The sequence below is a fragment of the Bacteroides sp. OM05-12 genome, from assembly GCF_003438995.1.
In the GTDB taxonomy this organism is placed as follows: Bacteria; Bacteroidota; Bacteroidia; order Bacteroidales; family Bacteroidaceae; genus Bacteroides.
This window is the reverse complement of record NZ_QSUN01000025.1, coordinates 1-46,154: the sequence shown is the minus strand read 5'-3', so window position 1 is coordinate 46,154 and position 46,154 is coordinate 1. Positions and strand designations below refer to the sequence as shown.

44 protein-coding genes, 3 tRNA genes and 4 pseudogenes are annotated in these 46,154 nt (G+C 39.3%); 24 read left to right on the top strand and 27 right to left on the bottom strand.

Annotated elements, in window-relative coordinates; all coding sequences use genetic code 11:
- The 14 genes from DXB63_RS15125 to DXB63_RS15055 form a co-directional block, all read left to right on the top strand.
- A partial coding sequence (locus DXB63_RS15125) for a TraG family conjugative transposon ATPase (RefSeq protein WP_122127235.1) occupies nt 1-654 on the top strand: 654 nt, incomplete at its 5' end.
- Between the two features lie 34 nt (nt 655-688).
- Nucleotides 689-1,150 (top strand): DUF3876 domain-containing protein, encoded by a 462-nt coding sequence (locus DXB63_RS15120; protein ID WP_122127234.1) that lies wholly within the window; start codon nt 689-691, stop codon nt 1,148-1,150.
- A 6-nt stretch (nt 1,151-1,156) separates the two neighbouring features.
- Complete coding sequence (locus DXB63_RS15115; protein WP_233522874.1) at nt 1,157-1,465, top strand: DUF3876 domain-containing protein; 309 nt, start codon at nt 1,157-1,159, stop codon at nt 1,463-1,465.
- A 62-nt stretch (nt 1,466-1,527) separates the two neighbouring features.
- A complete protein-coding gene (locus DXB63_RS15110; protein WP_122127232.1) occupies nt 1,528-2,148 on the top strand; it encodes a DUF4141 domain-containing protein in 621 nt (206 codons plus the stop codon).
- Nucleotides 2,149-2,151: 3 nt separating this feature from the next.
- Entirely contained in the window at nt 2,152-3,150 is a 999-nt protein-coding gene (traJ, locus tag DXB63_RS15105) for a conjugative transposon protein TraJ (protein WP_122127231.1), read from the top strand.
- A gap of 14 nt (nt 3,151-3,164) precedes the next feature.
- The gene (traK, locus tag DXB63_RS15100; RefSeq protein WP_122127230.1) at nt 3,165-3,788 is read left to right on the top strand and encodes a conjugative transposon protein TraK; all 624 of its coding nucleotides are present in this window, start codon (nt 3,165-3,167) and stop codon (nt 3,786-3,788) included.
- A gap of 8 nt (nt 3,789-3,796) precedes the next feature.
- Nucleotides 3,797-4,084 (top strand): TraL conjugative transposon family protein, encoded by a 288-nt coding sequence (locus tag DXB63_RS15095; RefSeq protein WP_122127229.1) that lies wholly within the window; start codon nt 3,797-3,799, stop codon nt 4,082-4,084.
- Nucleotides 4,065-5,465: a conjugative transposon protein TraM gene (traM, locus tag DXB63_RS15090; protein WP_122127228.1), complete on the top strand. Its 1,401-nt coding sequence runs from the start codon at nt 4,065-4,067 to the stop codon at nt 5,463-5,465. The genes DXB63_RS15095 and traM overlap by 20 nt, the downstream gene beginning before the upstream one ends.
- Before the next feature lie 26 nt (nt 5,466-5,491).
- Nucleotides 5,492-6,445, top strand: coding sequence for a conjugative transposon protein TraN (gene traN / locus DXB63_RS15085; RefSeq protein WP_122127227.1), 954 nt, complete (start codon nt 5,492-5,494; stop codon nt 6,443-6,445).
- Between the two features lie 2 nt (nt 6,446-6,447).
- Entirely contained in the window at nt 6,448-7,035 is a 588-nt protein-coding gene (locus DXB63_RS15080; protein WP_122127226.1) for a conjugal transfer protein TraO, read from the top strand.
- Nucleotides 7,036-7,042: 7 nt separating this feature from the next.
- The gene (locus tag DXB63_RS15075) at nt 7,043-7,927 is read left to right on the top strand and encodes a DNA cytosine methyltransferase (RefSeq protein ID WP_122127225.1); all 885 of its coding nucleotides are present in this window, start codon (nt 7,043-7,045) and stop codon (nt 7,925-7,927) included.
- A gap of 12 nt (nt 7,928-7,939) precedes the next feature.
- Nucleotides 7,940-8,392, top strand: a complete 453-nt coding sequence (locus tag DXB63_RS15070; RefSeq protein WP_122127224.1) for a DUF3872 domain-containing protein — start codon at nt 7,940-7,942, stop codon at nt 8,390-8,392.
- Between the two features lie 162 nt (nt 8,393-8,554).
- Complete coding sequence (locus DXB63_RS15060) at nt 8,555-8,998, top strand: PH domain-containing protein (protein WP_122127222.1); 444 nt, start codon at nt 8,555-8,557, stop codon at nt 8,996-8,998.
- 234 nt (nt 8,999-9,232) lie between these two features.
- Entirely contained in the window at nt 9,233-9,667 is a 435-nt protein-coding gene (locus DXB63_RS15055) for a very short patch repair endonuclease (RefSeq protein ID WP_122127221.1), read from the top strand.
- Between the two features lie 95 nt (nt 9,668-9,762).
- Here the strand turns inward: DXB63_RS15055 and DXB63_RS15050 are convergent, their stop codons facing one another.
- From DXB63_RS15050 to DXB63_RS15030, 5 genes are read right to left on the bottom strand one after another with little or no spacing between them, the layout of a single operon-like run.
- Nucleotides 9,763-12,102 (bottom strand): AIPR family protein, encoded by a 2,340-nt coding sequence (locus tag DXB63_RS15050; protein ID WP_122127220.1) that lies wholly within the window; start codon nt 12,100-12,102, stop codon nt 9,763-9,765.
- On the bottom strand, nt 12,095-13,093 hold the full coding sequence (locus tag DXB63_RS15045) for a PD-(D/E)XK motif protein (RefSeq protein WP_122127219.1): 999 nt from the start codon (nt 13,091-13,093) through the stop codon (nt 12,095-12,097). The genes DXB63_RS15050 and DXB63_RS15045 overlap by 8 nt, the downstream gene beginning before the upstream one ends.
- Nucleotides 13,086-15,866, bottom strand: a complete 2,781-nt coding sequence (locus DXB63_RS15040) for a Z1 domain-containing protein (protein ID WP_122127218.1) — start codon at nt 15,864-15,866, stop codon at nt 13,086-13,088. Before DXB63_RS15040 ends, DXB63_RS15045 begins: the two co-directional genes overlap by 8 nt.
- Entirely contained in the window at nt 15,859-17,331 is a 1,473-nt protein-coding gene (locus DXB63_RS15035; RefSeq protein ID WP_122127217.1) for an ATP-binding protein, read from the bottom strand. The genes DXB63_RS15040 and DXB63_RS15035 overlap by 8 nt, the downstream gene beginning before the upstream one ends.
- Nucleotides 17,318-18,580 carry a DNA cytosine methyltransferase gene (locus tag DXB63_RS15030; protein WP_122127216.1) on the bottom strand — a complete coding sequence of 421 codons (1,263 nt, stop codon included), beginning with the start codon at nt 18,578-18,580 and terminating at the stop codon, nt 17,318-17,320. Before DXB63_RS15030 ends, DXB63_RS15035 begins: the two co-directional genes overlap by 14 nt.
- A gap of 886 nt (nt 18,581-19,466) precedes the next feature.
- Here DXB63_RS15030 and DXB63_RS15025 point away from each other — a divergent pair.
- Complete coding sequence (locus DXB63_RS15025; protein ID WP_122127215.1) at nt 19,467-19,745, top strand: helix-turn-helix domain-containing protein; 279 nt, start codon at nt 19,467-19,469, stop codon at nt 19,743-19,745.
- A gap of 3 nt (nt 19,746-19,748) precedes the next feature.
- Nucleotides 19,749-20,066: a helix-turn-helix domain-containing protein gene (locus DXB63_RS15020; protein WP_122127214.1), complete on the top strand. Its 318-nt coding sequence runs from the start codon at nt 19,749-19,751 to the stop codon at nt 20,064-20,066.
- 67 nt (nt 20,067-20,133) lie between these two features.
- Here the strand turns inward: DXB63_RS15020 and DXB63_RS15015 are convergent, their stop codons facing one another.
- Complete coding sequence (locus DXB63_RS15015; RefSeq protein WP_122127213.1) at nt 20,134-21,360, bottom strand: site-specific integrase; 1,227 nt, start codon at nt 21,358-21,360, stop codon at nt 20,134-20,136.
- A 253-nt stretch (nt 21,361-21,613) separates the two neighbouring features.
- Nucleotides 21,614-21,686: transfer RNA gene (locus tag DXB63_RS15010), tRNA-Phe, on the bottom strand.
- 122 nt (nt 21,687-21,808) lie between these two features.
- On the opposite strand from DXB63_RS15010, the gene DXB63_RS15005 reads away from it, so the two are divergent.
- Together DXB63_RS15005 and DXB63_RS18435 are read left to right on the top strand one after the other, a co-directional pair.
- Nucleotides 21,809-21,881: transfer RNA gene (locus tag DXB63_RS15005), tRNA-Pro, on the top strand.
- A 170-nt stretch (nt 21,882-22,051) separates the two neighbouring features.
- Nucleotides 22,052-22,132, top strand: a pseudogene (locus DXB63_RS18435) (ISL3 family transposase); the annotation flags it as partial.
- A gap of 470 nt (nt 22,133-22,602) precedes the next feature.
- Here DXB63_RS18435 and DXB63_RS14995 read toward each other — a convergent pair.
- The 14 genes and pseudogenes from DXB63_RS14995 to DXB63_RS14920 all read right to left on the bottom strand — a co-directional run bounded on the left by DXB63_RS14995 (nt 22,603) and on the right by DXB63_RS14920 (nt 36,529).
- A complete protein-coding gene (locus DXB63_RS14995; RefSeq protein WP_122127212.1) occupies nt 22,603-23,391 on the bottom strand; it encodes a nucleotidyl transferase AbiEii/AbiGii toxin family protein in 789 nt (262 codons plus the stop codon).
- The gene (locus tag DXB63_RS14990) at nt 23,388-24,005 is read right to left on the bottom strand and encodes a hypothetical protein (protein ID WP_122127211.1); all 618 of its coding nucleotides are present in this window, start codon (nt 24,003-24,005) and stop codon (nt 23,388-23,390) included. Before DXB63_RS14990 ends, DXB63_RS14995 begins: the two co-directional genes overlap by 4 nt.
- 148 nt (nt 24,006-24,153) lie before the next feature.
- Nucleotides 24,154-27,471: a VPA1262 family protein gene (locus DXB63_RS14985; protein ID WP_147332295.1), complete on the bottom strand. Its 3,318-nt coding sequence runs from the start codon at nt 27,469-27,471 to the stop codon at nt 24,154-24,156.
- Between the two features lie 80 nt (nt 27,472-27,551).
- Nucleotides 27,552-28,508, bottom strand: a complete 957-nt coding sequence (locus tag DXB63_RS14980; RefSeq protein WP_122127209.1) for a hypothetical protein — start codon at nt 28,506-28,508, stop codon at nt 27,552-27,554.
- A 502-nt stretch (nt 28,509-29,010) separates the two neighbouring features.
- Nucleotides 29,011-29,737, bottom strand: a pseudogene (locus tag DXB63_RS14975) (DUF5712 family protein); the annotation flags it as partial.
- A gap of 5 nt (nt 29,738-29,742) precedes the next feature.
- Nucleotides 29,743-30,327 (bottom strand): BfmA/BtgA family mobilization protein, encoded by a 585-nt coding sequence (locus tag DXB63_RS14970; protein ID WP_122127208.1) that lies wholly within the window; start codon nt 30,325-30,327, stop codon nt 29,743-29,745.
- Nucleotides 30,328-30,612: 285 nt separating this feature from the next.
- Nucleotides 30,613-30,705 (bottom strand): annotated as a pseudogene (locus DXB63_RS14965) (DNA-binding protein); the annotation flags it as partial.
- A 109-nt stretch (nt 30,706-30,814) separates the two neighbouring features.
- The gene (locus tag DXB63_RS14960; protein WP_122127207.1) at nt 30,815-32,620 is read right to left on the bottom strand and encodes a reverse transcriptase/maturase family protein; all 1,806 of its coding nucleotides are present in this window, start codon (nt 32,618-32,620) and stop codon (nt 30,815-30,817) included.
- A gap of 564 nt (nt 32,621-33,184) precedes the next feature.
- Nucleotides 33,185-33,430: pseudogene (locus tag DXB63_RS14950) on the bottom strand (helix-turn-helix domain-containing protein); the annotation flags it as partial.
- A gap of 129 nt (nt 33,431-33,559) precedes the next feature.
- A complete protein-coding gene (locus tag DXB63_RS14945; protein WP_122127205.1) occupies nt 33,560-33,991 on the bottom strand; it encodes an RteC domain-containing protein in 432 nt (143 codons plus the stop codon).
- Nucleotides 33,948-34,178, bottom strand: a complete 231-nt coding sequence (locus tag DXB63_RS14940; RefSeq protein WP_122127239.1) for a hypothetical protein — start codon at nt 34,176-34,178, stop codon at nt 33,948-33,950. The genes DXB63_RS14945 and DXB63_RS14940 overlap by 44 nt, the downstream gene beginning before the upstream one ends.
- 319 nt (nt 34,179-34,497) lie before the next feature.
- Nucleotides 34,498-34,986 carry a flavodoxin domain-containing protein gene (locus DXB63_RS14930; RefSeq protein WP_122127204.1) on the bottom strand — a complete coding sequence of 163 codons (489 nt, stop codon included), beginning with the start codon at nt 34,984-34,986 and terminating at the stop codon, nt 34,498-34,500.
- 10 nt (nt 34,987-34,996) lie between these two features.
- Nucleotides 34,997-35,356: a hypothetical protein gene (locus DXB63_RS14925; protein ID WP_122127238.1), complete on the bottom strand. Its 360-nt coding sequence runs from the start codon at nt 35,354-35,356 to the stop codon at nt 34,997-34,999.
- A 45-nt stretch (nt 35,357-35,401) separates the two neighbouring features.
- Complete coding sequence (locus DXB63_RS14920; RefSeq protein WP_122127203.1) at nt 35,402-36,529, bottom strand: GyrI-like domain-containing protein; 1,128 nt, start codon at nt 36,527-36,529, stop codon at nt 35,402-35,404.
- 551 nt (nt 36,530-37,080) lie between these two features.
- On the opposite strand from DXB63_RS14920, the gene DXB63_RS14915 reads away from it, so the two are divergent.
- The 5 genes from DXB63_RS14915 to DXB63_RS14895 all read left to right on the top strand — a co-directional run bounded on the left by DXB63_RS14915 (nt 37,081) and on the right by DXB63_RS14895 (nt 38,902).
- The gene (locus tag DXB63_RS14915) at nt 37,081-37,395 is read left to right on the top strand and encodes a helix-turn-helix domain-containing protein (protein WP_122127237.1); all 315 of its coding nucleotides are present in this window, start codon (nt 37,081-37,083) and stop codon (nt 37,393-37,395) included.
- Entirely contained in the window at nt 37,382-37,675 is a 294-nt protein-coding gene (locus DXB63_RS14910) for a DUF3876 domain-containing protein (protein WP_122127202.1), read from the top strand. Before DXB63_RS14915 ends, DXB63_RS14910 begins: the two co-directional genes overlap by 14 nt.
- 81 nt (nt 37,676-37,756) lie before the next feature.
- Nucleotides 37,757-38,050 carry a helix-turn-helix domain-containing protein gene (locus DXB63_RS14905; protein WP_122127201.1) on the top strand — a complete coding sequence of 98 codons (294 nt, stop codon included), beginning with the start codon at nt 37,757-37,759 and terminating at the stop codon, nt 38,048-38,050.
- A 246-nt stretch (nt 38,051-38,296) separates the two neighbouring features.
- The gene (locus DXB63_RS14900) at nt 38,297-38,593 is read left to right on the top strand and encodes a DNA-binding protein (protein WP_122127200.1); all 297 of its coding nucleotides are present in this window, start codon (nt 38,297-38,299) and stop codon (nt 38,591-38,593) included.
- Between the two features lie 6 nt (nt 38,594-38,599).
- The gene (locus DXB63_RS14895) at nt 38,600-38,902 is read left to right on the top strand and encodes a helix-turn-helix domain-containing protein (RefSeq protein WP_122127199.1); all 303 of its coding nucleotides are present in this window, start codon (nt 38,600-38,602) and stop codon (nt 38,900-38,902) included.
- 65 nt (nt 38,903-38,967) lie between these two features.
- On the opposite strand, the gene DXB63_RS14890 is transcribed toward DXB63_RS14895, so the two are convergent.
- From DXB63_RS14890 to sppA, 6 genes are all read right to left on the bottom strand, one after another.
- Complete coding sequence (locus DXB63_RS14890; protein WP_122127198.1) at nt 38,968-40,194, bottom strand: site-specific integrase; 1,227 nt, start codon at nt 40,192-40,194, stop codon at nt 38,968-38,970.
- A gap of 236 nt (nt 40,195-40,430) precedes the next feature.
- Nucleotides 40,431-40,503, bottom strand: a tRNA-Phe gene (locus DXB63_RS14885).
- Between the two features lie 113 nt (nt 40,504-40,616).
- Complete coding sequence (thiL, locus tag DXB63_RS14880; RefSeq protein WP_122127197.1) at nt 40,617-41,657, bottom strand: thiamine-phosphate kinase; 1,041 nt, start codon at nt 41,655-41,657, stop codon at nt 40,617-40,619.
- 14 nt (nt 41,658-41,671) lie between these two features.
- A complete protein-coding gene (locus DXB63_RS14875; RefSeq protein ID WP_122127196.1) occupies nt 41,672-42,481 on the bottom strand; it encodes a purine-nucleoside phosphorylase in 810 nt (269 codons plus the stop codon).
- Nucleotides 42,420-43,550, bottom strand: coding sequence for a tetraacyldisaccharide 4'-kinase (gene lpxK / locus DXB63_RS14870; RefSeq protein ID WP_122127195.1), 1,131 nt, complete (start codon nt 43,548-43,550; stop codon nt 42,420-42,422). Before lpxK ends, DXB63_RS14875 begins: the two co-directional genes overlap by 62 nt.
- Nucleotides 43,551-43,554: 4 nt before the next feature.
- Nucleotides 43,555-45,309, bottom strand: coding sequence for a signal peptide peptidase SppA (sppA, locus tag DXB63_RS14865; protein ID WP_122127194.1), 1,755 nt, complete (start codon nt 45,307-45,309; stop codon nt 43,555-43,557).
- A gap of 175 nt (nt 45,310-45,484) precedes the next feature.
- Here sppA and DXB63_RS14860 point away from each other — a divergent pair, with 175 nt between their 5' ends.
- Nucleotides 45,485-46,090 (top strand): nitroreductase family protein, encoded by a 606-nt coding sequence (locus tag DXB63_RS14860; RefSeq protein ID WP_122127236.1) that lies wholly within the window; start codon nt 45,485-45,487, stop codon nt 46,088-46,090.
- The last annotated feature ends 64 nt before the right edge of the window (nt 46,091-46,154 follow it).

The window sequence follows — 46,154 nt, the reverse complement described above, 5'->3', positions numbered from 1 at the left end:
GGCGAGTGCCCGGAAACCTACCGCAGAAATGCGACAAGGCGCTGGGTGCTTAGCCTACAAAATAAAGAATTGTTCCCGGTGGTGACAATCATCATCATGGAGGCTTTCATAAACAAGATGAGGCGGTTAAAGGGTGTCAGAAAACAATTGATCGTTGAGGAAGCCTGGAAAGCCCTCTCGTCCGCGAACATGGCGGAATATCTGAAATATATGTACAAAACCGTCCGTAAATATTTTGGCGAGGCCATTGTGGTGACGCAAGAGGTGGACGACATCATCGCCTCTCCCATTGTCAAGGAGGCGATCATCAACAACTCCGATTGTAAAATCCTTTTGGACCAGCGGAAGTATATGAACAAGTTCGACAGCATCCAGGCCCTTTTAGGCCTGACCGATAAGGAAAAGGGACAAATACTGTCAATCAACCAGGCCAATAATCCGGGCAGGCTTTACAAGGAGGTGTGGTTCGGGTTGGGAGGCGTGCAGTCCGCGGTTTACGCCACGGAGGTCAGTGCCGAGGAATATGCCACGTACACTACCGAGGAAAGCGAGAAGCTGGAAGTTTTCAACAAGACCGCCGAACTGGGCGGTAACTATGAACTGGCGGTCAAACAGATCGCCGAGGCCAAACGGCGTAAAGAAAATAAGTATTAACCGGAGCCTATGGCTCCATAACCACTAAAAAATCATGAAGTTAAGTAACGAACAACTCACGAGGCTGGCTCTTCACACGGCGGGAATAAACAGCGTTCTTGCCGAGGCTATGCTGGAGGCTTCCGTGCGGACTGATACCGGGACGGAGCGGGTAGAAACGGACATCGAGGTAGATGTTTTCGTCGTCGATGGCGGCGAAAAGGAAACGGCCGGCGTGACGGATTACGATCCCGCCCTGTTGGTGGGTGACTGGAAAGCGGGCAAACGCGACCCCGACCTTCTTATCTTCAAGGCTTCCCCCGGCTATATGATAGCCTTGGGCAAGAAGCCGAAGAAGGGAGCGACGGGTGACTGCTACCTGCTCCATGAGCAGGACGGCAGGCTTTGTTTCAATGCCGGATTCGGCACGACCTTCCTGTGTTACGACCGGGAAGCGGACACGATCACGCTGTACCCCGGCGCGACCTATGAACGGGTAAAAACCGATAACCGGTAAGGAATCATGTTCAGGCCATGCATGGGGCAGAAATCGGAGGCGGAAAGCTGGCTGGAATTTGACCTGCGGGAAATCACGGGGCGTTGGGTAAGCCCGGAGGGTGCGCCGTCGGTGCGGATATACCGCACCCGTACGGAAGGCTACCTGCTGGAATTTACATACAACAATCCGCAGGCCGTATTCCGCCTGCCGATCAGGGAGCTGTGCCGGGTACGGTACTTCGACCTGTTCGGGCGTATCGGGCTGGCCTATGACTCCCGGCGTGACGTGCTGCTGCTTTCTGCCTACGGCGAATATCAACGGGCGGTGGAGTAACCCCGTGGAAGGGTTGCTTCCCTTTCCGCCCAAGTATTAAACCAAGTAAACATTTTATCGCAATGAAAAAGATTCTTTTCAGTCTCCTGGTGCTGGCCGTATGCGGCACTCATGAGGCAAGGGCGCAGTGGGCGGTCATAGACCCGTCCAACCTGGCGCAAAACGTCTTGACGGTCGGAAAGACCGGCACGACGGCGGCGAATGTGATAAACTCCTTTCAGGAAATGCAAAAGATCTATTCCCAGGGAAAAGAGTATTACGACAAGCTGAAAAGCGTGCATAACCTTATCAAGGATGCCCGCAAGGTCAAGGAAACGGTCGAGATGGTCAGCGAAATATCGCAGATATACGCCGACAATTTCAACCGTATGCTGTCCGATAATAATTTCTCCGCCAATGAACTCTCCGCCATATCCGCCGGATATGCCATACTGCTGAAAGAGAGCGGCAACCTTCTTTCGGATATAAAGGAACTGGTTTCCTCCTCCAACGGGCTTTCCATGACGGATGCCGAACGCATGGGGTTGATCGACCAGATTTACACCAAGATGGTGAGCTACCGTAACCTGGTCAGCTATTACTCCCGGAAGAATATCGCCGTGTCCTTCATCCGCAGCAAGGAGAAGGGCGATACGGAGAGAGTGCGTGCGCTTTATGGCAGTCCTTCCGAAAGATACTGGTAAGCTATGGTACTACTGACAATAGACTTCAATAATATGCACCAGGTCCTGCGCGACTTGTACCTGGAAATGATGCCTTTGTGTTCGGATATGATCGGCGTGGCCAAAGGAGTGGCCGGGCTGGGTGCTTTATTCTATGTGGCGTACCGGGTCTGGCAGGCCCTTTCCAGGGCGGAGCCTGTCGACGTGTTCCCCCTGCTGCGCCCCTTCGCGCTGGGCTTGTGCATCATGTTCTTCCCGACAATCGTGCTGGGAACGATCAACGCCGTCATGTCCCCCGTCGTAAAAGGTTGCCATACGGTTATGGAGGGCCAGATACAGGACGTGGAGGCACTGCAAACCGAACGTGACAACCTGGAATATGACGCGCGGGTGCGTGAGGGTAAGGAATGGCTGGTCAACGACGAGGTGTACGAGGAAAAGTTTTCAGAGCTCGGCATCCGGCAGATCGGCACGATGGTCAGTATGTGGTGGGAACATACCTGGTACTCAATCAAGCTGTGGTTCCGGCAACTGATCTCGGACTTTTTCGAGTTGCTGTTCAACGCCGCCGCCCTCTCCATCGACACGATACGCACCTTCTTTATCGTGGTGCTGTCCATATTGGGGCCGTTGTCGTTCGCCCTGGCGATATACGACGGTTTCCAGTCCACCCTTACGGCGTGGCTCTCACGTTATATCAGCGTCTATCTGTGGCTGCCGGTTTCCGATTTGTTCTCGGCGGTTCTTTCCAAGATCCAGGCGCTTATGCTGCAAACGGATATAGCCAGGCTTCAAGACCCTTCCTATATCCCGGACGGGAGCGACGGCGTATATATCATCTTTCTGATCATCGGTATTATCGGCTATTTCACCGTGCCGACCGTCGCCGGTTGGATCATCCAGGCCGGAGGCAACAGCGGTACGCGCGGGATGAATGCGGTGGCGAGCAAGGGAGCTGCGATGGCCGGAGGTATCGCCGGGGCCGCCGGTGGAAATATAGCGGGCCGCTTATTGGGTAAATAGTAAAAATTGAAACAATGGAATTTAAGTCATTAAAGAATATAGAAACATCTTTCAAGCAGATACGCCTTTTCGGTATCGTGTTCCTGGTGGTATGTGCGGGGATAACCGGATATTCCGTGTATTCGTCGTACCGGTTCGCCGAGGCGCAACGCCGGCGTATCTATGTGATGGACGGGGGCAAGAGCCTTATGCTCGCGCTTTCCCAGGATATGAGTCAGAACAGGCCCGTCGAGGGCCGGGAACACGTGAAGCGTTTCCATGAACTCTTTTTCACTCTCGCGCCCGACAAGTCGGCGATCGAGAGTAATATAACCCGCGCCTTGTTCCTGGTGGACAAAAGTGCCTTCAAATATTATCAGGATATGTCGGAGAAGGGCTATTACAACCGCATCGTATCGGGTAACATCAACCAGATTATACAGGTGGACAGTATCGCCTGCAATTTCGACGTGTACCCTTACAAGGCGGTGACATACGCCCGGCAAATGATCATCCGGCAGTCGAACGTGACCGAGCGCAGCCTGGTCACGCGGTGCGACCTGATCAATTCGGTACGGAGTGATAACAACCCCCACGGTTTCATCATGGAGAAATTCGAGATCGTGGAGAACCGGGATATCCGGGTAATGGAGAGGTAGGTCAGGCGATGGCAAAGAACTTCTTTCGTAATATCGACGGGGATATAGAGTCTTTCCTACGCCGTTTGTGCGGGGAGATCACCCCCGATAAACGCCTGGTCGTAACCGTTACCATGCTGCTGTTTTTCAGCGGCCTCTCTATCTACATGACCGTTTCCTCGATTTACAATTTCGGTAAGGAGAAAGGCCGCAGGCTCGAAATCGGGCGCATCGAGAGCCTTAAACTCCGACCGGACGTAAAGAAGGACAGTATTAACTATCTAAATGAGTTTGAATATGGACGAACAGATGAATAACCCGGTGCGGCAGGAGCCTGAGACTCCCACGCCCGAAGTGAAACCGGAGGCCGGGAAAGTGTCTCCGAAGTCGGCTCCTCCCAAAAAGGAACTGACTCCCGCGCAGTTGCAGAGACGCCGTAAGATGGTGGTCCTGCCGCTATTCTTCCTTGTTTTCTGCGGGGCCATGTGGCTGATTTTCGCCCCTTCGGGCAGTGAAAAGGCAGATACCGCCGGGCAAAGCGGCCTGAACGTGGAACTGCCTACCCCCACAGACGAGGGTATCTATTCCGACAAGCGCACGGCTTACGAGCAGGAGGCCCGGCGTGAGCGGGAACAGGCGAAAGTACGGAGTCTGTCGGATTTTTCCACGATGCTCGGGCAGGGCGAGGAACAAGCCGGGAAAGTCCCGGAGCCTGCCGGGTACGACGGTGATTCCGGACGATCGCGGAGCGGTATGCCCCCCGCGGCTAATGGCAACGCGATCCGAACCTCCGCGGAGGCTTATCAGGATGTAAACCGGCAATTAGGATCATGGTACGACCGGCCCGCGATCGAACAGGATGAGCAGGCACAGCTTGCCGTCGAATGGCGGGTGCAGGAACTGGAACGCCGCCTGGGAGAGGCCGAGGCGAAAAAGGCCGAAGAGGACGAACAGACCGCGCTGCTGGAAAAATCGTACCAACTGGCGGCCCGGTATATGCCCGGCGGCGTGCAGCCCTCCCCGGTGGAAGAAACGGCGGCCACCCCGCCGGCTGCTTCCGGGAATAGTGGTCAAAAGGTGAATGTCCAGCCCGTGAGCCGGGTGCGTAAAAGCGAGGTGTCGTTGCTTTCCGCGCCGACGGGTGATCGGGAGTTTATCGACTCCTGGAACCGTCCCCGTAACATGGGCTTTATTACCGCTGCCGGAAATGAGGGCGTGTGGGATAAAAACAGCATCCGGGCGTGTGTTTACCAAACGGCCACCCTGGTATCGGGCAGTGAACTGAAAATGCGTCTGTTGGAACCGATGCAGGCGGGTAATTTCCGCATTCCGGCGAATACGGTCATAACCGGGTCTTGCCGTATCAGCGGGGAACGCATGGACGTCTCGGTAAGCTCCATACAATACGGTGATAACATTATCCCGGTGGAACTGCTGGTATATGAAACGGACGGCCAACGCGGGATATTCGTTCCGAACTCGGATGAGATCAACGCCGCCAAAGAGATTGCCGCGCAAATGGCGCAGTCCACCGGGACAAGCATCACGATCACGGACGAAGCCGGGTCACAGTTCGCCGCCGACATGGGTAAAAGCCTTATCCAGGGCGTATCGCAGTATGTGAGCAAGAAGCTGGGGGTGGTCAAGGTGACGGTAAAAGCGAACCACGGCCTGCTTTTACTCCCGAAAATGCAATAGGAATATGAACAATAAAAAATCAAGCAATGAAAAAAATCTTTTTGATACTCGCCCTTGTAACGGGTGTAACTGCCGCGAACGCGCAGGAAGTCGAAACGACCGAAACACAGCCGGTCGCTACCAGCCCCTCAACGGGCGACTATTTCCAAGGCTATACACGCCCGCTGACTTTTAACCGGATGATCCCGCCTTACGCGCTGGAGGTGACGTTCAACAAGACCGTACACCTTATTTTCCCGTCGGCAATCCGCTACGTGGATTTAGGCAGCGCGGATCTCCTGGCGGCGAAAGCGGACGGGACGGAAAACGTGCTGCGGGTCAAAGCCGCCCTGCGGGATTTCTCGCGTGAGAGTAACCTGTCCGTCATTACGGAGGATGGGGCCTATTATACGTTCAACGTCAAATACGCGGACGAGCCGGTAAAACTCTCTATCGAGATGACGGACTTCTTGCATGACGGGGAGGCGGTAAACAGGCCGAATAACGCCCTTGCTATCTATATGCGGGAATTGGGGCAGGAATCCCCGTTGCTGGTAAAACTTATCATGCAGTCCATATACAAGAATAACGACCGGGAAATAAAACATATCGGCAGCAAGCGGTTTGGAATCCAGCATACCTTAAAGGGGATTTATACGCATAACGGGTTGCTCTATTTCCATCTGCAACTGAAAAACTCGTCCAATGTGCCTTTCAATGTTGATTACATTACATTCAAAATCGTAGACAGGAAAATCGCCAAGCGCACGGCTATCCAGGAGCAGGTTATATGGCCGCTACGGGCATATAATAACCTGACGGTGATAGGCGGCCGTCGTACCGGTCGGACGGTATTCGCACTGGAGAAATTCACGATTCCGGACGATAAGATGCTGGTCGTGGAACTGAACGAGCAGAACGGCGGGCGGCATCAACGTTTCGAGGTGGATAACGCCGATTTGGTGCGTGCGAAGGTCATTAACGAACTCAAAGTGAAATAAGCATGAAACGGATAACGATTCTTTTATTGCTCGCGTTGTGCCTGGTCTTTGCTGACCGGGCGCACGCGCAGCGTCAGCTTCCCGGTATGCGGGGCATCCAGCTTACGGGCGGCATGACGGACGGTCTTTATTCGTCCGCATTGGACAATGAGGGCGGGTATTACTTCGGCGTGGCTATGGCTACCTACGCGAAAAGAGGGAATAAATGGGTATTCGGGGCGGAGTTCATGGAACGATACAATCCGTACCGGGCGGCGATCCGCATACCGGTTTCTCAGTTTACCGCGGAAGGCGGCTATTACCTTAAAATCGTTTCCGACCCTTCCAAGACGTTCCTGCTTTCCCTGGGCGTGTCGGGACTGGCCGGATATGAGACGGTAAATTGGGGTGAAAAATCCTTGTATGACGGCTCTACGTTACGGGACGAGGACGGTTTTATCGGTGGCGGGGCCATGACTCTGGAAATGGAAACCTATCTGACCGATAAAATCGTATTGCTGCTGACCGGACGCGAAAGGGTGTTGTGGGGTAACTCCACCGGACACTTCCATTTGCAGTTCGGGGTGGGCATAAAGTTTATAATCAATTAGTTTCAGTATGGTATTGTTAGAATTATTTTCAGGTATCGGCGGGTTTAGTCTCGGACTGGAAAAAGCCGGTTTTCATTTTGACAAACTCTATTTTTCCGAGATTGACAGACACGCTATCGCGAATTTTAAATATAATTATCCTTATGCAGAATATATCGGAAAGGTCGAAACGGTTATTGAAACCGGAATCGAGCGACCAAACATTATCACTTTCGGCTCTCCTTGCCAGGATTTCAGTGTTGCGGGAATCGGAAAAGGACTTGGAGGGGACAGAAGTTCTCTCATCAGCTACGCTATCGAGGTTATTAGGCATTTCAGGCCTGACGTATTTATCTGGGAGAACGTTAAAGGAGTGCTGTTCACAAGACATCGCACGGATCTCTTTACAATCCTCAAAGCGTTTACCGACGTTGGGGGTTATCACATCGAATGGCAATTGCTTAATACGGCATGGTTTCTACCCCAAAATAGGGAGAGAATCTACCTTGTCGGACGTGTGTCTGAAAAATGTGCCGGACATATATTTCCTGTCGGAAGCGAGGATACGCAAGGTAGTGGAGCTTCACAAGAACCGGTACCCTCCCATATCGGAACGATAACCAAAAGCTACGGGCGTGCCTCGAATATCGTACCCTATATACAGGTTATACCTCCGGGTGGTCATTATAAACCTTTTATGACGGCCATAGACTATAATTCATTGAGGATGGTAACCGAGATTGAGGGTGAAAGGTTGCAGGGCTTTCCTGACGATTATACCCGTTACGGGGATTACGATGGAGAAATCCGTGAGATAAGCCGTAGTATAAGATACGGGCTTCTTGGAAACGCGGTGAGTGTTCTGGTTGTGGAACAAGTGGGAACAAATATTAAATTAACTACTAACTTATAGGAATGTAAGACGATGAAAAAGATAAGTATTCAAAGAATTTTGGCGGTATGTGTCGGCTTGGGCGTGATTATCCTCCTGCTGGTAGCCTGCGATACCGACCTGGACGTACAGCAGGTATATGGTTTCCGGTTGGAAACGATGCCCGTGCAAAAGAAGATCATAGACGGTGAAACGGCAGAAATCCGTTGTACGTTGTGGCGGGAGGGCGATTATGACCGGACGCGGTACTATATCCGTTATTTCCAGCCGGACGGCAAAGGCGAGCTTCGCCTGGATGACGGTACGGTGTTTGCCCCGAACGACCTTTACCCGCTTGATAGAATGGTGTTCCGGTTGTATTATACCTCGCATTGCACCGACCAGCAAACGATAGATATATATGTGCAGGATAATAACGGGCAGGTCGTTTCTGTTTCCTTTTCCTTTCAGAATGAAGGCGGCGGCGATGAAGAAAAAGAGAGATAGCACAGAATCAGTGAAAAGAGAAAGCCCGGAATTGCCGGGCTTTTTTCTTGGACGAAGGGAATTTTATTCCCCGGTCAAAAAAGGTTATGTAAAGGTAAAAAAGTGTCAGGTACTATATAAGGACGAATCGCTAACTTGCCGCCATAATCAATCTATAAGGATATGGACTACTTAAAACAGAACTTGCAACCGGGGGAAGAAATCAAATATGTGGCAAAGCTGCATCCAGCCCTGTTCTTTCAGCCCGTGTTACTCTTTTTGCCGGGCTGGTGGTTGTGCACTATGGAAATAAAAGTGCTTCATTACGGAGGGATATTCCTGCTGTTTATGGGGGTGGTGTCGCTTGTCCAACGTATTATGGTAAAGGCGGGCTCCGTGTACGCCGTCACGAACAAGCGTGTAATCCTTAAAACCGGGGTAATCAGTCGCCGGGCACTCGATCTGGTCTTGGCAAAATGCGAGGGGCTGCAGATTAAACAATCCGTCTTGGGGAGGATATTGAATTACGGTACGATAACCGTAACTACCGGAGGGGCGACAAGCAGCTATCCCTACCTGTCCGATCCCGTAGGTTTCAAGCGGGAGATTAATACGCAGATAGGATAATGATATTTTTGTGGAATTCTTTATTCATTAATTTAGGTTCTCTAAAGTATTGATTTGTGTTTGTAGACAACCGTACTATTGTAGAAAATTATATATTTCTAATAGTGATATTTTGGTTGAAAGAACTCTTGTAGTAATAATTATTATTTGTAAGATACACATATTTTTACTATAGATTTATATTGTTATCAGAATTTAATTGTAATTTTACAATCTAATTGTAATCTTTAAAATTTGGATATCTGGGATAAAAATAAGCGGTCAGAATGCATGTCGAAAATTCGTTCGAAAGATACAAAACCTGAATTGGCATTGCGTAAAGCCCTTTTTGCAAGAGGGTTTAGGTTTCGTGTAAATGATATGAAACTGCCAGGGAAGCCTGATATTGTTCTACCTAAATACAAAACAATTATTTTCTTACATGGCTGTTTTTGGCATGGACATGAGGGATGTAAATATGCTTATACTCCGAAAACAAATACTAAATTTTGGGTTGATAAAATTACTTCAAATGCAGAGAGAGATAAAACGGTTTTTCAAAAACTTACGGCGTTGGGCTGGAATGTCTTAATCGTTTGGGAATGTGAAATAAGACACACTTACAAACACGATATTACACCGTTAATTGATAGAATAGAGGGGGCAATACTCAGTAATTCTATCTCATAAATTTCATGGAAATTCATGAGATGGCGAGAATTAAACTATAGTGTTTGGGAGATGTTTTTGGATATTTGGGAATTAGTGATACTTGAAAATATTTTTTATTCTGTAAACCCGTGTTGCTTTAATATCTTGAGATTTTGTTTACATCCCCATGCTAAACGTTCGTTTAATAGCTTTTTACCTGAAGCGATATCATTCATCACATTCCACTGCCAATCTTTGAGAATGCGGCGACGTTTATCCCAATCGACCATTTTTTGTATCAGTTCAATAGTTATTCCATTGTTTATATTTGCGTCATTTTCTGTTTTTGTTGTTAATTCTGCTTTTTCCTGTTCTGTAAGTTCATCAGCTTCTGCAAGCAATTCAATGTTGTTTTCACAAACAGTTTCGTAAATATTCATTGCCTTATTGTGATTATTATCTGTAATTGCTCGATTAAATTTTATGGCATTTGCCATGTCAAAACTGGCAAAGGATTGTTGACTTGTAGTCAGAAGCCCTGTATCTTTTCCCCATTCTGCAATCTTTTTCCAAAGGGCGTAAGGGATTGATCGTAACAATGATATATCATATTCTTTTTGCATTGTATCAGTATCTAAATCATCAACAACGGATTTACGCTTTTTTATCTGCTCAATTGTGGCAAAATCAGCTTTAATGCTATTATAGTCAATGTCCCAATGCTGTCGCTTTATGGTTTCCCAACAATCTTCTTTTTTTGCCCATTCAATATAATGGGAACTTGGGGAATTATGCAAGATGAACTTGTTTATTTGTTTCATCAGCGAATAAAGCACTGCCGCCAATTCATCGGAAATTCTTTGATTTTTCCAAATTTTTTCCAAATTTAATCTATAATCGGTAAGGTGACCAAACAGTGAAATAGCATAGGGTACAACAGCATTTCTCATTTCGCCAATGTTATTAGGTTTGATACCATATAACCTTTCGGCTTCTCGAAACAGTATAAATTTAGCTATAACATCTTCAAAATATACTCCTGTAACTTTTTTGGGTAAGTTGTTGTTTATGAACTGGGCATAATTTTTTTCGTTACCGCGAACAACAATGTATGGCCCGATAACTATTTTTTTACCTTCTTGTATTTCTCCATATGAATTGACAAATTTGGCAAGGTCAGTCTTTTTAAACATCTGCTTTTTCGGGTATTTTAAATCAAACTGTTTGGCTCGAGATGGTGTAAAGCCATCACGTAAGCGCATATTTTTATATTGTCCATTGGCTCGTTCAAAAAACCATATTGTCGGGATATTACATTGTGGGGTAATGGGAGAGAATGAGCGACGTGATATCTTTTCCAGTTCAATAAGTATCTGGTTATTAGCCGAAAAATCTGCATCATTAACCTTGTTTTGTGTATTGGCGTATTTTGAAATACGTGATACAATTTCACTGTAAGAATCTGCTTTTTTAATAACAGATATTTTCATTTGCACGAAGATATTTGATATGTCGGCTTTATCCTTGTCCCAAGTATGGTAAATTGAAGCAGTTGTTTGTCCACCATTGACGATTTGCAAGTTACTGATTTTTTTTATATAATGTCTGGTCTCGTCAAGTTCTATGTTGTCAGCTGTTGCAGAAATTCCATTATTATAAGCCAAGAACATGTGCGATTCTTCATTAATCGTTTTTCGTATTCCCTTGTTTATTTTGCCTGTGAACTGCAGAAAAGAACGCACATTTTGTTCTAACAAACGTGCACCGAATTGTTTGTAGAGCATTGCCAAACCTTGTCCAGGCATTATTGCAATGTATGATTCATAATCAGCGTTTTCGATGGGGGCTTTTAGACAAGGGATTTTGATTTGCTGTTCTTCAAAATCTAATTCAATAGATATGTGAGACTTTTCGGAGATTGCGTACAAACGATTAATGTCAAAAATATTGTAGTATATATCCTGTCCTGCAACCTTTTCTTGTTTGGGAATATCACCATTATATGTACCGTTAGTAAGAATTATTGCATTTACCCGTACAAGTCTTTCTCTTATTTCAGGTAGTTTTGCTAAATCGTATGTAAATTGAAATATTGGTGATGATTCATCTATATCTTTTGCGTAATCATTATAAAATGCTTTGCGGAAAAAATTTGCTATACGTTTAGCAGCTCTATCTATTTCTTCTTTTGAGATTCTTTGAGGTGTCTCTGCACTCTGGAAAATGGAAATAAATAAATCTACTGTTTCATAGTTATCAGACATTGCATAACCGTTAATCTTGTGCTGTCCTTTTGTTCCTAACTCTTTCTCGTCGTAAGCGGGTGTTGCATTTTCGGTTTCACCTGCCTCTGCAAGCATTTCCAGAGCAATCTGTGTAAACAGTTGCTCTTGATTTGCGCCGTCTTCGGCGGTATCCTGCATAGCTCGAATATCTTGCAATAAAGATGTGTAATATTTGTTTATTTCACTCATGAAATGTCATTTTTTCAAATACTATATGTTCAGGAATCGAATACTTGCTGCATTGTGAGAGTATAATAGAGTATTTAATATCACCTACGCCATTACGGATTTCTTTTTCTTTAATGCGTGGGAAATCGCCGTATATTCTATAATAGTTTTCTGTACGTATTTGACAGCATTTTTCTTCATATAAATGTTTGTGTCTTTCAAAATAACCTGCTTCTAGAAGTTTATTATTGAAGATATTTAGAGCAGAAATATTGCTTTGTAATGTTTCTCTGATTGTATTTACTTTAGTATTTAAATTTTCACCATTCTTTTTTGCTACTTCGACCGATAAATGAAATAAAAACAAGTTTTCCAGCAAAGTTTCATCTAATTGTCTTTCACTACTGATACTTACCTTTTGATGGTTGTTACTTGCGGTAGTTTTTATTTCGACAGCCCAATCGTTATACTGAAAATCGCGTACTTCCTTATCTATTCCTACCCACGAATTAAGGGCAGAGATAAAGTCTTGCTTGGCAATAAGCTTTTGTAGGAAATGTAATTCACCATAAAGTCCTAGTTGCTCTGGTAGTGTTAAACCTTCTCCTTTCAGCTTATCAAAGAGTGCTTGCCATTTTTCAAGTTGGTTAATAATTGTTTCTACAATTTGTTTTTCTGAATGCAAAGATAAAATATGCTGTACTATATCTTCACACATCACAGCGAAAATATCACGACTTTGATAGTGCATGAGCTTTATAACAAGCAAGTTATTGTTAGAAAATGAACTATCATTATTTACTGTAACCTGTAAGTCCCGCAAGTTTGAGAATGGGGAAACATCAATATGAATGCTTTTATCGAAAGACAAAGCAATTCCACAATATTTCTCAGGATTTTGGAAAATAGCATAAATATACAATTCTGAATCATTTGTATATAGGCGTTTTAATAATCCTACTTCGCTCGACTGTTCAATACTTGACCATATTTCTAGTATGTTATTATTCATTATCTTCCAAATTATCATTGTTATCGTCAAAATCAATTTCCGCTTGGTAGTATTCGTTTGCTAAAGCAGTGTTTATTGCAAATTCTACAGTGTGCTCTGTATTACTTTTTGGAAATACAATTGCAAAACCAATTATTGGATCATCATCCGCTTGAAAAATTATCGGGTTACCATTTTCTTCTTTAGAATTTGCACCCAAAGGATCAAGTGGATAAATAATTAGTAATGGATTATTTACACTTCGAAATGATTCACGAACAAGTTTGGGCTTGGGATATGTTTTTTTCCAATCCTTATCTTGTTTTGATATTTGTAACGCTTTGTCTAGTTCTGTGCTGTCCAAATCTATGAATTCATCTGTTGGATTTCCAACTATATGATTTTTCTTGATTATGTAAGTATCGGTGTCACCAGCAGTGTTTCGGATAAAACAGCCCGAACTAATCTGACTTGATAATGTAAATTTTGTTCTGGCATTGGCCTTATTCATCAGAGCAACGCGCCATGAATCCAGTTCGCCCGCTTGATTAAGCTTGCGAATAAAGTTACTTATTAATGTTAAATCAACTTTTGTTAGCTGCGGTGCAACAGTAAATTCTGAAAAGAATTTTAGAACATCTGTAGGTAAAACATTAGACCAGAGATAATCGTTACTACCTTTAGTCACTGGATTTCCTAATTTGGAAAGAAAGCTTCTAGTCACATCTAAATTCTTACGGATAATCTCTTTACTAGTTAATAATTGGTAAGTTTCAACTAAGCGGCCAGACCATGATACTTGTATTTTGTCCACATTACGCATTTTTGTAATAGCCGTAATTTGGAGTTGACCAGGATGAGTACGTACTTTTAATGCATATTTTTCGGGTGTAGCTTTAGCATTCCACATTGCGTCAAATTCTTCTCGTAAATCCTCGCTTGCCATTGTAATGTGTCTAAACCACTCATTAAGTTCACTGCTTGTGAACAAACGGCATAAATCCACATAGCCAGGGCGATAGCCAAACCAACGTCCCATTTGCATAAGTGTATCGTACATTCTTGAAGCACGCAAAAAGTAACTAACTGACAGCCCTTCCAAAGTTAAGCCTCGTGAAAGTTTGTCGCCACCAATAGCAATGACTGAAATTCCTGTTTTTTCGTTTTCGTAATACTCTAAAGCGTCAGTGGATTTTCCATTGATTGACATAACTTTGATTTTTTGAACGGCTTTATACAAGCAAGGTTTAATTTCTTCCCATTTGTGTACTTCTATTTTATTGTCAATGTCTTTAAATGAAGAGTTTAAGATGTTTTGCGTTGTAGTACAGTATGAAGTGTAACTGTCAGAGTCAACTTCAAAAATAGCCCGAAACTGTTCCATGATGCTCTGATCATTCTGTTCAATACCTCGTTTGTAGAAAAGAAATTGATTCTCTATTACTTCTTTTAATAGGTTCTGCCAAATTAAATAACGCGAAATATGTATCAACATTGAATTGTGTTTGTTTTCTTGGCCACGTACAATGCGGATAGCGCAAGTAACAATGAAACATTTAATCGCTGTCTGCAGTGACTCTGGTAATGAAGTAGGAGGTACATCGTCTCTTTTGTGACTGTCAGGGAAAAAATCCCGATAATCATCTATTTTGCGAACAATAGGCAACAAATCATCGTTTGTGTTGTCTACTTCCAAAGAAGTACCAAAAATTTTTTCAGCACCAATATAATTGCTTGGTGCTGGCAAGTTTATGATAAAATCACGTGGAAATAAATCGTCTTTATCAAGAGGAATAAAGATATTGGCAAATGGCGTAGCCGTGTAACCAACATAACCGAAACGGTAGAAGTGCCCTGCTATTTTTCGTATCCAGCTATTTATTGCAGTTGGAGTTTCATCTGCTTTTTTTGTATTAATTGAGGCGTTATCTGCTTCATCATCGATTATTAGCAAAGATTTACTTGTAATTTTCTTTTCTCCGTTAATATCTTCTGCTTGTGAAAGCAACCATGTATTAAGACGTTTTAGTACAGTTGAATTTTTCTTAACGACTAGCAGGATAGGGTTTGAGACATCAAAACTAACTCCGCCTGCACTATCTGTTAATGATTTTTTAAAATCAGAATCTATTGTCGTAATTGAAATTGCAGTGTTGTTTCTATCCAAAATTCCAACTCCAATTCTATTACTTTCATCTTGTCGCCACGCTCTGTCATGTTTCGTGTCGAAACCTAAAAAGTCCTCATCCAACCGGTGTTGCGTCTGGCTACGTAAATTATTATGTAATCCTGCCAAAACAATAATCAGATTAAAACCAGCATCGGCTGCTTTGCAAATCAACCCTGTGTAATTAGCTGTTTTACCAGACTGTACCTGTCCGACGACTAGACCTTTTTTGTCAATACCTTTTACGTCACGAATTGTGGGGTTATAAAGCTTATCCAAAATATCATCTGTAAGACGGTCTATTTCATTAATTACTTTCGGAGCAAAATTTTTTGTGTTTTGCAAATAGGTCGTGTATCTGTTCCAGAATTTCCAATCGCTTTTCTGATGGTTTGCCTTAAACTCCATTAGCCAAGGAGTATTCCTCTCATTGTCAAAAAGTATTTTGTATTCCTCCTGCCTGACATTGTATAAACGCAGCAATTCGATATGAAGCTGCTTTTTGTCTATAGAAGAAAATAATGGTATTAATAAACATTGCTCAATAGCATTGTTTATTTCACTGTCGGTTACGCTTAACTTTTCACCTATTATAGCTCTGCAAATATTTAGTGCCTTATTAATCATAAGTATCAATTATTTCTATTAGTTCGGGGAAATTATTAAATGGTTCCATATTGGCAAGTAGTAATTTTACTTGTTCAATAGTTTTACCTGCTAAGATTTGAGTGTTGTAAATTTGCCTAAGCATTGTTTTCACAATCTCTAAATTAGTTTCTTCAAAAGGTTCTGCAGTTTCACCTTGTTCTGATTCACGAATAAAAACGGATTTTGTTGGTATGGTTTCTTCTACAAAACGGAGGAGATATTCTATAGCTTTGCTTGGTTCGGTTTCTGCTAACCGTTTAAGCTCAGTAATCATTAAATGGTTACGATTAATAATGAATGAATATCTTTTTCCTTGTTTCTTTTCAAGCCATAGTGGTTGAAATTCCTGCTGCTTTCGAGTTGTCAAGATTTTGCCTCTGTGTCGAAAAACTTCTACGCCACGATTGCGAACTGCAAGAGCGTATTTTTTAATTTGTTCCCGAGAAACAAGCGGTGGGCGAGCTGTTGATTTTTTTATGTCAATTTGCCAGTCAGTATCTAATTTATTAGGCAAATCAATCTGTATGCGTACTAATTTGTAATGTTCTTCTTTTCGAAAAAGTCCCAACCAGTCACCTGCCAACATTAAACGTTTGCCACGATATATGTAAAAACCTTGCTGATTAGTCCAACCATTTACACCTTCTGCCATTTTATAAATATTTTCCGTAAGGTGGCATTTGTGTGGCAAAACATATCCTTTCATCATAGCTGAACCGATGTATTCTTCTGGAAATGGCTGTGTGGCTGTTTCTGTTAGTAAAAAAGGATTCCAAGGTTTAATTTCATGTTCCCAACAAAAAAATCTTACATTTTTCTCTTCGATAAATCTATGAAAAGTCATTGCAATATGTTGTTTTACTTTATCCATTTGGAGTAAAAATTTATCCTTTGCAAATTCATTGGAACTTGGAGTATCTGGTGGAATAATACGATCTAAATCAGTCCATATTACAAGCGTTCCCGATTCATGTTTGTCAAGTGCGTGTAAGAAAACATCAGGAATAGGATGACGAATGAGTTCCCATTTATTGGTCTTGTTTACATAATTCAAATCCCAAATCCAGTAGATTGGAGCAAAGCCAACTTTTTTGCTGACCACAATCAATTTTTGACACTGTGAGAATGAGGCCGTTTTCAAACCCAAACCAAAGCGCCCCAAATCTTTTTCGGATCGCTCTTCCATTGGATTTTTTGCACCTGGTTTCATCGCTTGTATAAGTTCCTCATTATTCATTCCATCTCCGTCATCTAATATTGTAATGATGGAGTTACCGCCCTGCCATTCAGAATTAAACCATATATTTTTTGCGTTTGCAGAAATAGAATTATCTATAATATCGGCAACCGCTGTTTCCAAATTATAACCGATTGCCCGAAATGTGAGTATCATCGAGGAAGCACACGGCTCTGCAGCAGTAGTTTCTATCTTATTGTAATCCATAGGTAAATTGTTCTTTGATTTTATTAGCGATTTTTTCAGCTAAAACCACAGGTACTGCATTCCCTATTTGTTTGAAGGCTGCTGAGCGACTACCCTCGAAATAGTAATCATCGGGGAAGGATTGTATCCGTGCTGCTTCACGAATGGTAATTGAACGAATTTGTTTTAATGATGGATAAATATAATAATGTCCATCCATTGCAATGTGGGCAACAACAGTATGGCTATAACCATCGTGGTTAACTACCTGAAAGCGGTTAAGGAATGATTGCTTATTATTGTGTTTTTGTAATTCAGGCGGCAAGTTTGCATAATTAAGCCGTACTTTTTTTTCCAGCCACAATATTATTGCCCGTCTGTAGATTTCTAAATCAATAGGATTGTGAGGTCTGGCAATATGTTGCGTGGTAAAATCTAAGTCATTACGAATTTTTGATTGTTCTAAATACTTTGTTGCTGGTGCTTCGTAATGAACAATCCCTGTTAAGCTACCTTCACCTTGCTGTCTTTCCGGTAAATCAGAAAATAAATCTGACAAAATTTTATATGGATTTTCTTCTTTCTTTAACTCTGGATATTTTAAGTTAAGTTCCTTTTTCCAGCCCACAATAATCACTCTTTCACGATTTTGAAGGACTCCATAATCAGAAGCTTTCAACTTTTTTAATTCGATTTCATAACCTGCCTTATCTATTCCCTTTTTTATGTTTTCTAAATGAATTCCATTTTTTGCAGACAAAATTCCCGGAACATTCTCAAAGACGAACATTTTAGGTTCATATCGTTTTAAAAACTGTAAATAGTATTTATATAAAAAGTTGCGTGGATCTTTTTTCATGCTTTCAGGGTCACGAGCACGTCCTACGAGGGAATATGCTTGACAAGGAGGACCACCAATAATAAAATCCACTGGTTTATTCCCTTTCAACTCATCAACCTTTATAAATATTTCGGGTAATGATTCGTCAGATATTTCTTTATTAATTACTGAATTTATTATTTCTTTTGGGACTGTGTCCCATAACTTTTGTCCATTTTCTCCTTCTTTTTTTTCTTTCAGGTATTTGATGTATTCATCAAGTCTATTGTGTTGCGCCAAGTAATGGTAAGCCATTCTTGATCGCAATGTGTCACAAGCATATTTATTCATTTCGATATGAGCAATGGGAGTAAACCCTGCCCGAATAAAGCCCTCGGACAAACCACCTGCACCTGCAAACAAATCTATAAAATTTAAAGAATACGTCATATCTAATTTTTTATGAGTGTATTATCCTAAATCAGTTTATAATATTTTCGTTTTGCAAATATTTTGTTTGTAATAATTTGTTGCATGTTATAATATAAACGATATTAGCATTAGTCACTTAATGTCGCAAAGTTATAAGATTATCTTCAAATGAGCGAATAAACTTCAAGTAAAGTTTGTGATTGTACTTATTAAATTGTATGGTTTTGAGGAATTCGATGCACTAAAAAGAAAGAGGAGCTATATTTCTCTACTCAATAACGTTGAGCCTCTTGTTCTTGCTTATGGAGGCTTTTGGATATATGACTCTTATTGGTGCTTGTTTTGAAACATCCATGCTCTCAGTAAATGAAAAATTTCTGTCGATTCAAAACCAACTTCGAAAACTTCTCCATATTGTACTCCACTTTCTTTGTTATGGTCTTGAAAATATTTATTTTGTTCAGTTACTCTTATATTTCAATATTTAGGGCAATGGCTAATGATCGATTTGCCGTATAAGTGTGGTAGTACATTCTCGTGCTATTTTTTCCGATACTGTATTTCTTCACAATAACTTTGATGCTATTTTGTAGGCTGCATAAACATGATACAGCAATAATTTGCGCCTGAAATCGAACAATCTGATAGGCAACGAACAGTTTCCGCTTAAAACGGGGAAGAAATTAGGATTGAAACAGTCGAAAAAAAGCCCTACGCCACCATTTAGTCCTCTTTGTGGTGTCGCAAATAACGGCTGAATATAGATAAGTGGGACAGCCCGGCAATAAAAGTGCTGTGCCACTCGCAGCCACAAGCGACCAGCGACCGTTAAACCGATACAAGCTGAATATTAATGCTTTATATTTGTCCTCCCCGTGATAATTACGAATAAAAAAAGAATGATATGGAAATAGTAAGCATTGAGAAGAATGCTTTTGAGCAGATGTTAATCCGCTTCGAGCAGTTTACGAAGAAAGTCGATACGCTTTGCGATCAAGGCGAGGAAAAGGAAATGAGACAATGGCTGGACAGCCAGGATGTTTGTATGATACTGAATATAGGGAAAAGGAAGTTGCAGTATTTAAGGAACTCCCGCAAGATACCTTATTCGATGATTAACGGCAAGATATTCTATAAGCCGGAAGATGTGAGAAGATTAATAACGGATGTTGTAGGAGGTTAAGCGATGGAAAGATTAAACGCGGAGGGACTGAATACCCTCCTTACGAGGTCAACCCCTCAAATAGCGGCCTTTTTTGATTCCATAGACCGGATGCTTGACCAGATCGAGAAACTTTCGAAGAAGGGCCGTCCGCCCCTTAACGGGGAGAGATATTTAACCGACCGGGAGTTATCCGAACGGTTGAAGATAAGCAGGCGGGCCTTGCAGGATTATCGGAGCGAAGGGAAAATACCCTATTATCAGATAGGGACCAAGGTCTTGTATAAGGAATCCGATATAGAGAAAATGCTGAAAGACAATTACCGGAAGGCATTTAAGTGAATGAAAAAGGCTATCTGAACTCCAACAGATAGCCTTTTCATTATTCCGATACCCGTAACCCCCGGAATCAATAAGTACCGGTCAAACTTATTTTGCTTTGAACCTTCTTCATGTCGGAGCAGATGTTTTGGTTGAGTACCCTCGCGTAATGCTCTGTCATTCGGGTGCTTGAATGGCCGAGCATCCGGGCTACGTTTGTCAGGGCCACACCATTGGCCAGCGTAACGGTCGTGGCGAACGTATGGCGGGCGGTGTGCGTGGTTATGTCCTTGTCAATGCCGCAGAAATCGGCTATTTCTTTTAAGTACGAGTTCATTTTTTGATTGCACATGACCGGTAGCAGAATACCCTTCGACTTGCAGATTCTATGGTTTTCATACCGGCGAATAATCTCCAGAGGAACATCGAGCAAGGGAATATCGCACATATTTTCCGTTTTCTCCCTGGTCTTACGAATCCAGTAAGTCCCTTCGTTATCCATTACGATATGTTCCTTTTTCAAGGTGCTTACGTCCACGAAAGCTAACCCGGTGAAACAACAGAACACGAACACGTCCCGGACGATGGCTATTCGGGGCAAGGTAAACTCTTTCTGCATGATAATCTCCAGTTCCTCTTTGGTAAGGAAAACGGGGTGGGTTTTAGGCTGTCTGAATTTTATCCCTACAAACGGGTCATTTTTCAGCAACCCCGCTCTTATGGCCAAGGTGCAGACTTTCTTAACCACTTTCATATACCGGACAAGCGTATTGAGGCTTATTCCCTTATCAACCGTCAGATAAAGTTCGTATTTGCGGATAAGCTGGGAGGTAAACTCGGAAAATGTAATATCGGATTTTCCGCACTCTTTTTCTATCACGGCTTGCAGCGACTTGTAACAGTTGTCGTACCTGTTGACCGTGGAATAGGCGTAATCCAAACCGATGCGTAACCGACAGTCCTCGTTATGTTCTTTGAAGAATTGCAGGACTGTTTTCATCGTTTCCCTATTAAAGAGTTTTTTCAAGAGCAGTTCCGGGGTGAATAGCTCGTCCTGTAATACCATATTCCGATGTATTTCATACAGGCGGGTATGCAGGCTTCGGATATATTCGTTCAGTTCGTTAGCCTCCCGGCTCTTTCCCCGACACATCCCTAACTTGGTATCCCAAATTTCTTCTTTTACACTGCGGTTGATGCGGATGTCGCTCCAAACCCCGTCAATCGTAACCCGGAGTAATACCGGGCATTCTCCGTTTCTCAGTTTCCTGGTCTTGATAATGTAGACCAAAACATTCATCATTTCTTGTTTCATAACACCTCATTTTTTAAGTTTCAAAATTAAGGAAATGAAACCAGTTTGTCGATATGCAAAATACAGCAGTTCAGTACATTAGATGCCATTTCGTTTGCTTTTTTTGCGCCGAAAAAAAAGCATATGAATGAACAAAGAGAAATGTTCTATAAACTGCCGTTTTTTGCGCTTTTAAGGGGGGTGGCCTTAAAAAGAAAATCCCCGAAATACACTGTATTTCAGGGATTTGCTGTGTTTTGCTACTCTTGTTAAGTGGTGCCACCAGGAATCGAACCGGGGACACAAGGATTTTCAGTCCTTTGCTCTACCAACTGAGCTATGGCACCTTTTTGGTTTGCGGATGCAAAGGTAGGTATATTTTTTATACCTACAAATTTTTCTGCAAATTTTCTTGAGAATTCTTCTTTAATTAAAATATTTGCTTTACATTTGCACTCGCTAAACAAGACGGAATGTAGCGCAGTTGGTAGCGCACTACGTTCGGGACGTAGGGGTCGGGCGTTCGAGTCGCCTCATTCCGACAAAAAGGTTTGACTTTTAATAAGTTAAACCTTTTTTGTTTAATAGTAGCTGCTCTGTTAATTCAAGTCTTGCTTTATTATCAAATAACCCATTTACATGCATGATATGAAGATCTCTCAGGTTTTTATATTAATTCCTGAAAAACCACTGAATGGGAAATTTACAGTTGCTCAAAGCTTTTAGAGTACAATTCAGGAAAGTAAGGAATAAAGCTTTCTTCTTGTATAGACTTACTAAACTATATGCATAAGATGAAAATCTCTCAGGTTTTTACGCAGATCCGTTATTTTGCCAAAAACATGCGGATCAGGAGAAAAAGAAAATCCCTGAAATGTTTAATTTTCAGGGATTTACCAAATTTGAAGTCTTTTAAAAGTGGTGCCACCAGAAAGTGAACGCTTTACGTATCACCATTGACAATCATCGACTTATCTTTTCTTCTATTGGAAAATCCACACGATTTAGCACACGATTATTTCTCATCGTTCTACCCGTGATTTAACACGATTGTTAGTGCAAAGGTAAGAAAGAATATTAAATCAATCCATTATTTGCCCGAAAAGTTGAAACAATCAGTCATTCTATTTCTGTTATTCAGTAAAAATAATACACAATAGAAATAGAAATGGAATTTTTATGGCGGTAAAATTTACGGCTGTTTAATTTGCTTTTTCTTTGTTTCGAAACCGTCAGTTCCGAAATGCCCATTTCGGAACTGAATTATTCTGTAAGCGAATCTACAAACTCACCAAACCTTAAAATCTTCTCACTATTTGCTTTATTGAAAAGCAAGTGTTCAAAATCCTTTTGCTTCTTCTTCAAATCAATTGTTTTCAGCAATTCGGCTGTCGCTTGCTTGAACTCTTGCAAATTATGCACTTCGCAACGCTTTGAAAGAAAATCGTAATCGGGTTTTGCTTGTGATAGTAGAAACATCAGGTCGTAAAAATCACGGCCTTTGGCACGGGCTAACATAGCGGCAATTTTCATGCTGCATAATACACCATCGGAAGGAACGGGAAACGGGAAAAAGAATCCGCAGCCTTTAATATTTGTGATAACTGGAGGATAAACGATTCCTTGGTCTTGGCTTTCGACCTTTATCAAAAAACGTTCTTCCTTGTGTCCACTCAACCCCAAATCGAATAATAGTTCAGGAAAATGGATATTGCGCCGGAAAGCTGTTAGTTTCGGATTTTCTTTGTCCTTTGCTTCCACTCGTAACCCAGAACGTTCCAAAAACTGAATTACTCCGTTTGTTATTTCAATAAATTCTTCTTTCGAGAGGTCTTTGCAGTCAAAATCCAAATCTTCTGAGAATCGGTCTATCCCTTTTACCAAACGCAGATTTGTCCCACCGATAAAAGCCATCTTTTGGATGCTTGGCGTAGAAGAAAGGTAATCCAGAATCATCAACTGTAAATACTCTTTCAGTATGTGTTTATCGAAACCCGAATTTCCACGGATTTGAGCCGGAAAATAACTTCTTATTTGTTCAATCTGTATCATAAATCGTAAGTCTTAAAAAGTAACTTTACCCGATGGTCAAGCGCCTTGCTTTGAAACTTGGCACAGTAGTCCATTAGTAAATCCTTGTTTAAATCATCTTGCAGGTAATTTTCATCCAACCGCAGTTCTTCCAATTCCTGCTTGCTATCATAGAACGGATAAAGATACAGCAAATCAAGTAATGCCTTTTCAGGTGTGGCAAACTGTATGGTGCGATTGTCTGCCATTAGCTTTAACTCGTATCCGAACATCAGGTTTTCTTTGACGTTCTTATAAGAGTATTCGCCAAAGTCATTGGCGAATGATGCCGTTTTTAATGACGTCACACTGGTAATCTGTATCACTGCTTCCGGTATTATCCCATAAAACGCCAATGCCGTGTGCAGGCTGATATAGGACGGACGGTAAATCCGATTGGCAAAATAAAGGGAATAATCCGGCTTGCTCTTATATTCCGAGAAAGCGAAATACCTCTGACGTAACCGGATAAGATATCCTTTCTTCGCCCAACGTGTAAGGTTGTTGCGGTCAAAATCCGGTTGCCATGCATATACCTGATAGATATTGAAGCATGCCAAATCAAATAGCTGTTCCTTAAATTCCAGAAATTTCATTTCTTTATTTTGTTTCCATTATGCTGCAAATATAGTGCATTTTAGAAACAAAATAAAATATTTGGGATGAATTGAAGATATTCTTGTTCTGTTGACGAGACGAAAATAGACTATTTTTGTCTTGTCGATAGTACAGAAATATAGTGTCTTAGATTACTTTTTCGTATTCAGTTTCAATTTGTTGAGAAAAAGAATATATCGTGCTATAATCTTTATTGTATTGATAATCTCTCTCCAATTTGCCTATTTCGTTTATTATTTGAATTTCATCAGAGCAATCGGTTGTTTCTCGTGTATATAAAACGGCTATCATTAGAACCGTTTTAATCAATAAAATCCTTTCAAATGATGTACTCCATTCTTTTGTTTCTTTTCTAAAAGGTTTTCTGATTTCATTTATTTCTTTTTTTAATAATCTTCTCAATTTCTCAACAAACTTATCTTTATTTTCTTTGTCAATAATTTGAAAAGACCAACCTGTCATATCGATAATTCCCGAATAATTCCGAACAGAATCGAAATTGCCGATTAATGCTAAAAATTCATCACTCCATAATTGAAATATAGCTTTAGCATCAATTAAATTTTCTGCCTCTAATTTCAACAAAACTTCTTCTGCAAATTTTTTCTCAATCGATGGATAGTGAGAATACAATATCTGCCTAAACATATTTTCAAGTCGGTCTTTGCTATAATTTTCAACTAAAACAGATGAAATAGAAGATAAAACACTAGATTCAAGAGGGGTATCAATATGTCGATTCCTGAATTTATGGTTAAGCAAGCAGATAACAAAAGCGCACAGTGATTCATCAATAGATAAATTACTAAATAGCAATCTTTTAAATTTATCAAATGTTATACTTGGAGTTTCTTTCAGAATATTAGAAATAAGTGCAGATGTTGCCACTGCTTTCATAAAAGGGATATTGCTGTGAAGTATTTTTTCTGTTAAAACACCTGAGTCATCTCGCCAAAATAGAGATTCTAATAAGTTGGCAAATAAAATCGTTGACAACTTGGACAATGGAGCATTTTTCAAATCTTTATTTTTGTTTCTGGCATATTGATTTTTAATGAATTCTATGAGTGTAATGTATTCATTAAAATTAATATTTAAAAGTAAGCTACAACCATAATAGACGCCATAATTACCATAACCATAAGTTTCCGATATATAGTCACCCAATCGTACAATCTTTTCGACAATATCTTTAAATTCTTCAATGAATAAAAAATGAAAATCATGTTCTCGGTAACGTCTTCTTTGAGAAAATCCAAGCGGAAATTTTGCAGAGATAGTTGATTCCATATATTTTCTTAATTCAACAGCAAACATTGGATTATCTACTGTTTCTAATATAGATATGATTTTATCATCATGGGTCGTTGTTGCTAATAGATATCCGAAAGTTGCCCAAAATTCAGGAAATGTTTTTTTCGATAAAGCCTTAGATATAAAATTTTCAATGACATTTTTCGATACATTTTCATCTTTTGTAATTTCTAGTTTCAATTGCTCATACAATTTTGCATTAGCTATTTTTTCCTCATCATTGATTTCTAATTTCGTTTTTGTGTCTTTATAATTATACAATGGGATTATTTTAATAACACTATTTTCGATTTCTGTTTTACTGATTAAATCATTGATATGGTTATTAACTTTTTGAAGTACATCCTCTGGAATGGGCGTGATAAGCAATGGTTGCTTTTTCGTTGCTCCTTGTATTGAATTTGATAAATGGAACCCCTTTTGCAATATATTTCCGTTAAAAATTAGAATATACCGGTCATGCAAAAGATTTATATCTCCACCTCCTGTGCTCCTCATATCATAAATACTTAACTTCAGTGAATCACATAATGAAGGATTTGAAAAAATAAATGACTTTATTCTAGTTGCTCTATTAGGCTCTATATCCTTTTTAGGTTTTTTTCTCTTTCGAAATATGCTAAAAATTTGAGAGTATAAATTAAATTTAGAACTATCAGTTGTTTCTTTTTTATCGTCATCTGTTGATGTTACTTGCGTGCAAGTAAGGATGATATAATTTGTATCCGCATTCGTTGTTCGGACAAGAAATTCTAATCCTAAAATATCGTAAAAAGGGTCTTGAATAACTACTTGTTTAGCATTTTTTGTTTGTTCCTTAAACCATTCTAAAAAAGAAATAGAGCCATGTTCCTCCGTTTTCGCATCCCAACCTTGTGGGAAGAATTCAGCATCAGACTTTTTTGGATTTATTCGATTAACATATTTGGAAAAAGTTCTATCTATTTCCACCCAAGGGTCTTGAGTATATTGACCAATGGTTGAGGATTGATATGATGTTTTCGATATTTTTTTAGCCTCTGATATTTTTTCTTTCGTCTTCTTATTACTATTTTCAATGGCGTCCAACCAAGGAGATTGCACAATTCCATGCAAACCAACCATTCCCATATTAAATTGAATTTGCCGGCACAATGTTACAGAATATTTATACCATATTTGAAATACATTATTTTCTTCTTTCCAAATACTTATAGAAATACTCCCTATTTGTTCTTGGCTCTCAAAAATGATTGAGAGATTTTGTTCCTTTTCGTGAAATATTTCCTTGCATTCATCTAATATCACTTGTTCCCCATTTTTCAAGAAACAATTAATTAACAGTTTTTTAGAGCAAGTATAAATATTGGGTTTTATTGAAATAGAAATCTTCTTACAAATGGATTCTTCTTTGCAATCAATTGTGATAGTTTCTTTAATAGTTCCAGAATTTACATACCCGACTTCAAATTCATCGGCGCATTGAGTATTGATAAATTCAATATTACCAAATCGGACACAACCCGTTGTCAGAAAAGGCAAGTTGGTTTCTTCTTGTAAATATTTTAGCACTGATAATAAAGCAGAGTTCTTTATCTTCTCATCTATAAAAAGAACATTCATTTTATCTAAATTGTAGATAATTAAAGTAAAAGAAGGAATATCTTTAAATGGACTAATCAATGCGTTTTTTTCATACGGATTGCGAGAAATGAAAGTATTTGTTTCGTTGAAAATGACAGGACGTATACTGAAGTTTTTCGCATAAAATACATCAAATTTTAATTTATTAGCATTTAATTTGTCACTTGCATTTTTTAGGCTTTTTCCTAATAATAACTCATTAACTAAGTCAATAATTATTGAAGGATAATTGTAGATGCTGATTTTGGAAATAGAATACGTATTATTAATGGAAGTATAAACCTTGTTGAAATCACTACAAAAGTATTCATCACTTACATCTTCTCGAGTAGTTCTTATACACAAACCATATACAATCTTATATATTTTTTCATTGGTGTCATTATTCTTAATTTCTAATACAAATAATTGAAATAATAATTTTGTTGTATCACAGAACAGGGGAAATAATCTTGAATCTTTCATCATTTCCTCTGTTATTTCATTATTTCTTGTTGTTTTATTCATATAAGTCATTTTTAAACCATAATATTTATACCTTTAACTACACTCTGCGTTTATCAGCCGCAAAATGGAACATTAACGTTTTATGTTTTTAATATTCCAAGATTGTTAACAAACTCTGTTGGCTTAAGTGCTTTTGTCATAATCCCTAACTTATGATAAGTTTCTGCCGCTTTATAATGACACTTATCATCTATGGTTAGAAAGTAGTCACAATGAGCTCCATAAAACACATGTAAAGCATCATCAATCATATTTGAAAATCGAGCATCCGATTTGTATCCTTTAAAATCAATTCTAAAATAAGTATCAGTAATTTTTTGATATGCAGGATTGTCACTTGTTTTATTCTTCGGAGCATATTCTTCCCAAAATTTGTCAGATTCCAAATATGAAGGGAGGTCTTTATTAATTCCTTTAAACAAATCTTTTTGTTGTTTAAGTTTCGTTTTACTTTGATTTATATACGTCTTCAGTGATTTGTAAAGCGAATAATCTTTCTTTGCATTATTTGAAAAATTATAAATATCTTCCATCAGTGCAAGCATATTCATTTCCGATTTTGTTTGTGGAAACATTAAATTGAAAATTGGAGCAGCCTTGTATATCTCTTTAAAATTTGATGGCACATGGATAAAACGATACATTTCCATAGCTTTTCTCATCAAGCCTGTGTCATCGCAGTCCATAAGTCCAAGAAATGAATCAGAAGTTCTGTCTTTTTCATTTAATGCCGAATTGAAAAATTCATCAACATCTCGATAATGCCATGTTGATTGAGTATTTCCCCAATATTGAACAATACAAAGGTTATTCGTTAGACGCTTGATAGTATTGAGGTGCTGTGGAATGTAAACAGGATTATTAGCATATCCTCGTAGCAAATCATTAATATGAGCATTAGAGTAAGGAGTTGTAATCTTCTCACTAACTATTAATCCTTCAATTGTTGAATAAACTTGTTTCTCTTCTTCATCCAAGTCATCCATTTTTTCTATCTTATTAAAAATATTCCAGTCTAAATAGATATAATTGCTCATTTTCTAAAATTTTGAGTAAAGATGCTAATTTCTATTGGTATTTTGATGATTTTCAGCACATAATAATCTTCTGAACCACGCTATTATGAAGCTGCATAAAATCGCCATTACACTGCCAAAAGTAATTCTCGGACTATCGGTTATTCTCGTGGGGCTTCCGCCCTTCAGAACGGGCTGGGAAGCCATGAACGGGAAATAACCGAAGTTGGACGGGAGATAACTTTTGGCACAATATAAATCTAATTTTTTCAACTAAATCTTGGTCTTCGTTTCTTCTTTTTCTTGGGTTTCGATGCTTGTTGTTCATCCACTGGATTGACATCCGCAGCCGATGGAAGTATCGAAAACAAAGAAGACAAACCATTTCCATCGTTTGATTGACCTACCGAATTATTAGTTGATTGATTTACTGACGTACTGATTTGCTGTTGTATTGAAGTATCTGAAATCGTTTTTTATATTTTTATTTGTGTTTTTATATTTTCATCTGTTTGTATATCAACAATCTTTTTCTTTTCACCAGCAAAATTTTGTTCGGGGGCTTTCAGTTCCCGTTCCTGCATCCGTAGTTTATCTGTCATACTGCCATTTTTCATGGTGTTGCAAAACTCGAACGTTTCGGATAGTTGCTGATTATAGCCGAACAGTTTATCAAAACCTTTTTCTACATTCTCAAATAAGGTTGTACGGTCAAAACCGCCTGTGATAACGCCTTTCTTGGTGTTGCGGTTGTTGGTAAGCGGACTTATCTTGATTTTGTTCGATTGGTCTTTACGGCTTACAATCAAATGGCAGTGCATGTTCAGTTTATTGTCGGAACGGTCGCGATTGAAATGGATTTTGCCATAGAATTTTATGTCCTCTGCCGATAGTCCTTTATTGAAATTCTTGGCGTATTCGGGAATGAGCACTTCTCGGATATACCGTTTCATGGCTTCGGCTTGTTCCTGTTTCGTGCTGCCCATCGCTTGCAGTTCCTTTTCCGATGGGCTGACATGGACGGCGTAAAACTTGGCATCCGTTTTTAGCAGTTGCCCGATGTTCCCCTCAATGTCTTTTACAACTTGGGATTTATAGACATTATCATCCGTAAGGTTGAAAAAGCCTTCGGTATAAATTCCCTGCTCCATCCGTTGCAAATCTTCATGCTCGCAATAATTTGCCAACTGTCGGCTGCTACCTGCATTGTTGTAAACTCCGTTTGATGGTGGCGGAAAATCTATATTCATGCTTACTATTCGTTTATCAGGTGCGTTATTTCTGCTTTTAGGTTTTCTTTACGTTTGCCGTCCATCACTCCGCAAGCTGCCAACTCCGCATAAAGGCTAATCAACTTCAAAAGTTTTTCGTTATCTCTTTTCTGTACCTGTTGTAATGTGCCGATTTGCTTGCCCTGACCATTTATCACATTGGCATGCTCGGTAAATTTATCGCTTATCCTTTGCAGAACGGCGTTGTATTTCTCCTGATTCTTCTCTAATTGTGAAAGAACAAGCGTTTCCAATGCTTTCACAATGCCATCGAAGCGGACGGCTATTGAATTGGTCGCCCGTATCATCGGGTTAAGTTCCTTTTCCTCGTAGTTCCGAATGAAACGAATAATATCATCCTGCCGTTTGTTGATTTTGGAAAGTTCGGCTTTGACCGATTCGGGGGCATCGGCAGGATTGATATTTGCCTTGTCGATATACTTGAAAGCCTGTTTCACTACTTCCGCTTTTTTCAGCGAATAGCGTTTGCCTATCTTTTCTACTAACCCGCCGGTTTCCTTGTCTATGGAAACGGTGGTAAATATGGTTTTCCTGCTGCTATTTTGCATGAGTAATTACAATTTTATAGAAATTCGTTCTATTAATCGCCTGATAATAAGCAATAAACTTAAATTGATTATTACAGGTGTCATTACAGCGGTTTAACTTAAACCGCTAAAGCCGAAGGCTTTGCCCCGCAGGGCAAGAGGGAAGAACAGGACTTGTCCAGTCCCCTCTTGCTCAATTTAGCGAAACAAGCGAAGCCGAAAGGCGTAGCTGTTTCAGCTAAATTAGGGTGGTAGCACAAGGAAGTAACAGGAATGCTTCATTCCTAAATTTGCTACCTTTTGCTTTCAAAGCTGATTCTCTAATTGATTGGCTTTTTCAAACTGTTTGTAGGTTTGGAAATCGGCACGTTCACTAATGAAAGACCTAATATCGTAGGCTAAGCACCCACCGCCCTTTTCCATATTACTATGGCGGGTTTGCAGATGCTCGCCCCCAAACCGGACGTACACCTTTCAATGTATCCGGCTTTCCATTAATACCATGAACTTAGCCGTTATCCATTCGTTGCCTGCATTTTTCACATACGACAAGTGTTTTCCGGTTCCGTTTAATCATCAGACACTCCCAATCATTATCACCCTTTAGAGTTTTAAGATTTCGTACCTGAAGCATAGAAACTTCCCCTTTGGCACCGCATAGCTCACATTGGCAGGATTGAAGTCGCCTTATTAATGTTGGTTCTTTTACGCCAACATTGGTAAAGAACGGCTCTTTTTCTGAATAGAATTTACTTGTCCCTCTTTGATAGAAACCTTTATTATAGAATATCCGGTACTTGGTCTTTCCATTTTTGTCGATATAGGGTACTGCAAAATTCTTGTCTTTTTTGTATTGACTGATCACTTTGCTTACCGTACTGTTCAGTTTTTGGGAAAGAGTCTTGTACATACTGTATTCCATGATATGATAAAAGTTGTACAGGTTGCAGCTGTTACTGGCTATGGAATAATAGTTATACAGTCCTTGGATTTCCGCATTGTATTGCGTGACTATATCCAAAATGGAGTTATTGGTGATTCTTTTACGGGCTTTAGGCTTCCAAATGGTTTTGCCTTTATACCTCTCAAAATCGAGTACATCATATTGTTGAAGTTTCTTTTTCATCACTTCTGATGTGATTTTCAGTACCACCTTGTTATTATGGATTCTTGCATATATATTCGACTTAGTTTTCTCTATATTGTCTGATTGGCGGACAAATATATCGTATCCTAAGAATTTTGCAGGCTTCCGGGCATTGGTTATCAAAGTCTTGTCTTCTGACAGTTCAAGCCTGAGATTATTTTGCATCCACTGAGCTATCTTTTCTTTCGTTTCTTGACAATCTTTTTGACTTCCGATTATTCCGATCAGAAAATCGTCTGCGTACCTGATGTAACGCATCCTCCGGAAGTTACTATCCATAGGGTCTCCACTTGGCATTTTCCTTATCTGTTTCTCGTATTCTTTAACTTGCTCTAACTTCTCTGTTTTTACTTTTTCATCTTTTTCTGTTTCAATGGACTTTAACAGCAGACACTTTTTACTATATAATTTGTTGGTTTTCGGGAACATCCGTCTCTTTCTGCCTCCTTTACGGAATACATCACACATTCTTTGCATATATTTATCGAACTTGTCGAGGTATATATTAGCTAATATCGGGCTAATAATGCCACCTTGTGGAGTTCCACTATATGTTCTGTGGAATTTCCAGTTCTCTAAATATCCCGCACGAAGGAACTTTCTGATCAGGCGGATAAAGCGTCCGTCATCTATCTTTTCCTTGAGGATGTTTATCAGGACTTCATGGTTTATATTGTCGAAGAACCCTTTAATGTCCCCTTCAATAAACCATTTGGTTCCTGTATATTCACGCTTGATAGCCAGCAGGGCTGTGTGACAACTCCTTTCAGGGCGGAATCCGTGGGATGTATTGGAAAAACCATCTTCATAGATTGCCTCCAGTACCATTCTTGTCACCTCCTGCACCAGTTTGTCATCAAAAGAGGGTATTCCAAGGGGACGCATTTTACCGTTCTTCTTTGGTATATACACTCTCTTAGCCGGATGTGGCTGATATGTCTCATCTTTTAATAAGGCTATCAGTGCCTCAATACGAGGTACGCTCATCCGGTCAGCCGTTTTCCCGTCAGTCCCGGCTGTCATATTGCCCACTTTAGCGTAGATGTTTTGGTAGGCAACATAAAACATTTCTGTATTGAATAAAATCCGATACAACCGTTTATATTTATAGTTCAAAGTGTTGCTGTGTTCAGCTAAGCTTTTTAATACTCTTTCTGGATTTCTCATAATGTCTCTCACATTTTCCGTTAATTGTATTAAGATATTAACTGCCTCCCTTCGCCATGTATGAGGCTTTCCCTCACTCGGACTACTACGGAGGCTCCGTTGCCATGACGGATATTCAGAGGACAATACCTCATAGCCTGATAACAGGCGTTCCGGTTTAGGCAATCCCCATTTAGATATGTATCAACTATTGGCGCGATGAATTGTCGGATATGGCATTCAACCTTTCCGCTTATTGCGGCTATGTTGTGATAAGTTCTTGCCGTAAACTCGCCAATCCGATAAGCCACGGTATCACAAAAAGACGTTTATAAATATCTTACGCCTTTACCTACAGATGAGTCATAGGTCTACCATTCTATCAATCCAGACATTATCCTCATATTCATCTTTTCATCTTGCCGTTCAGTCGCAACTTGATATTTAGTTGACTTACGGCTTTCCCGACATGCTACACTCCCTGTCCCGTTTCCGTTTCAGATAAGTCGGGTGATGATAGGTGTTTAGAACTCTTACCTAATCTCTTGCCAAAGAGATATTTGATACATATCCTTATGGGCGCACGCTGGCTCTATAGTACGTTTTCCGTCCAATGTTAAAGTAGGGAAGTACACCTTTTGCCCGATAGCGTTGTAGGGTTCTGAAAGATGCTTTTAGCAAAAAGGCTAAGTCTTGATTATCTAACAGTTTATCGTTTTCATCCAACACTTTGTCTGTATTAATAAGAGATTGCAGGTTTTGACCTATCTCAGCTAGTTTCTTCGATAGCTTCTCCATCCACTTATCGAAGTTTTCGTTATCTATATACATTTTGCTTTACTATTAAATTGAACATTAAGAATACCAATCGATTGATGAAGCAAAGTTCGGAAAATGAATGCAAATAAATTAGGGGAGTAGATATACTACACCCCTAACAATTGTTGATAAGTGGTTGATTTATAGATAACCTTTCTTTTTATTTTCTTCGGAAATAACTTTCCGAAGTATATCCAAAAACTCGGTGCGCTTATTGGCTTTCCGACAGATCACATTCTCATGCTTTTTGTGAATATCTCCCAGTTTAATATTGAATAGATACTCAAAGGCTCGTCCGATTTCTGTAAGTGGTGATTTTGTTCCGTTGTGGGTTACAACTCTTTTAGATAGGAACAATCCGCTAACCAGTTCCATGATTTCTATAAGATAGGTTTCATCTGTTAGATAAAGTGGTGAGAGTGGATAGTTGTTTTTTCGATTCTGGAACGGAGTTGGGTATTGGATTTTTAGATTCAGCAGTTCCAGTTCAGCGTTAATAATCGCCAGTGCCTTTTGTATAAACCACTTTTTAAGCACATTTTTCCCCCTGCCCGTAAAGAGGTGTTGTTTCAAGTGAAGCTATCTCAATACGGGTAGCTGCAAGAATACGATAAGTAGTAGAATAATCATTTTCATTACTCACGGTTCTAATTTGTTCGATAAACTCGTCATAGGCATTTTGAATCACATTGTTATCGACTTCTTCTTTAGACTTTTCAATCAAAAGTTTGAAAAGTTCTGTTCTCAATAGTTTGTTCATAAGCATGATTTTAAATAGTAAATAAAATTAATAAATATATAGTTTACATTTAATATGCTTATTTGTGATAATGGTTTATAATCAAACTATTACAGTTCTGATATACAAATATTAATTGTTTGCAGCATATTCATAATATCAAGTCCTGTAATATCTTCGCTCTCTATGCGTAAAACTTTCTTCTAATCCTCAAGTCCACGTTCCACTTATGGATCTGCGAGTATTGAGCAAATAAATATTTTTATTCTTTCTATTTCTACTTCGGTCATAATAGAAGTTCGGAAAATTCAAACATCTCTATCATTGCTACTGGCTTTCATCATATATCACTTCCTTTATTATTCAATTTTTCTAAAAAGACTGTTATCGCATCATATCTTAGATTTGAAACAGAACATGTCACTTTGGTAATCTTTCTCGTAACAAATTTTTCTATGAAATTCATCTTGTTGAACAGAAACTCACCACCCAATATTGCTTCAGCGAGAGCGTTTGAGTGTAGATATTCGGGGAAAGCGTTTTTTAGTTGCTCAACCTCTTGATTATCATTCATTCCACAAATGAATAATGCTATAACCTTCTGCTCTAATTGAGTACGGTTCATATTGCAAAATTTACTCATCAATTTCCCTGGATGACCAGCGTAAATAGAAGTTCCAAGAATAATTCTATCATAATCTTGAATATCAGGATTGTAGAACTCTTTCAATGATATATACTCCGGTTCAGGGCTTAACTTTTCTCCTATAAGATGTGCAACCCTTTCAGTCGTTCCATGCTTTGAATAGTAGATTATTGCTGTTTTCATAAATTCTCTCTCAATCCACAGTTACCTTGAAACGACATTTTTCTGCGCCACCCAAAATAGTTTCGATTATTTCCACACTGATATGTTTATCGGGCAGTAAATTTCCGATAATATATAGTATGCTCTGGCGTGAGCATTCGCAATGTGATGCATCTTTTACTTTTCTGCTTGCCACGTCGGGACAGACACACGCAGGGTAACCGATTTCATAAATGTGTCCTTCTTCAATGGTCTTTGCATTAAGCCACTCAGTATTCCCATATCGTCTGTACTGTTCGTCCAAACAGCGACCACACGCTTCAAATTGCTCTCTTTGCATGGGCAATATCGTATCCTTGACACAACGTATCGCCTTATCTCTATAATTCATATTGTCTTCTTTTTTGTTCATTCTCTATTTATTGATTAAAATATTTTATACATCTTTCTTCATAACAGGGATATAAATATTCGTTATCAGTTCCGAAGCAGGAGTTTTATTAGGTGTATTGATATAAGTCTCAAAGGTAAATGGTTCTCGTAAGGTATAGTCACTTGCAGATAGCCAGTCAAGGTAGATATAACGATATACCCTATTTAACTCATGGTACAATCCTTTAAAACGAAATATGGCATATTCACCCGCAGGAATTTCATATATACCGAAGCCCTTAGGTGTTTCAAATGATTGTGGCAAAGTTACTCCAACCATAAAACGGCTCTGTTCTTCCGCCGTAATAAAAGGATAATCAAGAGTCAGACTTAAATACTTGCATCCTTTTTGCAATAATTCGTAGCTTTCGGAGAATTGTAATAACTGTTTCCATAAGAGAGAAAAACTATAGCTAACATTATGTGTTCGCTCCAATTTTAAACATGCGATACGAATGTCAGGTACTTTTTCAATACTTAATTCCACTCGTATGGGGTTTATTCCCTCAGGGCAAGCAGTTGAATGTCTTTTACGAAATTCGGGGATAGAACAATTAAAATACCTCTTGAACGCTCTTGAAAGCGTATGCTTATTTTGATAATTGATTTGACAAAGAAGTTCGGGTACACTTACATCAGTTGATATCAACTTAAAGGCAATGTACTCCAATCTTAATCGCCGGATATAATCTCCAAGGCTATCACCACAGACTGCTTTAAAAAGACGTCGGAAATGATATTTGGACATACCTGCAACTTGAGAAAGCTTCTCGGAATCAAGATCATCAAACAAATGACAATTGATATATTCCTGCACTCTTATGACTAACTCGTATTGAATATGAGCGGTATTAATCTTTTGCTTCCACCTTTTGATTTCAGGTAATCGTTTGGACATAATTTCCCTCAATTCCGATGAAGTATGCTTTATTCCAACCTCTTTATAATATTCTTCGGGGAAAAGCCCCCAAAGGTAGATGAGGTAATCCATTGAAAAGTCATATAGCTTAACTCCATTTTTCAGGCAGTAATCACAATATTCCTCATTATGGTCTGCCCTAAGATTGGTATAGTCAATATCCAAAGGGATTCCACAAGTTTGGCAATATTTCGTTTCAGTATTGATTTCCATAAACTTTCTATTATTGAGTGCAAAGTTACTCAATATGTTATGCAAAAAGTTACCATAAATAGCCTTCTTTCATTTTAATTTGCCATCATAAAACTTTCTAAGTCTATTTTCCAAGGATTTAGAAAATCAAAAAGAGTTATTCCTATTTTAGGGCTGAGTTGTAATCTCCAGAACATATATGGATAAGCATATGCTCGTTGGCTAAACTATTGCTTTTTACGTGGCGGCAATATATTGAGTAGTTGTACTTTTTAAGTATTGTATCTAAATCTGTTTTTGTATCTGTTTATAAATTAGCTACTTAATCAATTGTATATCTATAGGATGTAAATGCATAAAGCTACTTTTATATATGCCAGTATTGTCGCATGTATTATTATTGAATATGTTTCATTACTCATCTGGCAATTATCTTATTGGTTTTAATATTTAGTCAATACTGGACTTACTATGCCATCCCTAGACTGTTTTGAAAACGGCTCATGATTTTTCTTTCATTTGCTGGTGAAAGTTAAATCAACATGTTTTATAAACCATCTAAAATTGAAAGTATGGAAATAGTTACCATTGAAAAAAGAACCTTCTTATATGTCTGTGAGAGGTTCATCGAGTTTACCAAACGGATAGAGAGTTTATGCAATACTCATGTACAAAAAGTAGAGAACTGGCTAGATAGCCAAGAAGTTTGCCTGTTGTTAGGTTTTAGTAAACGAACCTTGCAGTATTATCGGAGTAGCGGAAAGTTGCCGTATTCTCAAATAGGTAATAAAATTTATTATAAACCTGCTGATATTGAAAAGGTTATTGCAGATAGTAAAATACAGAATCAATCATCTAAACAAATTATGCCTTATGAAAAGAGCTAAAGAAGATTATCCGTCTTTCAATCTATTTTCTATTGTCGGCACATGGGAAAGTATTAATCTGAATCCAACGGTTATTATCTATCGGAGCGAAAAAGATTATCTTCTTTCTATTATATATGTATCGGACACTACCAAACAGGCTTCGCCCGCTACGTATGAGATACAAAAAGATGGTAGTCGGTATTTTATTGCCATTGTATCTAAACGGCTCTATATTGATTATGATCCGGCAAAAGATGTACTTAGCATTTCGTCACTGGGTAACTATCTGCGTAACTAACTTATTAACCAACTAATCATATAACTGATTAGCTATCTAGCAATCTAGAAATCAATATTTCAATAAAACAATCTTTCAATCATGGAACTAATAAATAAAGATACACCACAAGTCAAAGAATTTATTTCTTCGCTCGATTCAATGCTGAAAGGCATTGAAATTATAGTAAAGCACTACAAGCCCCACCTGAACGGAGAACGTTTTCTTTCTAGCCATGAAGTTTCCAAGAAACTGAATGTCAGTTTGCGAACCTTGCAAGAATGGCGAGATACGGGATTAATCTCCTTCATTCAGATAAAAGGCAAAATCATCTACCGCCAAAGTGATATTGACAAACTGCTCCAAAAGCACTACTTTGAAAGTTGGAAGGAATAACCTGCCACTCTCAAAACATTGTTTTTCGGAATTTAATTTGAATCATTGACTTATCCAGTGAAGTATTTAGTCTGTGCAAGTCTTTAGATGAAAATACGCTCGAACATAGTGAGAGGAAGATTTTCATCTAAACCGAAGGCTTGGACTTGAACAGGCTAAATGCGGAACTTACCTTTGTCAATGTTTCATATTGAGTTCTGAAAAACTTACTTTAAAAGAAAATGAATTTTGAAAAGTAATTTATATATGGATATAGTAGCAATAGAAAGAGTTTCCTTCGATTCTTTTAGAAAGAAGCTGGAACAGATTATATCATTGGCAGATAATACTTCTTTATCTCCCTCTGATATGTGTATTGAGAAAGAATGGATAGAAGGCAAGACATTGGCAGCTTCGCTAAATATTTCTCTGCGAATATTACAGTCTTTACGTGAGAGTGGCAAACTTTCTTTTTCGACAGTTGGCAAGAAAGTATATTATAAGGTTGCCGAAGTACAAAAATTATTGGATTCAGGTAGAATAAAAGTAACCACTAAAGAATAATTGCTTATGGATTTGTACACGAATGAGGATAGCAAAGAATTATTGCAATCTTTAGATAGGGCTTTACCTTATATAGAATATGCATTGAAGAATAATAAACCCATGTTTGAGGGTGAACGGTATCTGACAAGTGAAGAACTTTGTTCCATTCTCAAAATCAGCCGTAGAACTTTACAGTATCATCGGGATGATGGTATTTTCCCTTTTATTCAATTGCCGGGCAAAGTGCTGTTTCGTGAATCGGATATTAGGAAGGTTTTGGATGATAGGTTTCGTTCTGCCTATAATATAGAAGATTATTCTCTTTAGTCTTTAATATGATGAAGAAGGAGAAACGGCTACCGTCCGAATGGATTGGGTAGCCGTTTTCATCTTTAGGTGGTTTTAGTAGAGAAGTTCTCCCGTACATTCTGCATATCTCGAAGAATACTCTGATCTAATACTTTTGCGTACCGTTGTGTCATTTTCGTATTGGTATGACCGAGCATCTTAGATACATTTTCCAATGATACATTGTTAGCTAGCGTAACGACAGTCGAAAAAGTATGACGTCCTGTATGAGTGGTCAGGTTCTTCTTAATTCCGCAGAAATCAGCTATTTCCTTCAAATAACTGTTTGCCTTTTGGTTGCATGGAACGGGTAATAATGTACCTTTCTTTTCACAAAGCGGATAGCCCTTGTATTTATCCAATATAGCTAACGGAATATCCAAGAGTGGAATGTTACACATGATTTTTGTCTTTTGGCGAGCCTTTCTTATCCAGATGTTACCTTCATTATCTGTTACCAAATGTTCAGGCTTCAATTCGGAAACATCTATGAATGCTAATCCAGTCCAACACTGAAATAAGAAAATATCACGTACCAACTCCAAACGTGGCACATTGAAAACTTTAGTCCGTAAAATTTCTAATTCTTCTTTGGTTAGAAACTCCTTATGTACTTCCTGCTCATGAAAATGGATATTCATAAACGGATTCTTATCTATCCAGTCATTTGCAAGAGCCATGTTAGTAATCTTCTTGACTACTTTCATGTAGCGGATAACGGTATTTTCTTGCAGATTCTTTTTTGATTTCAAGAAATGAATATAATCCTGAATGATGGCATTATTTATTTCTTTCATTGGAATATCCTTTAGATGATACTGTTTTAGAAGCATTTCTTTAAAATACTTCAAGCATGTATCAAAACGGGAGATAGTGACCTTTGCATAATCTTTGCCTATCAGTTCCCGACATTTGTCGTTGTGTTCTTGGAATACTTCAAAGAACATCTTATGCTTTTCATCCAGTCCGAGAAAACGTCTTTTAATCTCCATCGGATTAATTAGTTTGTTTTCATTTTCCAAAGTTCGATGAATCTCATACAAGCGTAATTTTACTGATTCCAGATAACGGTTTACTTCTACAGATTTAGAATCTTTACCTGTACACCGTTCTTTGGCTTGCGACCAAAGTTTGGGCTTGACAGTTCGTTTTAGCTGCATTTCAGCTAATTGACCTTGAATAGTTATCCGCAACATGATAGGTGTTTCACCTGATTTTACTGTTCTTGTTTTGCGGATGAAGAACAGCACGTTGAAAGTCTGTCGTTTCATACTCTAAAAATTAATGTTTAAAGTTACTGAATCGTGCAGAATAGCAAGAATCAAACGATAAGACAATCAACGACTTACGGTACAATTCGTGGACATTTTTTTCGAGACTAAAATTGTCCACGATTTAGCACTACGAAAGTGCGTTATTTTGCCAAAAATATGCGGATTGGGAGAAAAAGAAAATCCCTGAAATGTTTAATTTTCAGGGATTTACCAAATTTGAAGTCTTTTAAAAGTGGTGCCACCAGGAATCGAACCGGGGACACAAGGATTTTCAGTCCTTTGCTCTACCAACTGAGCTATGGCACCTTTTTGGTTTGCGGATGCAAAGGTAGTGAAACTTTTGAATCTTGCAAATAAAAAGAAAAGAAAAAGCACTGATAATGCTACTTTGTATTAATTATCAGTGCCTTATAAATTAATTATTTTTCTTTTAATGGATTCCAGCCTTGTGCTTTTAGCTCAAATTCTTGTCCATCGCGAGTAATGAGTGCGCATCCCAGTTCCGGTTTGGTAATATGCCCGATTAGTTTTACTCCTTCCATAGCCGATACTTTTTCATGGTCGGCAATGGGAACAGTGAAAAGTAATTCATAATCTTCGCCACCATTCATCGCGCAAGTTGTCAGATTCATGTTGAATTCTTCTGCCATGACTGCAGTTTGATAATCTATTGGGATATGTTCTTCATAAACGCGGCAACCTGCATTACTTTGGGTACAGATATGCATAAGTTCGGAAGATAGTCCGTCGGAAATATCCATCATAGCAGTAGGTTTAATATTCAATTCCGATAGTTTTTGAATAATGTCTCCTCTTGCTTCCGGCTTTAGTTGTCGTTCGAGAAGATATTCCTTTCCTGCAAAATCAGGTTGGGCATCTTTTTCTCCTTTGAATACAGTCTTTTCCCGCTCCAAAAGTTGGAGCCCCATATAGGCAGCACCTAAATCTCCTGTTACGCAAATAAGATCTGTTTCCTTAGCTCCATTACGGTATACAACTTTATCCTTATCTGCTTCTCCTATGCAAGTTATGCTGATTGCCAATCCCGTAAGAGACGAGGTTGTGTCTCCCCCCACTATATCTACATTGTGAAGGTTACATGCTAAACGTAAACCTGCATAGAACTCTTCCATATCCTCTATGCAAAAACGTTTGGAAAGAGCAATGGATACAGTCATCTGTCGAGGCGTACCGTTCATGGCATAAATATCCGAGATATTAACAATTGCTGCTTTGTATCCTAAATGTTTCAGAGGAACATAAGTAAGATCAAAATGTACACCCTCCATTAATAAGTCAGTGGTAACAAGTACCTGTTTATCCGGATATTCCAATACGGCAGCATCATCGCCTACGCCATATTTTGTGGAACTGTTTTTGAACTCGATCCCTTGAGTCAGGTGTTTGATAAGCCCGAATTCTCCTAAAGTTGAAATTTCTGTTCTATTCGTTTCCTGCATATGTTTTATGGTTTTTATGCTTTGTTGATAAGCTCACGCATGATGGTCGTCATTTTAGGTTGAGCTGCGTCAGCCGCTTTCTGAACCTCCTCGTGAGAAACTTCAACAATTTTGCCTTCTACTCCCAAGTCCGTGATTACGGAAACGCCGAATACTTTAATTCCACAATGGTTAGCGACGATGACTTCAGGAACTGTAGACATACCTACTGCATCGGCTCCCATGATGTGGAATAACCTGTATTCTGCCGGAGTCTCGAAAGTCGGCCCTTGGGTGCCTAAATAAACACCCTGCTGTACCTTAATTCCTTTTTCTTTAGCAATTTCTAACGCTTTATTGATAAGTTCTTTGGAGTATGCTTCGCTCATATCCGGGAAACGTGGCCCGTAAGGAATGTTTTTCCCACGGAGCGGATGCTCAGGGAAATAGTTGATATGGTCGGTGATAATCATCAAATCTCCTATTTCGAAATCAGGATTTGTTCCGCCGCTGGCATTAGATACAAAAAGTGTTTTTATACCTAATTCTCTCATCACGCGTACAGGAAAAGTAACTTCTTTCATGGAATATCCTTCATAGAAGTGGAAACGTCCCTGCATTGCCATAATGTCTTTATTGCCTAACTTACCAAAGATCAGTTTTCCACTATGGCCTTCTACTGTTGAAACAGGAAAATTAGGAATATCTTCATATTTTATTTCATATTTCTCAGTTATCTCTCCGGCTAAACTGCCTAAACCTGTTCCCAAAATAATAGCTGTTTCAGGACTTGTATGCATTCTCTCTCTTAGATAGGATGCTGTTTCTTTTATTTTTTCTAACATAGCCTATAATGTTTTGGTTAAAACTATCTTGTTGGTTTTGTAAAAATTCTATTTCTATAGGGAGAACATATATGTACTTTTTTAGTTCATCGCTGAAGTGGGGTGAGCAAGTTAATCGTGCTGCATCTTTTTCTGTGGTGACGATGATTTTCTTTTCTCCTGGCATAGACTCGAAGCGTTTTGTTAATAGGTCAACATCTTCTTTATTGAAAAAATGATGATCCGGAAACGATAGGGATTCAATCGTCGATGTATATGCTTCCAAGTCTCTTATGATTTGCTTGGGAGATGCGATACCTGTAAATAACAATATGTTATCGTCTTTAGATAAGCTCGATAACGGTTTGACTTTATTTTCCGGTGATTGAACTATTGGAGTTAAGTCTCCGTATTTTAATATTGAAAAATAAAGTTGTTGATACGGATACAGATCCAGCTGTTTAGATAATATCCGATATTCCATTGGTTTAATATTAGTCGGGCATTTGGTTATGATGACGATATTGGCGCGATGTTTACCGGATGCCGGTTCGCGCAGGCGGCCGGCCGGTAACAAGGCGTCATTACATATTAAACGATGATAATCTATCAGCAAAATGTTGATGCCCGGTTGTACATAGCGGTGCTGAAAAGCGTCGTCCAAGAGTATGACCTCTACATTGGGGGCAATGTCTTCGCGGCTCAGTAACTCTATGCCATGGCGACGATCCTTATCGACGGCCATATATATATCCGGAAACTTTTGTTTTATCTGGTAGGGTTCATCTCCCGATTGCTCGGCAGAAGTGTCGAGCCCGATTAATTGAAAGCCTGTGGATTTGCGCTTGTATCCTCTGCTTAATACGGCAACCTTAAAATCCTTTTGTAGTAATCTTATCAAATATTCTGTGTGGGGAGTCTTTCCTGTCCCCCCAACAGTGATGTTTCCGATGGAGATGACGGGTATATCATAAGCTGTAGAATGGAGTATTCCCCAATCAAACAGCTTATTGCGCAATCTTACTCCTATTCCGTATAAAAACGCAACAGGATAAAGCCACCGGTCTATTTTGATAAAATTATCTTCCATGAGTTTATTTGACGTTTAAATCAAATGGCATGCGTGCTTGCATAAAATCCGTTTTTTCCAGATTCTTGATAAAACTGAATCCTTTATAATAATCTCCAAAGCAATTTTCTAGTTTGGAATTAATATAATCGGATGTCTTCTTGTTCATGAGCGATGAGAAAAAGTCTTCTTTAGCTGGATGGGTTATGATGGTATAATTCTCGATGCCGGCTTTGTTGACTGCGATTTCTATTGCTCTGTCCAGTCCTCCTAACTCATCGACTAAACCGATTTCTTTCGCTTTTTCTCCTGTCCATACACGCCCTTCTGCTATTTTCTCAATATCTTCTATTGACATATTTCTTCCATTGGCACAACGGGTAACGAATAGTTTATAACCATTATTGATACTCATCTGGATCAAAGCTTGTTCGTCACTATTCAATCCACGTCCTAATGCCCCTAAATCTGAGAATTTATTGGTTTTTACTATGTCGAAGTTTAATCCGATTTTATCCGTCAGGCCTTTCACGTTAGGCATCATGCCGAAAATACCGATAGAGCCGGTCAGAGTCGTCGGTTGTGCTACAATGCTGTCGGCAGCGCAAGAAATATAATAACCGCCCGATGCGGCATAATCTCCCATAGAAACAATAACGGGCTTTTTCTCTTTCAACAAACGCACTTCATTCCATATTTGCTCGGAACCAAAAGCGCTTCCGCCCGGAGAGTTTACGCGCATGACTACCGCTTTTACATTGTCATCTTCTCTCAGTTTGCGGAGGTCTTTGATTACTTTTTTAGAAACAATACCTTCATTGTCGTTCATATTGTCTATATCGCCGTATGCGTAGTAAACAGCAACGATATTGCCACTCTTGTCTTTAGGCACATTTTTCTTTATGTTAACCATCTCGCTGAGGTTCAAAGTTCTGACATTATCGTCGTCTTCAAGTTGAAGTAATTGTTTCAAATAATTTCTGACCCCGTCTTTATATACTAAGGTATCCACCATTTTGCAATCAATGAATTCTTTTGCCGGGTGATACATCAGCATACGGTCGGCGTATGCGTTAAGTGAATCGGTAGGAATCTCTCTTGATGAAGATACGTCGCTTAATAATTTATTCCAGATGGAGTTGACAAATGCAGTCACTTGTTCACGGTTGGCAGGGCTCATTTCCGTACTGATAAATGGTTCTACTGCTGATTTATATGTGCCGACCTTGAATATTTGCATTTCAATACCTAATTTTTGTAGCAGGTCTTTATAGAAGATGGGCTGAGAAGCCAAACCTTTCCAATCAATGGAACCTTGCGGATTCAGCATGATTTTATCGGCAACGCTTGATAAATAATACAGTCCCTGTGTGTAGTTGTCTGCGTATGCCACAATGAACTTGCCGCTTTCCTTAAAATCAAGCAACGCATTTCTGATCTCTTCCAAAGAAGCAAAAGAGGTGTTTAAAAAAGAGGCTTGTAAATAAATACCTTTTATTTCATCCGTTTCTTTAGCCTTTTTGATTGCTGTTAGGATATCATCCAAACCATATGTGTTGAAGTCATCTCCAAAGAATTGTGTGAAAGGGTTGTCTTCAGACCGTTCAATCAGATTTCCATTCAAATCAAGAAACATAATAGAATTACTTTTGACTGGAGTCTCGGTTTCGGATGAAGCCACTATTCCAAAAATACTTATTACTCCGATAAGGAAAAATAAGAATACGGATAAGACAATGCCGGTGATGGTGGCAAGTGTAAATTTAAGAAAATCATTCATGATCTTTTTATTTTGTATTGAATATTTCTTTTATTAAATGTAAGCAAAGGTAGCAGTTTGAAATGATAAGTCCAAAGATTCAGGAAATAATCTGCTTATAGATAGAGAATTTGAAAACTATTTTCCCTTCTTGTTTGTTATACTTATAAAGTATAAAAATGTAATAAATACAAATATGGAAAGAAATTTTAAAGATGTTTTGAAACACAGAAGGAGTTATTATACTATCGGCAATGGTTCTCCGGTACCTGATAAAGAAATAGAAGATGTTTTGACAACTGCAGTGGAATATGTGCCTTCTGCTTTTAATTCTCAATCGACGCGATTGGTGCTTTTGTTGGGCAAGGATCATAAGAAACTGTGGGAGATTGTGAAAGAAACGCTTCGTAAAATACTTCCCGCAGAACAATTTACTCAAACGGAAAGTAAAATTGATAAGAGTTTTGCTTCCGGTTACGGTACGGTTTTGTTCTTTGAAGATGAAACAGTAGTGAAAAGTTTACAGGAGAGTTTCCCTTCTTACGAGGCAAAATTCCCGGTTTGGTCTGAGCAAACCTCTGCAATGCACCAACTGGCAGTTTGGTCGATGCTTGAAGATTTAGGATTTGGAGCATCTTTGCAGCACTATAATCCTTTGATTGATGAGGACGTTCGTAAAACCTGGAATTTGCCTTCGAGTTGGACACTGGTGGCTGAAATGCCTTTCGGTTTGCCGGTTCAGTCTCCCGGTGAAAAAGAAATAAAACCTTTAGAGGATAGGATACTTGTTTTTAAGAGTTGATTTATTTCCTCTTTTTCCACTCCGTTATATATATTTATATTTATATAAATATAAATATATATAG

What these genes read in the sequence shown, in the direction of transcription:
- DXB63_RS14985 (WP_147332295.1), bottom strand. Translation starts at nt 27,471, where the DNA reads ATGAATAAAACAACAAGAAATAATGAAATAACAGAGGAAATGATGAAA.
- DXB63_RS14995 (WP_122127212.1), bottom strand. Translation starts at nt 23,391, where the DNA reads ATGATACAGATTGAACAAATAAGAAGTTATTTTCCGGCTCAAATCCGT.
- DXB63_RS14910 (WP_122127202.1), top strand. Translation starts at nt 37,382, where the DNA reads ATGAAAAGAGCTAAAGAAGATTATCCGTCTTTCAATCTATTTTCTATT.
- DXB63_RS14920 (WP_122127203.1), bottom strand. Translation starts at nt 36,529, where the DNA reads ATGGAAATCAATACTGAAACGAAATATTGCCAAACTTGTGGAATCCCT.
- DXB63_RS14970 (WP_122127208.1), bottom strand. Translation starts at nt 30,327, where the DNA reads ATGCAAAATAGCAGCAGGAAAACCATATTTACCACCGTTTCCATAGAC.
- DXB63_RS15015 (WP_122127213.1), bottom strand. Translation starts at nt 21,360, where the DNA reads ATGAAACAAGAAATGATGAATGTTTTGGTCTACATTATCAAGACCAGG.
- DXB63_RS15050 (WP_122127220.1), bottom strand. Translation starts at nt 12,102, where the DNA reads ATGAGTGAAATAAACAAATATTACACATCTTTATTGCAAGATATTCGA.
- DXB63_RS14990 (WP_122127211.1), bottom strand. Translation starts at nt 24,005, where the DNA reads ATGAAATTTCTGGAATTTAAGGAACAGCTATTTGATTTGGCATGCTTC.
- DXB63_RS14930 (WP_122127204.1), bottom strand. Translation starts at nt 34,986, where the DNA reads ATGAAAACAGCAATAATCTACTATTCAAAGCATGGAACGACTGAAAGG.
- DXB63_RS14940 (WP_122127239.1), bottom strand. Translation starts at nt 34,178, where the DNA reads ATGAACAAACTATTGAGAACAGAACTTTTCAAACTTTTGATTGAAAAG.
- DXB63_RS15080 (WP_122127226.1), top strand. Translation starts at nt 6,448, where the DNA reads ATGAAACGGATAACGATTCTTTTATTGCTCGCGTTGTGCCTGGTCTTT.
- DXB63_RS15070 (WP_122127224.1), top strand. Translation starts at nt 7,940, where the DNA reads ATGAAAAAGATAAGTATTCAAAGAATTTTGGCGGTATGTGTCGGCTTG.
- DXB63_RS15110 (WP_122127232.1), top strand. Translation starts at nt 1,528, where the DNA reads ATGAAAAAGATTCTTTTCAGTCTCCTGGTGCTGGCCGTATGCGGCACT.
- DXB63_RS14980 (WP_122127209.1), bottom strand. Translation starts at nt 28,508, where the DNA reads ATGAGCAATTATATCTATTTAGACTGGAATATTTTTAATAAGATAGAA.
- traJ (WP_122127231.1), top strand. Translation starts at nt 2,152, where the DNA reads ATGGTACTACTGACAATAGACTTCAATAATATGCACCAGGTCCTGCGC.
- DXB63_RS15115 (WP_233522874.1), top strand. Translation starts at nt 1,157, where the DNA reads ATGTTCAGGCCATGCATGGGGCAGAAATCGGAGGCGGAAAGCTGGCTG.
- DXB63_RS14925 (WP_122127238.1), bottom strand. Translation starts at nt 35,356, where the DNA reads ATGAATTATAGAGATAAGGCGATACGTTGTGTCAAGGATACGATATTG.
- DXB63_RS15040 (WP_122127218.1), bottom strand. Translation starts at nt 15,866, where the DNA reads ATGATTAATAAGGCACTAAATATTTGCAGAGCTATAATAGGTGAAAAG.
- traN (WP_122127227.1), top strand. Translation starts at nt 5,492, where the DNA reads ATGAAAAAAATCTTTTTGATACTCGCCCTTGTAACGGGTGTAACTGCC.
- sppA (WP_122127194.1), bottom strand. Translation starts at nt 45,309, where the DNA reads ATGAATGATTTTCTTAAATTTACACTTGCCACCATCACCGGCATTGTC.
- traK (WP_122127230.1), top strand. Translation starts at nt 3,165, where the DNA reads ATGGAATTTAAGTCATTAAAGAATATAGAAACATCTTTCAAGCAGATA.
- DXB63_RS15045 (WP_122127219.1), bottom strand. Translation starts at nt 13,093, where the DNA reads ATGAATAATAACATACTAGAAATATGGTCAAGTATTGAACAGTCGAGC.
- DXB63_RS15030 (WP_122127216.1), bottom strand. Translation starts at nt 18,580, where the DNA reads ATGACGTATTCTTTAAATTTTATAGATTTGTTTGCAGGTGCAGGTGGT.
- DXB63_RS14960 (WP_122127207.1), bottom strand. Translation starts at nt 32,620, where the DNA reads ATGAGAAATCCAGAAAGAGTATTAAAAAGCTTAGCTGAACACAGCAAC.
- DXB63_RS15075 (WP_122127225.1), top strand. Translation starts at nt 7,043, where the DNA reads ATGGTATTGTTAGAATTATTTTCAGGTATCGGCGGGTTTAGTCTCGGA.
- DXB63_RS15120 (WP_122127234.1), top strand. Translation starts at nt 689, where the DNA reads ATGAAGTTAAGTAACGAACAACTCACGAGGCTGGCTCTTCACACGGCG.
- DXB63_RS14895 (WP_122127199.1), top strand. Translation starts at nt 38,600, where the DNA reads ATGGATTTGTACACGAATGAGGATAGCAAAGAATTATTGCAATCTTTA.
- traM (WP_122127228.1), top strand. Translation starts at nt 4,065, where the DNA reads ATGGACGAACAGATGAATAACCCGGTGCGGCAGGAGCCTGAGACTCCC.
- DXB63_RS14875 (WP_122127196.1), bottom strand. Translation starts at nt 42,481, where the DNA reads ATGTTAGAAAAAATAAAAGAAACAGCATCCTATCTAAGAGAGAGAATG.
- DXB63_RS15025 (WP_122127215.1), top strand. Translation starts at nt 19,467, where the DNA reads ATGGAAATAGTAAGCATTGAGAAGAATGCTTTTGAGCAGATGTTAATC.
- DXB63_RS15035 (WP_122127217.1), bottom strand. Translation starts at nt 17,331, where the DNA reads ATGGATTACAATAAGATAGAAACTACTGCTGCAGAGCCGTGTGCTTCC.
- DXB63_RS14915 (WP_122127237.1), top strand. Translation starts at nt 37,081, where the DNA reads ATGGAAATAGTTACCATTGAAAAAAGAACCTTCTTATATGTCTGTGAG.
- DXB63_RS15095 (WP_122127229.1), top strand. Translation starts at nt 3,797, where the DNA reads ATGGCAAAGAACTTCTTTCGTAATATCGACGGGGATATAGAGTCTTTC.
- DXB63_RS14860 (WP_122127236.1), top strand. Translation starts at nt 45,485, where the DNA reads ATGGAAAGAAATTTTAAAGATGTTTTGAAACACAGAAGGAGTTATTAT.
- lpxK (WP_122127195.1), bottom strand. Translation starts at nt 43,550, where the DNA reads ATGGAAGATAATTTTATCAAAATAGACCGGTGGCTTTATCCTGTTGCG.
- DXB63_RS15020 (WP_122127214.1), top strand. Translation starts at nt 19,749, where the DNA reads ATGGAAAGATTAAACGCGGAGGGACTGAATACCCTCCTTACGAGGTCA.
- DXB63_RS14890 (WP_122127198.1), bottom strand. Translation starts at nt 40,194, where the DNA reads ATGAAACGACAGACTTTCAACGTGCTGTTCTTCATCCGCAAAACAAGA.
- DXB63_RS15060 (WP_122127222.1), top strand. Translation starts at nt 8,555, where the DNA reads ATGGACTACTTAAAACAGAACTTGCAACCGGGGGAAGAAATCAAATAT.
- DXB63_RS14900 (WP_122127200.1), top strand. Translation starts at nt 38,297, where the DNA reads ATGGATATAGTAGCAATAGAAAGAGTTTCCTTCGATTCTTTTAGAAAG.
- DXB63_RS14905 (WP_122127201.1), top strand. Translation starts at nt 37,757, where the DNA reads ATGGAACTAATAAATAAAGATACACCACAAGTCAAAGAATTTATTTCT.
- thiL (WP_122127197.1), bottom strand. Translation starts at nt 41,657, where the DNA reads ATGCAGGAAACGAATAGAACAGAAATTTCAACTTTAGGAGAATTCGGG.